Below are 55340 nucleotides of genomic sequence, written 5' to 3'. Positions count from 1 at the left end.
GCAGCTCTGCGCGCAGGACAACATGCGGGTTGCCAACGTGACCACCCCGGCGAACTACTTCCACCTGCTGCGCCGGCAGGCGCTGAGCACCAAGCGCAAGCCGCTCGTGGTGTTCTCGCCGAAATCGCTGCTCCGGCACAAGCTCGCGACCTCCTCGGTCGCGGACTTCACCCAGGGCAGCTTCCAGCCGGTGATCGGCGACGCCGGGGTCAACGGCGCCCCGCTGGACGCCGGTTCGGTCAAGCGGGTGCTGCTCTGCTCCGGCAAGGTCTACTACGACCTGTTCCAGGCCCGGGCCGAGCGCGGCATCACCGACACCGCGATCATCCGGATGGAGCAGATCTACCCGCTGCCGGTTGCCGAGCTCAGGGCGATCCTGGCCCAGTTCCCGAACGCCGAGGACTTCGCCTGGGTGCAGGAGGAGCCGGCCAACCAGGGCGCCTGGTCGTTCGTGGCGCTCAACCTGCTGGAGCACCTCGAGGGCGTGAGCCTGCGCCGCATCTCCCGGCCGGCCGCGGCCGCCCCGGCGGTCGGTTCGGCCAAGATGCACGACGCCGAGCAGTCGGCGCTGATCGAGGCGGCGCTGCCTCGGCCGTAGGTTCTGGAAAGGGGGCGCTCCGCGGAAGCGGGGCGCCCCCTTTACTATCCGGGCATGTACTTCACCGACAGGGGCATCGAGGAACTCGCCGACCGGCGTGGCGAGGAGACGGTGACGCTCGAGTGGCTGGCCGACCAGCTGCGCACGTTCGTCGACCTCAACCCGGAGTTCGAGACGCCGATCGAGCGGCTGGCCACCTGGCTGGCCCGCGGCGACGAGGATGACGAGGAGTAACGCGCCGCGCCCGATCCGCCGGATAGAACGGGCCTCGGGCGCCGAGATCGACCCGAAGGCCTGGTGGGCGCGGATCCCGGCGGTGGCCGCGGTGCTGAGGCACGGGCTGAACCTGCCGGCCGGGGTGACCTTCCTGGTCGGCGAGAACGGCTCGGGCAAGTCCACGCTGATCGAGGCGCTGGCCGGGGTGCACGGGCTGAATCCCGAGGGCGGCTCGCGCGGGGCAATGCACTCCACCCGGGCCACCGAGTCGCCGCTGGCCGACGCGCTGCAGGTGGTGCGGACGCCGGGCAAGCGGGCCAACGCGTACTTCCTGCGGGCCGAAACCATGCACGGGCTGTACACGTACCTGGAGAACCTGGACAACTCGCCGGACGGCGACCTGCATGAGCGCAGCCACGGCGAGGGGTTCCTCACCCTGCTCGAGCGCAAGTTCCGGGGGTACGGGTTCTACCTGATGGACGAGCCGGAGGCGCCGCTCTCCTTCACCTCGACGCTGCACCTGGTCGCCCAGCTGGACCGGCTGCGGCTGGGCGGCGCGCAGGTGGTGGTGGCCACCCACTCGCCGCTGCTGACGGCGCTGCCCAGGGCCACGATCATGGAGCTGGGCGAGCACGGCATCCGCCGTACCACCTGGGACGACCTGGAGCTGACCAACCGCTGGCGGCTCTTCCTCGGCGACCCGGCCGGCTACCTGCGACATCTGCTGTAGGGGCTTTCGGCCCGGCGGTGTTCAGGGGCGGGCCGGTAGGTTGAGGGCGTGGCACGAAGCGTCTATGTCGCCGGGCTCGGTCCCGGCGTGGGTAAGGGGACCGTCGCGCTCGGGCTGGTCGAGCTGCTCTCCCGGCAGGTGGCGCGGATCGGTGTGTTCCGCCCGCTGCTCGCCGGGCCGGGGGACGATCCGCTGCTCACCCTGCTGACCGAGCGCTATCCGGCGATGGCCGGCTACGCCGGCTCGTACGGGGTGACCGCGGCCGAGGCCGGCACGCTGGTCGCGGACGGCAAGTGGGAGGAGCTGATCGGCCGGATCGTGGAGCGCTACCGCGAGGTCGAGCGGCGCTGCGCCTCGGTCGTGGTGATCGGCAGCGACTTCGCCCCGACCTCCTCGGATGGCGACGAGTTGCCACGCGAGCTCGGTTTCAACGCCCGGCTGGCGACCGAGTTCGGCAGCGTCGTGATCCCGGTGATCAGCGGCGAGGGGCGCACCGACGAGACCCTCGGCGCGGCCGCTCGCAGCGCGTACCACTCGCTCACCGACCTCGGGGCCACCGTGCTGGCGGTGATCGCCAACCGGGTGCCGGACGGGGTTTCCCCGCCGTCCGCCGGCCTGCCGGTGCCGACCTGGTCGATCCCGGAAGTCGCGGCCGTGGCGGCGCCGACGGTCGCCGAGGTGGCCGCCGCGCTCGACGCCACCGTGGTCACCGGCACCGACAGCGCCCTCGACCGGGACGTGCTCGACTACGTGGTCGGCGCCGCGCACGTGCCGACCCTGCTGGAACACCTGACCGACGGCGCGCTGCTGATCACCCCGGGCGACCGGGCCGACCTGCTGGTCGCCGCGAGCGCCGCGCACGCCGCCGGCAACGTCACACTGGCCGGGCTGGTGCTGACCCTGGGCGAGTTCCCCGACCCGCGAGCGGTCGCGGTGATCGAGCGGCTGAACACCGGGCTCGCGATGCTGGTGGTGCGCTCCGACAGCTACCACACGATCGCCGCCGCCGACCGGATCGAGGCCCGGCTCAGCGCCCGTACGCCGCGGAAGGTGGAGGCCGCGCTCGGCGCCTTCGAGGAGAGCGTGGACACGGCCGAGCTGGCCCGGCTGCTCGACGTGGCCCGCTCGGCCCGGGTCACCCCGCTGATGTTCGAGAACGATCTGATCGACCGGGCCCGCGCCGACCGCCGCCACCTGGTGCTGCCGGAGGGTACCGAGGAACGCATCCTGCGGGCCACCGAGACGCTGCTGCGCCGCGGGGTGGCCGACCTGACCCTGCTCGGCGACCCGGCCGAGATCACCCGGCGGGCCCGCGAGCTGGGCGTCTCGATCGGCGACGCGCGGCTGGTCGACCCGGCGACCAGCGAGTGGCGGGACGGGTTCGCCGCGCGCTACGCCGAGTTGCGCCGCAAGCGCGGGGTCACCCTGGACCTGGCGTACGACGTGGTCCGCGACGTCAACTACTTCGGCACGATGATGGTGTCCGAGGGGCTGGCCGACGGCATGGTCTCCGGCGCCAACCACACCACCGCGGCCACCATCCGCCCGGCCTTCGAGATCATCCGGACCACGCCGGACGTGTCGGTGGCCTCCAGCGTGTTCTTCATGCTGCTGGCCGACCGGGTGCTGGTCTACGGCGACTGCGCGGTCAACCCCGACCCGGATGCCGAGCAGCTGGCCGACATCGCGCTCTCCTCGGCCCGTACGGCCGCCGCTTTTGGGATTGAACCCCGGGTGGCGATGCTGTCCTACTCGACCGGGAGCTCCGGGGCGGGCGCCGACGTGGAGAAGGTCGCGGCGGCCACCGCGCTGGTCCGGGAGCGGCGGCCCGACCTGCCGGTGGAGGGCCCGATCCAGTACGACGCGGCGGTCGACCCCGCGGTGGCGGCCACCAAGCTGCCGCAGAGCGCGGTGGCCGGCAAGGCGACGGTGCTGATCTTCCCCGACCTCAATACCGGGAACAACACGTACAAGGCGGTCCAGCGGTCGGCCAACGCGGTCGCCGTCGGGCCGGTCATGCAGGGCCTGCGGCGGCCGGTCAACGACCTGTCCCGGGGCGCGACGGTCAAGGACATCGTCAACACGGTGGCGATCACGGCGATTCAGGCGGCGGTGCGATGACCCGGGTGCTGGTGCTCAACTGCGGCTCCTCGTCGGTGAAGTACCGGCTCTTCGACGGCGCGGCGACGCTCGCCAAGGGCCTGGTCGAGCGGATCGGCGAGGAGGGTGGCGACGCCGCCGACCACCTCGCCGCGCTGCAGCGGATCATGGCGGAGACCGACCTGGACGGGCTGGCCGCGGTCGGGCACCGGGTGGTGCACGGCGGTCCCGACTTCCATGCGGCCACGGTGATCGACGACGCGGTGGTCCGGGGGATCGAGGCGCTGGTCCCGCTGGCGCCGCTGCATCAGCCGGCCGCGCTGAGCGGTATCGAGGTGGCCCGCAAGCTGCTGCCGTCGGTGCCGCAGGTGGCGGTCTTCGACACCGCGTTCCACGCGACGATCCCGCCCGAGGGCTTCACCTGGGCGATCGACACCGAGTTGGCGGGCCGGTGGCAGATCCGGCGGTACGGGTTCCACGGCACCTCGCACGCGTACGTGGCTCGCCGTACGGCCGGGGTGTTGGGTCTTTCGCCCGCCGAGACCAATGTGATCACCCTGCACCTGGGCAACGGCGCGAGCGCCTGCGCCGTCCGGGGCGGCCGCAGCATCGCCACCTCGATGGGCCTGTCCCCGCTGGACGGCCTGGTGATGGGCACCCGCAGCGGCGCGATCGACCCGACCGTGATCTTCCACCTGCACCGGGTGGCCGGCCTGCCGATCGACGAGATCGAGACGTCGCTGACCCGGCACGGCGGCCTGCTCGGCCTGGCCGGGGAGAACGACCTGCGCGCGGTGCTGAGCCGCCGGGCGCTGGGCGACGAGGCGGCGACGCTCGCCTTCGACGTCTACACCCGCCGGATCCGCGAATATGTCGGCGCCTACCTGGCCGTGCTGGGCCGGGTCGACGCGATCACCTTCACCGCCGGGGTGGGCGAGAATTCGCCGGCCGTCCGGGCGGCGACGCTTTCCGGCCTGGAGCCGCTGGGGATCGCGGTCGACCCGGCACGCAACGAGGCCGCCGCCCCGATCATCTCGCCGGACGGCGGCCGGACCGCGGTGTGCGTGGTCCCCACCGACGAGGAACTGGAGATCGCCGACCAGTCCCGCGCCGCGCTGGGGTGGGAAGACTAGCCGATCAGGAGACCAGCCAGACGATCAGGGCGACCACCACGACGGCGACGACCACGCCGGTGACGATCAGGGGAGTCTTGGAGGCCGCGGGCTCCGGCTGCGGTGCGTGCGTGAAGGCGCGGAACGCCTCGGTGTTGCCACTCGGATCGACGTTGTTGTCAGACATGGCCAAGACCATAGCGAAAAAGGGCTCGTCCGCCGACCACCGCCACCTGTGTTCCGCGCCGCCTACCAGGACGAATGCATCGGGTACGGGGATTTCACCCCTTGGTGGGCGCGTTCGGCCGTAACTTCGGATCATGAGAACGCGGTGGCTCCGGGGTGTGCTGGCGGCCCTGTTGCTCGCGGGCTGTGGCGACGCTCCGGCGCCGATCGTCGTACCTCCCCCGGCCCCGGCGTCCCCTCCGACCACCTACCCGGTCGCCCTGCGCGTGCTCCATCTTCAGCGCGGGGCGGACCGGCCGCTGCCCACGCTGGTCTACTACCCGAAGGTGTCGGGCGGGCGTTTCCCGCTGGTCCTCTTCTGCCACGGGCTGAGCGGCTCGGCCGAGCGGTACGCGACGACGCTGGCCGGCTGGGCCGCGGCCGGATTCGTGGTGGCCGCGCCGACGTTCCCGTACACGAGCGAGTTCACCGACGACTTCCGCCGGCCGGACATCGTCAACCAGCCGGCCGACGCCCGGTTTGTGCTGAGCCGGGTCGCCGCACTGAACCAGCGGGACGGCGATCCACTCTGGCACCGGATCGACACCGACCACATGGCCGCGATCGGGCACTCGGCCGGCGGCTACACCACCACCGGGCTGTTCACCGCCGGGCACGACCCGCGGCTGCGGGCGGGCATCATCATGGCCGGGTGGGGTGCCCGGGGCGCGTTCGCCGGGCCGCCCGCGACCATGCTGTTCCTGCAGGGCAAGGCCGACCCGATCGTGCCGGTGGCGAGCAGCCGGCGGCTCTTCTCCCGGGTGCCCTGGACCAAGTCGTACGTGCTGATGCGCCGCGACTCGCACGCGACCTACCTGCGGCCCGGCGACGTCGGGTACGGCTTGATGAACTCGCTGGTCATCGACTTTCTGCGGTGGACGCTGGAGGGCGATGCGGCGGCCCGCACGGGGTTGCCGCCGATGGAGGGGTGACTTCGGCGCGGCACAATGGGTCGGGTGCTTCGGCGTACGGTGCTCAAAGGTCTGGTCGGGACGGCCGCGCTCGGCGGGTGTACGACGACGGCGTCCCGCCTTCCCGCCCGACGACGTCGGCGCCGCCCTCCTCTCCCGCCGCACCCCATCAGGCACCAAGTCGGATATTCCCGGTAAAGACCGAGCGCCTCTCGCTCGCGCGCGGCGCCGACCGGCCCCTGCCCACCACGATCTGGCGGCCCACGACCGCGGGCACCTACCCGCTCATCCTGTTCAGCCACGGCCTGGAGACGACGCCGGCCGACTACCGCGAGCTGCTCACCACCTGGGCGAAGGCCGGCTTCGTGGTGGCCGCGCCGACCTACCCGCACACCGCGGCCGGGGTCGCCGATTTCAACCCGGTCGACCTGCTCTACCAGCCGCTTGACGCCGAATACGTGATCACGCAGGTGGCGAAGCGGCTCGGCCCGGTGGGCCCGATCGCGGCGGCCGGGCATTCCGGCGGCGGTGTGACCACGCTGGGGATGTTCAGCGGCAACCGGGACGAGCGGCTCAAGGCGGGCGTCATCATGGCCGGCCGGCAGATCATCACGACGCCGCTGAGCGGCCCCAGCGCGCCGCTGCTCTTCGTGCACGGCAAGCGCGACCAGGTGATCGACTACGCCGACGGGCACGCCGTCTACGCCGCCGTCACCTGGCCCAAGGCGTTCCTCACCGTCACCGACGGCGGCCATGTGCCGACCGGCGCCGAGCTCGCCGTCGTCGCCACGACCAGCACCGACCTCCTGCGCTGGAGCCTCTACGGCGACGCGGCCGCCAAGAAACGGCTCCCCCGGGACGCCACGAGAGGCAACCTCGCCGCCCTCGAGGACCGTCTTTAGTGCAGGAAGTCCAGCGCGACCTTGCCGAAGACGTCGCCCGAGGCGAGGTGTGCGAAGGCGTCCGCCACCGCCGTGAAGCCGTATGTCGAGTCGATGATCGGGCGCACGTCCTTGTCGGCGCAGAGGTCCAGCAGGGCGGCCAACTCCGCCCGGCTGCCCATCGTGGCGCCGAGCAGCTCCAGCCGCATGGCGAAGAGCCGCCGCAGGTCGACCGTGGCCAGGTGACCGCCGGTCGCGCCGCAGACGACGATCCGGGCGCCCGGGGCCGCGCACTTCATCGAGTGGTCGAAGGTGGGCTCGCCGACCGACTCGATCACCACGTCGACGCGCTCGGGGAGCCGCGCGCCGGGCTCGATCGCGGTGGCGCCCAGCGCGGCGATCCGGTCCCGCTTGCCGGCGTCGCGGCCGGCGGCGTAGACCCGCTTGCCCATCGCCAGCGCGAGCACGACGGCCGCGGTGGCCACCCCGCCGCCGGCGCCCTGCACGAGCACCGCGGCGCCCTCGCCGACCCGGCCGCGGGTGGTCAGCATGTGGAAGGCGGTGAGCCAGGCGGTCGGCAGGCAGGCCGCCTCCAGGAAGGACAGCCCGGCCGGCTTGGCGATCAGGTTTTCCCGGGGCACGGCGACCCGCTCCGCGAGCGTGCCCGGGTGACGCTCGGAGAGCAGCGAATACCCCCGCGGGTCACCGGGGTCGGCCACCACCGGGTAGAGCACGACCTCGTTGCCCTCCGGGTCGACGCCGGCGGCGTCGCAGCCGAGGATCATCGGCAGCCGGTCGGGCGGCAGGCCGACGCCGCGCAACGACCACAGGTCGTGGTGGTTGAGCGACGCCGCCCGCACGTCGACCGTGACCCAGCCCTCCGGAGGCGCCGGCTCGGGCGCCTCGCCCACGCTCAGCGCCCGCAGCGGCTCTTCAGGATCGGCTCCGATGGCGATGGCAGCGCGCATCCCCCGACCCTATAGAAAGAAGCCTCGGCCGCCTCAGTTGATGTCGGACTCGGTCAGCAGGGACAGCGTGGACTTGCGCGGCTCCGGCGCCGACGGGCCGAAGTGCCGGCGGGCCACCCCGTCGCGGGCCGCCGCCTCGGCCACCGCCGCCGCGACGGCCGGGGCGACCCGCGGGTCGAGCGGGGAGGGCACGATCGCGTCGGCGCGCAGGTCGTCCGAGACGACCTCGGCGATCGCCTCGGCCGCCGCCACCTTCATCGCGTCGGTGACCGTCGTGGCCCGGGAGTCGAGCGCGCCCCGGAAGATGCCCGGGAACGCCAGCACGTTGTTGATCTGGTTGGGGAAGTCGCTGCGGCCGGTGGCGACGATCGCCGCGTACTTGTGCGCGATGTGCGGCGGCACCTCGGGCGTCGGGTTGGCCAGCGCGAAGATGATGCCGCCCGGCGCCATGCCGGCCAGCGCGGTCTCGGCGATCGCGCCGCCGGAGACGCCGATCAGCACGTCCGCGCCGATCAGGGCCTCGGTGATGCCGCCGGTCCGGCCGGACTCGTTGGTCGCCGCGGCCAGTTCCGCCTTGATCGGGGTCAGGTCGCCGCGCTCGGCGTGGATGATCCCGCGCGAGTCGCAGATGATCACGTTGGCGCCGTCGACGCCCGCCGCGATCAGCGTGTTGGTGATCGCGACCCCGGCCGCGCCCGCCCCGCTGATCACCACGCGCAGGTCGCCGAAGCGCCGGCCGAGCAGCTTGGCCGCGTTGCGCAGCGCGGCCAGCGTGACCACCGCGGTGCCGTGCTGGTCGTCGTGGAAGACCGGGATGTCGAGCTCGGCGTCGAGCCGCCGCTCGATCTCGAAGCAGCGCGGGGCGCTGATGTCCTCGAGGTTGATCCCGCCGAACGACGGCGCCATCGCCTTGACCGCGGCGATGATGCCCTCGACGTCCTGCGTGTCCAGGCAGATCGGGATCGAGTCGACCCCGCCGAACTGCTTGAACAGGATCGCCTTGCCCTCCATGACCGGCATCGCGGCCTTGGGTCCGATGTTGCCGAGGCCGAGCACCGCGCTGCCGTCGGTGACGACGGCGACCGTGTTGGCCGTCCAGGTGTAGTCGGGGTAGAGCGAGGGGTCGTCGGCGATGGCCTCGCAGACCCGGGCCACGCCGGGGGTGTACGCGAGGGACAGGTCGTCCCGGCTGGCCAGCGAAACGGTCGGACTGATCGACATCTTCCCCCGCTTGTGCAGGTCGAAGACGGGATCGGCGGCTAGGGCGGGATCGAGCTCGAAACTGAAGAAAGACACGGTGACTCCACACGGCATCGACGCTGACACGGTGCACCGGCGCGGTCCTCGGTCGCGAATGAGCGCCGAGCGGCGGTGCGATGCGGGGATCACCCGGGGGTAGCAAACCGCTGCGCGGGTACGCGCTGCGGTGGTAGGACCTTAACTTATCCGACCGAGGCGCGGAAAGTAACGAAACAAAACTCGGCCGATGACATCCGCCACCCCGTACTTGCGGGAGTCGTCCTCGACCAGCGGATTGTCGCCCTGGATCCACCATCCGCCGTCCTGTTCGCGGACCGCCCGCTTCACCACCAGCAGGTCGGGGCGGGCGCGGAAGCGCGCCACCACGACGTCGCCCGGCCGCACCCGGCCGCCCCGCCGCACCAGCAGGGCGTCCCCCGAGCGCAGGGTGGGCACCATCGACGGCCCGTTCACCAGTACCGCTAACAGTGGTAATTGCCACCTCAAGGCAGTAGTCCTCCGTTGCGTTACGGCCGAGATGTAAGGGGTAGTGTCAACCGCGGATCATCGCAAACCCGTATGGAGGAGTCCTGATGCGACTTCCGCGTTTCCTCACGCCGCGTACCGTGGTCAGCGCCCACTGCGACCTGCCCTGCGGCGTCTACGACCCGGCACAGGCCCGGATCGAGGCCGAGTCGGTGAAGGCCATCCAGGAGAAGTACCAGGCGAACACCGACCCGGAGTTCCGCACCCGCGCCATCCTCATCAAGGAGCAGCGGGCCGAGCTCGTCAAGCACCACCTCTGGGTGCTGTGGACCGACTACTTCAAGGCCCCGCACTTCGAGAAGTACCCCAACCTGCACCAGCTCTTCAACGAGGCCACCAAGCTGGCCGGCGCGGCCGGCGCCAAGGGCTCGCTGGACCCGGCCGTCGGCGACCAGCTGCTCGCGAAGATCGAGGAGATCTCGAAGATCTTCTGGGAGACCAAGCAGGCGTGAGCTTCACCGCTACCGTGCGGCCGGTACGTCCCTCGGACGTGCCGGCCGTCGTCGCGATGGTCCACGAGCTGGCCGACTTCGAGCGGGCGGCCGACCAGTGCCGCCTGACGGCCGAGCAGCTCGCCCGGGTGCTCTTCGACGAGCCCACCGTCTTCGGCCACGTCGCCGTCGACGACCGCGACAAGCCGGTCGGCTTCGCGCTCTGGTTCCTCAACTTCTCCACCTGGACCGGCACCTCCGGTATCCATCTCGAGGACCTCTACGTACGGCCGCGGGCCCGCGGCACCGGCGCCGGCGGCGCCCTGCTGGCCGCGCTCGCCGAGATCTGCGTCCGCCGCGGCTACCAGCGCCTCGAGTGGGTGATGCTGGACTGGAACCCGGCGGCCGAGTTCTACGCCGCGATCGGCGCCACGGTCACCTCCGACTGGCTGCCGTACCGCCTGGCCGGCGACGCGCTGCACCGGCTCGCCGCGCGGGCCTCCCCCGCCACGCCCGCAAACCGCTAGGCTCAGCTGGCATTGGGAGGAAAACGGTGACTTTGACGCACGCGCACCCCGATCCGGCCCTCGGCGACGACGTCGTCCTGCTGACCGTGCCCGCCGACGGCGGCTACCTGGGTGTGCTCCGTACCGCGACGGCCGGCCTCGCGGCCCGGCTGCACTTCGCGCTCGACGAGATCGAGGACCTGCGGATCGCCGTCGACGAGGCGTGCGCGATGCTGCTCGCGATCGCCACCCGCGGCGCCGAGCTGGAGTGCCGGTTCGCGGTGACCGAGGATGCGCTGACCGTCGAGGTGAGCGTGACGACGGTGCGCGGCGCCCGGCTCCCGGCCGAGTCGTCCTTCGCGTGGAAGGTGCTGACCGCGCTGACCACCTCGGCGTCGGCCGAGGCGAGCGGTCAGCGCGCCACCATCCGGCTGCTCACCCGCCGTACTGAGGGATGACCTCGCGCTCGCGGGTGCTCACGTCGACGTAGTCGAGGTGGCCGCTCGCCGCCCGGCGGGCCGCCTCCACGTCCCGCGCCGCGAGGCAGTCGATCAGCTGGCGGTGGTCGGCGTCTATCCGCGCCCAGTAGTCGGCCGGCAGCAGGACGGTGACGTCCTCGCCGTACTTGGCGTGGTAGAGCGGGCGCACCACCAGCTCGAAGAGCGGGTTGCCGGTCGCCTTCGCCACCGCCATGTGGAACGCTGCGTGCGCCGCCATCATGGTCTCGAAATCGTCGACATCCGGATCGAAGAGCGCGCTGCGGATCTCGATCAGGTGCTCCTCGGTACGCCGCGCCGCGGCCAGCCCGGCGGCCGGCACCTCGAGGGCCCGGCGCAGCTCGAGCATGTCGGCGAGGCCCACGTCGGCCGAGTTGGTCAGCAGCGTGAAGCCGGCGGCCAGGCCGTCGGCGAGTTGCTCGGCGTCGGGGTGCGCGACGAAGCTGCCGCCGGTCACGCCGCGGGTGGTCACGATGAGGTGCTGGCTGGCCAGCAGCCGCAGCGCCTCCCGTACCGTGCTGCGGCTGACCCCGGTCTGCACACACAACTCGGGCTCCGGGGGCAGCCGTTCACCGGGCTGCAGTCGTCCCGAGGTGATGTCCGCACGTAGCTCATCCGCCAGGAGTTGGTAGGCGGGCGGTCGCACCGTTGATCCGGTCACCTACACAGGGTAGGCCCTGCGTTGCCACGCGAGGGCCATTAATCGACGCCGAGCGCTCGTGTGGTCGGCGGAACCACGACAAGTACCCCGGCCAGCGCGCCCCAAACCAGCAGAACCAGGCCGGCCCAGAGCGGATGGACCTGGACCAGGAAGCCGCCGGCCGCGATCACGAACAGCTGGACGACGATCGCCGGACCGCGGGCGTGCACGGCGCGGCGGCTCAGCGCGCGGGCGACGAGCAGGACGCTCGCGGCGCCGAGCGCGGCCAGCACGATCAGCGCGACCGCCACGCCGACCGCGTCGAGCTTGCTGGTCACGGTCAGGATCACCAGCCAGATCGTCAGCGCGACCAGCCCGGCGCACTGCAGGTAGAGCAGCCGGACCGCCCACACCAGCGTCGCCGGATTGTCAACGACTGACTTCTCACCCTTCTCAGCGGTCACGGGAGCACCATACCGACAGACCGGAGGCCCCACTCCCAGGTACAGTGCCGCCCATGCGAGCGTTACTGGTGGTTAACCCCAAAGCCACCACGACCAGCGAGCGCAGCCGCGACGTGCTGGTCCGGGCCCTGCGCAGCGCGGTCAGCCTGACCGTGGAGTACACGGATCGCCGCGGGCACGCCGCCGCCCTGGCGCGCGCCGCCGCGGAGAGCGGCGTCGATGTCGTGGTGACCCTAGGCGGCGACGGCACCATCAACGAGGCGGTCAACGGCCTGATGGCCGCGCACTCGGCGCTGGATGGCATCAGCGGCCCCCGGGCCAACGCGCTGCCGGCCCTGGCCGTGGTGCCCGGCGGCTCGACCAACGTCTTCGCTCGCGCGCTGGGCCTGCCCCGCGACTGGGTGGACGGCGCCAGCGTGATCCTCGAGGCGCTGCGCGAGGGCCGGCACCGGGTGATCGGGCTGGGCCGGGCCGACGACCGCTACTTCACCTTCGCCGCCGGCCTGGGGCTGGACGCGGCCGTGGTGCGCCGGGTCGAGCAGGCCCGGCTGCGCGGTCGCAAGTCGACGCCCGCGCTCTACTTCCGCTCGATCGCCGGCCAGTTCCTGTTCGGCGAGGACCGGAAGAACCCGCCATTGTCGATCGAGCGCCCCGGCGAGCCGTCCGAGGTCGAGCTCGGCACGGTCGTCGTGCAGAACACCGCACCGTGGACATACCTGGGTGACCGGCCGATCAACCCGAACCCGGAGGCGTCCTTCGACCGCGGGCTGGATGTGATCGCCTTGCGTCGCCTGGCGGTGACTTCCACCACACGCACCTTCGCCCAGCTGGCGACCAAGGGCGACCCACAGGGCAAGCAGGTGCTCCATCTGCACGACCAGGCCGAGTTCACGGTCGTCGCGACCCGGCCGCAGGCTTTCCAGCTGGACGGCGATTACTTAGGGGAGCGGCAGAAGGTGCACTTCGTGTCCGTCCCCGAAGCTTTGCGTGTGATCTGCTGACGAAGGGGTACGTCCGTCACACGCGGTTACAGAAAGACGGGCAAAAGGTCGGCAAGAGGGCCCGCACCGTACTACATTGATGGGAGCGTTCGTCACCGGGCTCTGGCAGTCCACGCAGAACCGGACAAAGGGGTCGTGAGCCAGCTCACCCGCGGGGAGAAAATTCCGCCGCTACCCTTGACATCGCACGAGTTCGTGAAAGCATTCACAAGCGATAAGAAGTAACCGGTTGCTGCTTGCGCGCGTTCCTAATCCAGAAGCGCCGAACGGCTCCCGGAACCCAAAAGCTTGCTGACGCCACGGCGATCAGGCGGGCAGTCCGCCCGACGGTCGCCACCGCGCAGGCATAGGTAATACCAGTACGGATTTCATTACCCCATCCGAAACAAGGAGTGTTGCCGCCATGGACTGGCGTCACGATGCGATCTGCCGCGACGAGGACCCGGAGCTGTTCTTCCCGATCGGGACGTCCGGCCCCGCGCTCCTGCAGGTCGAGCAGGCCAAGGCCGTGTGCCGGCGGTGCCCCGTGACCTCCGAATGCCTCGCGTGGGCACTCGAGTCCGGTCAGGACGCCGGCGTGTGGGGCGGGATGAGCGAGGACGAGCGGCGCGCGGTCAAGCGTCGCGGTGGCCTTCGGGTCGGCGCTCCCACCGCCTGACACAATCCCCCCGAAGCATTTGCGCCCCGGGCCGATCGGCACCGGGGCGTCTTGCTGTTCCGACTCGATTACGGAGCGCGCACATTCCTGAGAGGTTCCGGAGAGCGCGAATTCGATCACGTCGAGTTTCGTCCGCGCTTCGCGAAATGATCTCGAAATTGCGAGCCCGCGCAAACGAATAGTTTGCGATGCCTTACCCTCCGTTGTCGACCGCGCGCCGCGGATCGGAGAGTCACGCAGCGCTACCCAGGGTGAGGGCGGCGCCGGCGAGTCTCCGGTCCACCCGGGCCGTCACCAGACGAGCGATCTCCGGCGCGTCGGTGAGCGGTTCGGCCACGGCCACCGCGCCGGCCTCCAGCGCCGAGCGGGCCGCCAGGTCGTACAGGCGGCCGGGCGCGAGGAAGTAGGCGGCGACACCGACCCGGCGGGCGCCGGCGGCCCTCAGAAGATCCACGGCGGCGCCCGGGAGCGGCGGGGCGCCCGAGGCATAGGACACCGCGCACGGGAGGCTCAGGCGGGCGCTGAGGGCCTCCGCGGCCCCGTCGATGGTCTTGCGGGCGGCCGCGTCGCGGGTGCCGGCCGCGGCGAGCACCACCGCGTCGAGCCGCTCGGCGGGCAGCCGCCGGACCAGACCCTCGATGACCGCGGGCGCCGGGCCCAGCCCGTCGGCGAGCGTGACCGAGACCGGCAGGCCGGCCGCCGCGGACAGCACCGCGGGCAGGTCGACCCGGCCGTGGTAGGCCTTGGTCAGCAGGAGCGGGACCACGACCGCGCGGCGGCCCGGCGGCAGGGCGGCGAGCACCTCCAGCGGGCGCGGGCCCGCGTGGTCCAGGTAGGACGCCCGGACGTCCCATCCGGGCCGGGCCCGGCGGACCGCGCGCGCCAGCGCCTCGGTCGCCGCCGCGGCCCGCGGGTCCCGGCTGCCGTGGGCCACCAGGACGACAACGAGCCGGTCCGGGCCGGTCAGACCGGGGAGGATCAGACGTGCAGGCCGCATTCGGTCTTCTCGAACATCGCCCAGCGGCCCGCGCGCGGGTCCTCGCCGGCCTTGGTCCGCCGGGTGCACGGCCAGCAGCCGATCGAGCCGTACCCCTTCTTGAACAGCTCGTTGACCGGCACGTTCCACCGGCTGATGTAGCGGTCCACGTCGGCCTGGCTCCAGGCCGCGATCGGGTTGACCTTGACCTTGCCCTTCTTCGCGTCGAAGGCGACGACCGGCGTGTTGGCGCGGGTCGGCGACTCGTCACGGCGCAGGCCGGTGGCCCAGGCGTCGTACTCGGTCAGGGCCCGCTCGAGCGGCTCCACCTTGCGCAGGAAGCAGCACTCGTCGGGGTTGCGGGCGAACAGCCGGGGGCCGAACTCGCCGTCCTGCTGGCCCACGGTCAGCCGCGGACGGATCGAGCGGACGTTGACGTCCATGGTGGCGGCGACGGTGTCGCGCACCTTGAGCGTCTCCGGGAAGTGCAGGCCGGTGTCGAGGAAGACCACGTCGACGCCCGGGGAGACCCGGGAGAACAGGTGGGCCACGACGGCGTCGGCCATTGAGCTCGTCACGCAGAACCGCGCGCCGAACGTGTCGGTCGCCCACTTGGCGATCCGCTCGGCCGGGGCGCCCTCGAGCGCGGCGGCGGCGTCGCGGGCCAGGGCTTCGAGCTCGTCCCGCGTACGGCGGCCCGGCTCTGTTTTTTCCGAGCCGAGGCTGACGAGGTTGAGAGAGGTGGCGGCCACGATGGTCATCGGTTAGCTCCCTTGGACAGCAACCCGTTGAACTTGACCGTGAAAACGCGGGCGCAGGAGTGGCACTCCCACGCGCCGTGCGAAGCCTCGTTGGGATAGAGGTCCTCTTCCCCGCAGTAGGGGCAGTAGAGGGGCGTCGACCGGGCGTCGCTCATTTGACGAGCTCCTCGTCCGCGCGAACCACCCAGTTGGCGAAGGACTCCTGCGCCGACGACCGGTCGGCCAGGTAGTTGGTGGCGAGGCGCTCCACGTACCCGGGAAGCTCTTCGGCGGTGGCCTTGAGGCCGCGGACCTTGCGGCCGAAGCCGGCGGTCTCGCCCTTGGCCATGCCCAGCGCGCCGCCCAGGTGGATCTGGAAGCCCTCGACCTGCTCGCCGTCGGCGTTCATCACCAGCTGGCCCTTGAGGCCGATGTCGGCGACCTGGGTGCGGGCACAGGCGTTCGGGCAACCGTTGATGTTGATCGAGATGTCCGTGTCGAAGTCGCCGAGCCGCTGCTCGAGCCGGGACACGAGGTCCTCGCCGCGCTTCTTGGTCTCGACGATCGCGAGCTTGCAGTACTCGATGCCGGTGCAGGCCATCGTGCCCCGCCGCCAGCTGGACGGCCGGGCCTCCAGGCCGATCCCGCGCAACCCGGTGACCAGCGACTCCACCTGGTCGTCGGCAACATCGAGGACCAGGAGCTTCTGGTACGGGGTGAGCCGCACCCGCGCCGACCCGTGCCGCTCGACCAGGTCCGCCAGCCGGGCCAGTTGGGTGCCGGACGAGCGCCCGACCACCGGCGTCGCGCCCACGTAGTTGAGCCCGTCCCGCTGCTTGTGCACGCCGATGTGGTCGATCGCCTTCTCGGGCAGGTCGGGCGCCGGGCCGTCGATCAGCGCGCGGCCCAGGTACTCCTTCTCGAGCACCTCGCGGAACTTCGCCACGCCCCAGTCGGCGAGCAGGAACTTCAGCCGGGCGCGGTGCCGCAGCCGGCGGTAGCCGTAGTCGCGGAAGATGCTGACGACACCCTCCCAGACGTCCGGGATCTCCGCCAGCGGGATCCAGGCGCCGAGCCGCTCAGCCAGCCGCGGGTTGGTGGACAGGCCGCCGCCGACCCAGAGGTCGAAGCCGGGGCCGTACTCGGGGTGGACCACGCCGATCAGCGCGATGTCGTTCGCCTGGTACGGGGTGTCGGCCAGCCAGCCGATCGTGGTCTTGAACTTGCGCGGCAGGTTCGAGTACTTCGGGTCGCCGATGTAGCGCTTCAGGATCTCGTCGATGGCCGGGGTGGCGTCGAGCACCTCGTCGGTCGAGATGCCGGCCACCGGGCTGCCCAGCACCACCCGGGGGCAGTCGCCGCAGGCCTCGGTGGTCTGCAGGCCGACCGCCTCGAGCCGGCGCCAGATCTCCGGCACGTCCTCGACCCGGATCCAGTGCAGCTGGATGTTCTGCCGGTCGGTGATGTCGGCGGAGTCCCGGGCGAACTCCTGGGCGATCCCGGCGATGGTACGAAGCTGATCGAGGTCGAGCGCCCCTCCGTCGATCCGTACGCGAAGCATGAAGAACTTGTCTTCCAGCTCCTCGGGCTCGAGCACGGCCGTCCGGCCGCCGTCGATCCCCGCCTTGCGCTGGGTGTAGAGCCCCCACCAGCGGAACCGGCCGCGCAGGTCGGCCGGGTCGATCGAGTCGAACCCGCGGTGCGCGTAGATGTTCTCGATCCGCGCGCGGACGTTCAGCGGGTTGTCGTCCTTCTTGCTGCGCTCATTGGGGTTGAGCGGCTCGCGGTGTCCGAGCGCCCACTGGCCCTCGCCGCGCGCCTTGCGGGGGCGGGCGGTCGGCGTAGCTGGGGTGCTGCTGGGCGCCATGTCGGCGGTCCTCCGGGTTTTCGTGGGCGCAGGTTTTTGCATGCACTGCGACGCTCACGGCACCTGTGAGGCTCGTGACGACTGTGTCAGGAGAGTGCCGGCCGCGTCTCGCGCCCGAACTCATATCGGGCGGCGTCAGTAAGCCGGACACATCGCGCTGCGGACACGGCCGTAATCCACGTGGCGGCGGGCCACGAAGCGGCGGTCAACGGCAGCGGTCATGTCGGTAAGCCTCTCACGGCCCGGCATTCTCGGCCAGTGCGGTCCAGATTCCGGGAGTGTGCGTACCAGCACACCCTCGCCAGGCGCACAGCGACGCCTGCCACTGTTGTCCCCCGTGACCACCGTGCGGCTCCCCCGGCGCCTGGCTCCCGGCTGGATGCGCGACCAGATCTGCTGGCTGGTGCCGGTCGTCGCGACCTGGCTGGTGGTGAGCTGGGAGGCGGCCCGGCCGCAGCCCTGGCGGGACGAGATCGCGAGTTCGAGCGCGGCCACCCGGACCGTGCCGGAGATCTTCGCGCTCGGCCGGAACATCGACGGCGTCCTGGTCCCGTTACGACCAGCTCGTCACCTGGCGGGTCGGCGGCTTCACGATCGCCCTCTTCGTCCGCCCGCCCGTCACCTAACGCTTGGCGAGCGGCACGACGAGGACCGCTTCGGTCCCGCCGCCGGCCCGGTTGCGCAGCTCGATGCTGCCGCGCAGCTCGCCGGTGGCCAGCGCCCGGACGATCTGCAGGCCCAGCCGCCCGCTGGCGTCGGCGACGAACCCGGGCGGCAGGCCCTGCCCGTTGTCGGCCACCGTCACGTGCAACTGCTTGCGGAAACGATGCGCGGAGACGACGACCTCGGCCGGATCCGTCCGCGTCTCGATCGGCTCGGCATCCTCTTCGGGCGCCGGGAAGCCGTGCTCGACCGCGTTGATCAGCAGCTCGTTGAGCACCATCACCAGCGACGTGGCGATCTCGGCGGGCAGCACCCCGAAGGTGCCCTCCCGGCGCATCTTGACCGCGATGCTGGTCGCCGCGACCTCGGTGGCGGCGCTGGCCACCCGGTCGACGATCCCGTCGAACTCGACCGCCTCGTCGCTGGACATCGATAGCGTCTCGTGCACCAGCGCGATCGAGGCGACCCGGCGCACCGATTCCTGCAGCGCCATCCGGGCCTCCGGCGCGTCCACCCGGCGGGCCTGCAGGCGCAGCAGCGCGGCCACGGTCTGCAGGTTGTTCTTCACCCGGTGGTGGATCTCCCGGATCGTGGCGTCCTTGGTCATCAGGGCGCGGTCCCGGCGGCGCACCTCGGTGACGTCGCGGACCAGCACCAGCGCGCCGATCGGCACCCCGGCGGGCAGCAGCGGCAGCGCCCGGGTCAGCATGGTCGCGCCCCGGGCCTCGACCTCCTGCCGGGGCGGGAACTCGCCGCGCAGCGCGGACAGGATCCGCTCCGCGGTGTCGGTGCCCTCCAGCGGGTCGGCCGCCAGCCGGCTGGTCAGCGTCGCCAGTTCCTCGCCGACCAGGTGCGCGTTGAAACCGAGCCGGCGGTACGCGGACTGCGCATTCGGACTGGCGTAGGTGACCTTGCCGCCGGCGTCGAGCCGGATCAGCCCGTCGCCCACCCGCGGCGCCGAGGTGGTCTCCCCCGGGTGCCGGGGCGGCGGGAAGGTGCCGTCGGCCACCATCTGGGCCAGGTCGTCGGCCGTGGTCAGGTAGTTGAGCTCGAGCTGGCTGGGCGTGCGCGCGGTGGACAGGTTGGTGTCCCGGCCGATCACCGCGATGACCTCGCTCCAGCCCTCCTCGCGGTCGTGCTGGTCGCGCAGGCGTACCGGGATCGCCTCGTGCCGGGCGGGGGTGTCGCCATACCAGACCGGGTCGCCCTCCCGCCAGATGCGTTCCTGGGTGAAGGCGATGTCCAGATGGGCCACCTCCGGCCCGCCGACGATCTTGCCGACCTGGTCGTCCTGGTACGCCGTGGGCGCCGTCGTCGGCCGCACCTGGGCCACGCAGAGGAAGTCGCGCGGCTTGCCCGGCTCGGCCCGGACCGGCACCCACATCAGCAGGTCGGCGAAGGACAGGTCGGACAGCAGCTGCCAGTCACCGGCGAGCCGGTGCAGGTGGTCGATGTCGGCGGGGCCGAGGCCGGTGTGCTCCTCGGCCAGATCGCGCAGGGTGGACACGCTTCTTTTCTACAGGGTCGTGGTTACCTTCTTGAGTCCACGCGGCGCGTCGGGGTCCTCGCCGCGGGCCAGCGCGAGCGCCAGGGCGAGCTTCTGCAGCGGCAGGATGTCGAGCAGCGCGCTGTGCCGCTCGTCGGCGACCGCGGGCACGGCCAGCCGGCCGGCGGCGCCCGGCACGTCCGAGGCGCCGACGGTGACCACGTCGGCGCGGCGCTCGGCGAGCCGGTTGACCACGTCGCGCATCGACCGGCCGCCCGGGCCGTCGCCGACCACGGCCAGCACCGGCACGTCCGGGTCGGTCATCGCGAGCGGGCCGTGCAGCAGGTCGGCGCCGGAGAAGGACAGGGCGGGCAGGTACGAGGTCTCCATCAGCTTGAGGGCGGCCTCGCGGGCGGTGGGGTACGCGTACCCCCGCCCGGTCGTCACCATCCGGGAGGCGAACCGGTACCGCTGGGCCAGCGCGTCGGCGGCCGGATCGGCCAGCGCGTCCTCGGCGAGCTGGGGCAGCTTGTCCAGCGCCGCCCGCTCCTCGGCCGGCAGCTTGCCGTCGCCGGCCCGCACCCCCTCGACCAGCACCAGCAGGGCGAGCAGCTCGGCCGTGTACGACTTGGTGGCCGCGACCGCCCGCTCGTGCCCGGCGGCGACGTCGATCGACAGCTCGGCCGCCCGGGCGAGCGGCGAGTCGGGGTTGTTGGTGACCGCGAGGGTCAGGCCGCCGGTCTCCCGGGCCGCGCTGAGCACCCCGGTGAGGTCGGGCGAGCCGCCGCTCTGGCTGACCCCGATCACCAGCGTGTCGGTGAAGTCGGGCCGGGCGCCGTACAGCGTGATCGCGCTCGGCGACGCGCTGGCCACCGGCAGGCCCAGCCGGATCTCGCTGAGGTACGCGCCGTAGAGGGCGGCATGGTCGGAGGTGCCCCGGGCAACGAACATCACATTCCGCGGCCGCCGCCGGGCCACCTCCGCCGCCACCTCGGCGATGGCGGACGCGTGCGGACCGTCCAGAAGCCGGGCGAATCCTGCCGGTTGTTCCGCGATGTCCGCCGCCATTCCCTGGCCTCGTTGCACCACGCGTTCCTCCCCTGTTGAGCGCTTCTCGCGCAGTTCCTGCGCAGTCTTGCAAGAAGTAGCTTACAGAGTCAACGTTTCGAGCACTAATGCGCACGGGCGGGTACTGACATTCGAGGCACTCTTCGCCTACTGTTCTCGTTCGTGGATGTTCGCCGCGCCGCCGACCGCGCCCTTAAACAGGCAAGATCCGCTTTGGCACGCGACGAGCCGCAGCAGGCGGCCGACCATCTCGCCGGAGCGCTGACCCACGCGCCCACCCTGCCCGAGGCCCATGAACTGCTCGGGCGGCTCGCGGCGCAGCCCGGCGGCGGCCTCGACCTCTTCCCGCTCGCGCCGCACGTGTCGGCCGGCGGGCTCGCGGCTCGCGCGCACCTGCTCGCCGCGGCCGGCCACCCCGAGGACGCGCTGCCGCTGCTGGCCGCCGCGAGCGGCCGGTCGCCGGGGGCCGACTGGGCCGGCGTGCCGTGGGTCGACGACCCGGGCCTGGCGCTGCGCATCGAGCCCGGCCTGCTCGTCCAGCTCCTGATGCGGCTGTGCACCGCAGTGGGCGATCCGGCGCCGTCGGCCACCCGCAACACCCTCCGGCCGTATCTGACCGTCGCCCGGCACGCGGTAGACGCCCACCCGGATGACGCGATGCTGCTCGGCGCCGGGTCGGCGCTGGCCCGGCGGATCGGCGAGACCACGCTGGCGGTCGACTGGGCGGCCCGCGGCGCCCGGGCCCGGCCGTCGAAACTGGCGGAGATCTGGCTGGGCTACGCGTACCGCAGCGCCGGCCGGGTCGCGGAGGCGCTGGCCGCGCTGCGCCGGGCCGTCGCGCACGACCCCGACGACCTCTCGGTATACGCGGACATCGCCGGCACCCTGGCCGACCACGGCCGCCTCGACGACGCGCTGAACTGGGTCGACCGGGCCCTGGAGCGCGACCCCGAGTTCGACTGCGCGGTGCACACGGCGCACCGGCTGCGGCACCGCGCCGACGGCGACGTCGCCCACCTGGTGCGGCTGGCCGACTTCATCCGCGACCACCCGGACGAGTCGCACGAGCATACCGACCTGGCCGACTGCTGCCGGGAGATCCCGTGGCTGGGCGGCGCCCCGGCCGCGGCGCCCCTGCCCCAGCGAGGCGCGGGCGAGTCGGGCGCGGTCGGCCCGGGCGCGGGCTCGGGCGCGGGCTCGGGCTCGGGCGCGGGCTCGGGCGCGGGCTCGGGTGATCCGGCCGCGGTTCGGCCGGGCCCTGGTGGTCCGGCCGCCCCGGAACCCTCGGCCGATGCGGTGCGCCGGCTGCGCCAGGTCGCGTCGCTGTCCTGGGCGCACCCGCCGGCCGCCTACGATGACGCCGTCCAGCTGATCATGGTGCAGCCGTACGACCTGCTCGCCCTGCTCGCCCACCCGCCGGCCGACGTGGCGGCCGCGGAGATCTGGGCCTGCCTCGGGCTGCTGCACCACGGCGCCGACGAGCCCTGGCTCCCGTCGGGCCGCCGGCGGCTGCTGCTCGACCTGCTCGGTGGCGGGCTCGACCGGGTCACCGAGGCGGCATTGTTCGCGCTGGTGGTGACGGCGTGGATCGACCCGTCGGCGCGCGCGGACGTGGCGGCGATCGTTACCGGGCGGCTCGCGGAGGTGGCCGGGCGAGCGGGCGGCCGGTCGGTCGCGGAGCTGGCGCAGGCGACGCCCGATCTCGGGCCGGCGGCACGGGCGACGGCGGCCGGCATGATCCGGACGGCGGTCATTCCCCGGCAGCGGGGGCGTGCCCGCAATCGTCTGCTGCTGCGCTGGCGCCGCGACTGAGCAGGAAGGGCCGGCACCTCGATCAGGTGCCGGCCCGTTGCGCCCTTTGACCTACGTGATGGCTCAGGTCACCCGGCCGTAGCCGTAGATCGGCATACCGCGGTTGATCGATCGCACCTCGACCTCGCCGCCGGAACCGGGGTGCGCGGCGTCGATGATCTGGTTGCCGCCGACGTAGATGCCGACGTGCCCGAGGTTGTCGTAGAACACCAGGTCGCCCGCAGCCAGCTCGGAACGGCTGATGTGGGCCACCGCGCTCCACTGTGCGGCGGCGTTGTGCGGCAGCGAGTAGCCGGCCGCCTTCCACGCCATCATGGTCAGGCCGGAACAGTCGAATTCCGGCCCGGTGCCATCGATCTGGTAAGCGTGACCCTGCTGGGCATACGCGTAGTCGACCGCTTTGCCGGCGGAGCCGGCCAGGTGCGGCGCCGCCTGCTTCGGGCCGGACGACGTCTCGCTGCTCGGGCCCGCGGCCTTCGACTTCGCCTTGAGCGAGTCGATCTTCGCCTGGATGCTCGCCTTCTGCGCCGCGAGGTTCGAGACCTGCGCCGTCAGCTTGGCCTGCGTCGAATTCAACTCGGCCTGGCGTTGGGTGAAGGTCTGCGTCGTCTGGGTGTAGGTGTCGATGTCGTGCTGGTTGGCCTGCTGGATCTGATCGAGGTAACCCAGCTTGTCGATCAGATCGCTGCTGTCGCCGCTCAGCAGCGCACTCATCGGCCCGATCCGGCCTTGTTGATAGGCGGTCGAGGCAATGGTGCCGATCTGGGAACTGGCGTGGTCCAGCGCGGCCTTGGCCGGGCCGATCGAGGCCTTCAGCTTCTGCAGATCCGACTTGGTCTTGGTAAGACTGATGTTGGCCGCGTCGTACGACTCGACGACCTTTTCCAGGGCTCGTTGCTGCTGGTCGAGCTGCGTGGCGGTCGATGGCGCGGCGCTGGCGGCATGAGCGCCGGTCAGCGTGATCGCGAACGCCGCCGCCGCGACCACGAGTGCTCTCAGCCTCGTGCGGGGGTGTGGCACTGGTGTTGTGGCCTTTCTTCCGCTCGGCCGCCTACCGGGTTAGCTGACGGATTCGGGCGGGAAGAAGGCCCTACCGCTGACGCGGATTCACCCCAACGAACACGGTTCCCCGGCTCGCCACGACGCGCACGCGAAGCCCGGGGGAGAGCGTCGCACCCGCCGTGATGACTCGGCAGCGTTGGCCGGCGCCATCGGAGGGTGTGGCTGCGGACCGAACCAACCGCACCAACCTATCGATGGGAAAATCAAAATCAAGTGCCAATCCGAGTGATTATGCCAATAGCCAGCTATGTGCCAAAGATTCCGATAACAGATTGTCATTCCGCGGAAACGGGCCGTGGCGCCCAAAGAACATGTCGATCTTGTGAGACCCGGTCAAGCGGCGCAGACAATAGGCCATCCACGGGCCTTTGCCATTGAGGTGTGTCCCTCGTGCCAGCAACTTTGTCCCATGCCCGCGGCCGTTTGTCCCATCCCCGCGCCCGCGTGCTGGGCGGCACCCACCACTCGCGCCAAGGTGCCCGCTCGGCGGCCTGCCAGCCAGACACCTTCCACGCCCGCCGGGGTGCCCCGCCCGGCGGCCCCTCCGTGTGCGGCCGCTATACCCCGCGAGCGGTCGCCCCGCCAGGGTGCTCCGCGGCCCCGAGCCCAGGTCACGGGCCACCCCGCCCCGCCCGGCCACAGTCCACCCCCGCCCGGCCACAGTCCACCCCCGCCCGGCCACAGTCCACCCCCGCCCCGGCACTGGGTGGGGACAAGTTAGGGGGTGGTGTGACAAGTTTTTGGGGTTGTCCACCGGGTTGTCGGGCGCCGGGGGGCGGGGGAAGACCGTGGGGCGCTGCCCCACACCCCGGCCACCGCTGCAGAGATCTGAGGGGGCGATTGTTGCGGAGTGGTGGGTTGATCTCCTTGCGGTGGCTGCCTCACGGAATCAGAGCAGGTGGAGGGGAGCGAAGGTCGGAGAGTGGGCGTTCGCGGCGAACGGGTACGCATCAAGATCTGGGGGGCGGGGCGAGCCGGGGCGCGGGCAGCGACAGCGGTGCGGGTATGCGGCGGGGGCGGGGTTTTGGCTGGTCTTGGGCCGGGCCCGCCCGGCGGGCGGGGTCGGAGCCGGTGTTGCGGCTTGCGGCCCGGGCGCACCGGGGGCCTGTCTGACGCGTACGGTCGGAGCGGCGGAAGGGAAACGCTCAAGGTCTCCCCGACGGCCCGGGTGAACGAAAGAACGACCAGAATCAGCCGATTACGGCGATGAGGTCGCCTTCCTGGACCACGTCGCCCTCGTTGACGGCCAGCTCGGCCACGGTGCCGTCGGTCTCGGCCACGACCGGGATCTCCATCTTCATCGACTCGAGGATGACCAGGGTGTCGCCCTCGGTGATGGTGTCGCCGGGCTTGGCCACCACCTTCCAGACGTTGGCTACCATCTCGGCGCGGATCTCGTCGGCCATCGGGGTCACTCCTCCTCGTCGAGCAGTCGGTCAGCGTCATCCAATCATGGATCGGTCGTGGGTGAGTCCCGGCGGGCCGGATGCGCCGTCTACCATCGGGCCGGGAAACGTGCCACGAACAGGAGTCCAACCATGGCCAAGAAGTCTCGCAAGAAGAAGGCCCGCAAGAAGAGCGCGGCGAACCACGGCAAGCGCCCCAACTCCTGAGTTCGGGCCTCGGACAGACGAAAGCCCCGGCGGCTCGCCGGGGCTTTCGTCTGTGAAGATCAGGGAAGGTACTCCCGGGTCTCGACCTGGATCTCGAGCTGGTCGAGCTTGAGCCGCAGGCGTTCGCGCAGCTCGGTCGGCGCCTTCTCGGCGCCGCAGCAACGGGCCACCAGGGCCTTCACCTCGTGCTCGATGCCGTACTCGCGCAGGCAGCCGCTGCATTCGTCCAGGTGTTTCTGGATCAGCGCCCGCCGGTCCTCGCTGCACTCCAGGTCCAGGTAGAGGTAGACCTCCTCGAGTACCTCGCTGCAGTCAGCCTCGTGCTCCTCGCCGTTCACGCCGCTCATCTCGGGTCACGCCTCCTGCGGTTCCGAAGCGGTCCGGGTGATGCCCCGGTCAATGGCGTACTGCTCGAGCAGCTTGCGCAGGTTGCGCCGGCCGCGGTGCAGCCGGGACATGACGGTGCCGATGGGCGTGCCCATGATGTCGGCGATCTCCTTGTACGAGAAACCCTCGACATCGGCGAGGTAGACGGCCAGGCGGAAGTCTTCCGGCAGCTGCTGCAGGGCGTCCTTGATGTCGCTGTCCGGCAGGCGGTCGAGCGCCTCGGTCTCGGCCGAGCGCAGGCCGACCGAGCTGTGCGACTCGGACGAAGCGAGCTGCCAGTCGGTGATCTCCTCGGTCGGCGCCTGGACGGGCTGACGCTGCTTGCGCCGGTACGAGTTGATGTAGGTGTTGGTCAGGATGCGATACAGCCACGCCTTGAGGTTGGTGCCCTCTTCGAACTGGTGGAACGCGGAGTACGCCTTCAGGAACGTCTCCTGCACCAAGTCCTCAGCGTCGGCCGGGTTACGCGTCATCCGCAAACCCGCCGCGTACAGCTGATCCACGAACGGCAGCGCGTCGCGCTCGAAGCGCGCCCGGCGCTCCTCTGTCCGTTCTGTCTGGGCCACCCTCTGCTCCCCCCTCGACCGTCCCGCCGAGGATACGGGTAGTGCCCCAGTGGACGCTTCGAAAACGGCAGGTGTGCTGACACTCACCGATGGGCTGGAGGGCGAAGGCTCGGCCGCGGGCCACTCCGGAGATGACAAAAGGTTACGCACCCGGGCAATGTCGTCGCTGCCGCGCGCCGCGTACTCGATTCCGGCTCGCACCTCTGGAAACCCCTTTCGATGTACAAGCTCGCGAGGGGTACAACCGCAGACGCGCAAGTTGCATTCCCTCACGTTCTCTCATCGGGCCCAGCCGTGCGTGCGCAGCCAGCCGACCGCGAGCGCCGCCGTGGTCTTGACGTCTTTCCGCAGGTCGTGGGTGGCGCCGGGGCGCACGATCACCTCGACCAGGCCGACCGGCTCGGGCACGCCGAACGGGTCGCGGTCGCCGTTGAGCACCAGCGTCGGCAGGCCGGCGGGCAGCTCGTCGGCCCGGCTCTTCTCCGGCTTGCCCGGCGGGTGCAGCGGAAACGCCAGGGCGAGAACCCCCGCGGCGCCGAGGATCGTCGCGGTCCGGCAGGCGACTCGCGCTCCGCTCGACCTTCCGCCGAAGATCAAGGGCAGCTTGCGTACGCCGAGGTACTCGACAACCGCACTCCACGCCTCGTCCAGCTGCCCGGCCGGAGCAGGTGCCCGCCGGCCCGCCACCCGGTAGGGCTGGGTGACCAAACCCACTCGCACGCCGGCGGCGGTCGCGGCATCCCGCACCGCGACCAGGTCGGGCGCGTCGACGCCGCCACCGGCCCCGTGCCCGAGGAGGAGCACGCTGACCGGCGGCCCGGCCGGTTCGACGAGTCGAATACCGGCGGGTCCGCGCGGTGTCGGAATCGCGATGTCGGTCACCGCACCATGAAATCAGGTGGGCATGGTTCGATGGCCCGCCGTCGAACATCTTCGGTCGGGGCGGGCCCGCTCGTGCGGCGCGAAATCAGCGGGACAACGGGAGCAGCGTGAGCAACCGCCGGTCTTCCTCGTCCGGCCCGTCGTCGACGGGCTCCCCGTCCGGCCTCACCCGCTCGCGCCAGGCGACCAGCATCGCCCGGCGTTCCCGCGGTGTGGTGCCGCCCCAGACCCCGTGACAATCCCCGACCTGGAGCGCCCAGGCCAGGCACGGACCCTGGACGGTGCAGGTTCCGCAGAGCGATACCGCGCTCTCCGACGGCTCGTTCGGAGCCGGGAAGAACGTTTCCGGGTCGACGCTGCGGCAGGCGCCACGCGTGCGCCATGCTTCGTCGGAGCGTCGTTCCTGGATTGCTGCGAGCAGTCGTGGGTCGCGTCGTGCGATGGCAACTTCGTGCGGACGCGGCATACGAGCCCGTGTCATCAGCCCACCTCCCCCGTGGGACCGGTGTTGCATGTGGTGACCCGTCCGCACCATGCGGACCGGTACCACTCCGGCGCTGGTTTGTATCGCACGGTAGGAGATCAGAACAAGGGGCTTATCTATCTCGAAACAAAGTTCGCCTCCGAAAAAGCGAACATATGTCGACAAAAACTCCCGTTCCGTCGCTCGGTCAGAAAAGCTTGGCCGCCGCCGGGGGCGCGAGCAGCTCGGGCCCGTTGTTGCGCACATTGCCGACCGCGGGGCCGACCGGGCGCACCTCGATCGCGGCGAGCTCGCTCTCGGTCATCGGGCGCAGCAGCTCGGCCGGGTCGCCGCCGCCGGCCAGCCAGGCCGCCCAGCGCTCCGGAGGCAGGACCAGCGGCATCCGGTCGTGCACCCGGGCCAGGCCGCCGACCGCGGCCGTGGTCAGCACGCTGCACGTGAGCAGCGCCTCGGGGCCCCAGGGCGACCAGATGCCGGCGAAGGCGAGGCCGGAGCCATCCGCCGGGGTCATGTAGAACGCCTGTTTCTGCTTGCCGTCGCGCAGCCACTCGAACCAGCCGTCGGCCGGCACCAGGCAGCGGCGCCGGGCGAACGAGGGCGCGAAGGCCGGCGAGGTGGCCACCGTCTCGGAGCGCGCGTTGATCATGCGGGCCGCGCCGCGGGTGTCTTTCGCCCAGGGCGGGACCAGGCCCCAGCGGGCCGTGTCGAGCACCCGGGCGTCGTGGCTCTGCGACACGCGGACCACCGGCACCGGGTCGGTGGGAGCGACATTCCAGCTCGGCCCCAGGCCCTCGGTGAGGTCGACCGCCTCGAAGAGATCGCTGAGGTCGGCCTCGCTCCGCGTGGTCGCGTACCGCCCGCACATGGTGCGCAACGGTACGCCAACCGGCACGATCCCGGGGGGCGGGAATGCTCCGCGGAATTGTCGGTGCCGGGCGGCAGAATGGCCTCGTGACCGCCGAACTTCGCCGCTGGCTCGCGCCCACCGCCGCCGGCCCGGCCACCGCCTCCGTGCGGCTGCCCGGCTCCAAGTCGATGACCGCCCGCGCGCTGATCCTGTCCGCGCTCGCCGACCGCCCCTCGGTGATCGAGCGGCCGCTCCGCGCCCGAGATACCGAGCTGATGGCGGCCGGTCTGCGCGCGATCGGCGTGGCGGTCGACACCAGCGACGAGGAGCGCTGGCGGGTCGAGCCGGGGCCGCTGCGCGGGCCGGCCCGGGTCGACGTGGGCCTGGCCGGGACGATCATGCGGTTCCTGCCGCCGGTCGCCGCGCTGGCCGACGGCACGGTGGAGTTCGACGGCGACCCGCATGCGCGGCAGAGGCCGATGGGCCCGATCGTCGCGACGCTGCGCTCGCTCGGCGTGGCGATCGACGCGTCACCGACCGGCGGGCTGCCGCTGGCGGTCCGCGGGTCCGGGCTGGTCGAGGGCGGCGAGGCGGTGATCGACGCGTCCGGGTCCAGCCAGTTCGTCTCCGGCCTGCTGCTCTCCGCGCCGCGTTTCACCAAGGGCCTCGTCCTGCGGCACGAGGGCCCGCCGGTGCCGTCCGCGCCGCATCTGCGGATGACGACGCACATGCTGCGCGCCGCCGGCGCCGCGGTCGACGAGAGTGTCCCCGACATGTGGACGGTCGAGCCCGGCGTCCTGCGCGGGCACACCTGGGTGATCGAGCCCGACCTCTCCGGCGCCGTGCCGTTCTTCGCGGCCGCGATGGTCACCGGCGGGTCGGTGACGCTGGCCGGGTGGCCCACCGAGAGCTGGCAGCCGGTCGGCCAGGTGATCGAGCTGCTGCGCCGGCTGGGCGCCGAGGTGACGCAGGACGAGTCCGGCCTGACCGTGCGCGGCACCGGCGCGCTGCACGGCGTCACCGCCGACCTGTCCGAGGTGAGCGAGCTGAGCCCGGTGATCTCGGCGCTGGCCGCCCTTGCCGACGGGCCGAGCGAGCTGCGCGGGGTGGCGCACATCCGCGGCCACGAGACCGACCGGATTGCGGCGCTCGCCACCGAGCTGACCAAGGCGGGCGCGTCGGTCACCGAATTCCCCGACGGGCTGCGGATAGAGCCGCGCCCGCTGCACGAGACCACCTTCGAGACGTATGCGGATCACCGGATGGCGCACGCCGCCGCGGTTATCGGCCTCGCCGTCCCGGGCATCACGCTCACCGACGTAGGTTGTACGTCGAAGACGTTGCCCGAGTTCCCCGAACTCTGGGCGGGACTCGTGGCGAGGAGCTAGATCTGCCAGGACGCAAGCGGGAGTATGACGAGGACGACGTCCGGATCCGGCCGGCCCGCTCGTCGCGCCCGCGTACCCGCACCCGGCCCAAGCACGACGACGCCGTCGACGCGCTGGTCATCACCGTTGACCGGGGCCGGTACGGCTGCGTGCGCGAGGACGGCGCCGCCGACGACCCGGTGATCACCGCGATGCGGGCTCGCGAGCTGGGCCGCAAGTCGGTGGTGGTCGGCGACCGGGTGGCGGTCGTCGGCGACGTCTCCGGCGCGGCCGGCGCGCTGGCCCGGATAGTGCGGATCGCGGAGCGGACTTCGGTGCTGCGCCGCACCGCGGACGACGACGACACCACCCCCGAGGGCCGGCTCGAACGGGTGGTGGTCGCCAACGCCGACCAGCTGGTCATCGTCAGCGCCCTGGCCGATCCCCCGCCGCGCACCGGGTTCATCGACCGGTGCCTGGTCGCCGCGTACGACGCGGACATCGAGCCGCTGCTCTGCCTGACCAAGGCCGACCTGGCCGCCCCGGCGGCGGTGCTCGACTACTACGCCGAGCTCGACCTGCCGTATGTGCTGGTGCAGCCGGAGAGCGACCTGGCCGAGCTGCGGCGTCGCCTGGCCGGCCAGATCTCGGTGCTCGTCGGTCACTCCGGCGTCGGCAAGTCCACCCTGGTCAACCGCCTGGTGCCGGATGCCCTGCGCGCGGTCGGCACGGTCAGCGCGATCGGCAAGGGCCGGCACACGTCGACCAGCGCGGTCGCCCTGCGGCTGCCTCCGGTGGGCCGCTCCCGCAAGGACCCGGGCTGGATCATCGACACCCCCGGCATCCGCAGCTTCGGCCTGGCCCACGTGAGCGCCGACAGCCTGCTGCACGGCTTCCCCGACCTGGTCGAGGGCACCGTGGAGGACCAGCCGAACTGCGGGCACACCCCGAACGACGTGGAGTGCCGGCTGGACGCGTGGGTGGCCGAGGGCAAGGCCGACCCGCGCCGCCTGGCTTCCTACCGCCGCCTGCTGGCCTCCCGGGCCGGCGAGCTCGACTCGCGCGACCATCCCGAGCCCGAGCTCCCGGCCTGACCCGGCCGGCCGGATGGGCTAGGTTTCCTGCCATGGCCGGATATGCCGACGATCTCGCGCTTGCTCATCTGCTCGCCGACACCGCCGATTCGATCTCGATGTCCCGGTTCCGGGCGCTCGACCTGCGGGTGGAGTCGAAGCCCGACCTGACTCCCGTCTCCGACGCCGACACCGCGGTGGAGCAGGCCATCCGCGGCACCCTGGCCCGGGCGCGGCCGCGCGACGGGGTGCTCGGCGAGGAGTTCGGCAGCACCCAGGCGGCGGCCGGGCCGGGCAGCCGCCGGTGGGTGATCGACCCGATCGATGGGACCAAGAACTTCGTCCGCGGCGTGCCGATCTGGGGGACGCTGATCGCCCTGCTCGAGGGCGACACCCCGGTCGCCGGGCTGGTCTCGGCCCCGGCGCTGGGCCGCCGGTGGTGGGCCGCGAGCGGGCTCGGCGCCTTCGCCGGCAGGCACCAGCACGCCGCCACCCGGATCGGGGTCTCCGGGGTGACCCGGCTGTCCGACGCGAGCTTCTGCTTCGCCAGCCTGGAGGGGTGGGCCGAGACCGGGCGGCTCGAGCCGATCGTCGACCTGAGCCTGAGCGCGTGGCGGAGCCGGGCGTACGGGGACTTCTACGGCTACATGCTGCTGGCCGAGGGCGCGCTGGAGATCATGGTCGAGCCGGAGCTGTCGCTGTGGGACGTGGCCGCGCTGATCCCGATCGTCACCGAGGCCGGCGGCACGATCACCGACCTGACCGGCCGGCCACCCGCCGACAAGACCGCCGCGATCGCCACCAACGGGCCGCTGCACGAGACGGTCCTGACCGCGCTGACCCGGCCGAAGCGCTGAGCGAAACGGCGTACCTGGTCTATCGTGCGTCAGGTGGTAGCACCCGGCTGGTTCTTCCTCGCCGCCATGATCATGGCGTACGGCGTGGCCAACCTGCTGCAGTCGATGGCCGCGGCGCGCACCAGCGTGCACCACACCTTCGACCCCGGCCTGCTCGTGCGGCTCGCCGGGCAGCGCACCTACCTGCTCGGCATCGCCTGCCAGACGCTCGGGTTCATCCTGGCCTTCCTGGCCCGGCGGGACCTGCCGCTGTTCCTGGTGCAGGCCAGCGTCGCGGCCGGGCTCGGGGTGACCGCGGTGCTCGGCGTGCTGCTGCTCAAGTGGAGCCTGCCCACGGCCGAGGTGCTGCTGCTCGGGCTGCTGCTGTCCGGGATCACCGCGCTGGTGCTGGCCGCCCAGCCGGCCCACTCCCGCCGGATCGGCCCGGTCGTGGTGCTCCTGCTGGCGGCGTCGGTGCTGGTGATGGCGGTGCTCGGCTTCTTCGCGGCGCGCCTGCACGGCGCGCTCGGTTCGGTGGTGCTCGGCTCCCTGGCCGGCGTCGACTTCTCGGCGGCGGCGATCGCGGCCCGTCCGCTGACCAACGAGCACACGCTGGTCGGCTTCCTCACCAACCCGCTGCTCTACCTGGTCGTGATCCATTCGCTTGTCGGCCAGCTGCTGCTGGGCCTGGCCATGCAACGCGGCTCGACCACGGCGGCGGTGGCCGCGATGGACGCCGCCGGCGCGGTACCGGCCGCGATCGTCGGCCTGCTCCTGCTCGGCGACCGCATCGTGCCCGGCCGAGGCTGGCTGGCGGCAACCGGCTTCGTGGCGACGCTGCTGGCGGTGATCGCGCTGACCCGCTACGCCGAGCCGCAGCACCACCACGCCACGGCCCCGCCACGCCCGGCAAGCCCCGGCCTACGAGCGGCGGCAATCCGCAGATAAGCGGACAAAAACCTCCAAGACCAACCTCTGACCGTACGCGTCACGAGTCCCCGCCGATGCGGGCGGCCCCGCCTCCTCCGCGCGACCACCTGCAGCAACAGGCCGTAACGCGTCTCTCGCGCGAGGTTTTCGGTTTTCGTTGCAGGACAGCCCGGCGGCCGCGGCACCGGGGTCGGGACGGCAGTGAGCCGGGCTGCAAAAGGCGGGACTCGGCTTCGAGCGTACGGCCAGAGGCGCGAAAAGCGAATCACTCAGGGTGACCAACCGAAACGACTCTCGGTAACGAGGTGGAAGAGTGCATCAGACGGCGAAGAGCGGGTATTGCTGACGGTTATGCACTGAATGACGGTCCTCGAGGTTGTGGAAATGCGGAGAGAGGACGCGTTATGCACAATGGAGCGATCATGTCGAGCGAGGTGCGACACCTGGTGGACAGCGCCCGGCCGTATCCGCTGGTTCGGTTTAGCGGGGTGCTCGATGGGACTACCGCGCGGACCGTGCGTGACGTGTTGCTCGATGTGTTGGCGGGGCAGCCGGAAGCGGTGGTGGTCGACGTCGGGGGGCTGGAATTCGGCGAGCCGGCGGTGGCCGCGGGGGTGATGCGGGACGTACGGCGGGAGACGACTTTCTGGCCGGCGGCACAGTTGACGCTCTGTGATGCACGCGGCGGGCGCTGGCGAGGGTCGGGGTGGGCGCTCCAGCCGGACTGCGGGCGGGCCTTCGACGAGCTCGGCGAGCCGCGGAGCGACCGGCGGATCGCGCTTGACCTGGAGCCCGAGGTGAGCGCGGCGCGGCGGTGCCGGGAGGTGATCACGGCCGCGTGTGCCCGGTGGGAACGGGACGAGCTGGCCGAACCGGCCTGCATCGTGGTCACCGAGCTGGTGAACAACGCGGTGGCGCACGCCAAGACGTCGATGGTGGTGCTGATCGCCACGGTGGGCGACGGGGTGAGCGTTGCGGTGCGTGATCGGTCGACGGTTACGCCGTCGTATCCGGGGACGCCGGTGGCACCTACCGCGGCGGGCGGGCGCGGGATGTTGCTGATCGACGCGACCGCCGGGCGGTGGGGCAGCCTGCCGCTGGCCGACGGCAAGGTGGTGTGGGCGTTGCTGGGCGACGCGGGAAGTATCAGCGGGCAATTACGCGGGTAGATTGCGACCATGCGAGACAACGACTACCCGACCGAGGTTTCCGACCCGGAGTCGTCCGGGCTGCCGGATACCGCGGATGACGACTCGAACGCCTACGACTCGGTGGAGAGCAGCCGCTGGGCCGACGGCGCCGACCCGGCCGCGCTGGCCGGGGTCGGGCCGGGCGGCTCGAACCGCTTCGGCGACACGGCCGAGGAGGCGCGGGAGGGCGAGTCCCTCGACTACCGGCTGCGCCAGGAGCAGCCCGACTACGGCGCGGAGGACCCGATCCCGCAGCGCCGCGACCCGTACGACGAGACGGTCGACAGCTCCGAGCAGCGGGACTTCGACGCCGACGTGTGGGGCGCCTCGCCGACCTCCGACCCGAAGTCGCAGGTCTCCCTGTACGACGACGGCCAGCTGGACTACGACGACCCGGAACCGGTCGGCCGCCTGGTCGCGCCGGACGAGGGCTACGGCTTCGACGACGAGGCGGACAGCGTCGCCTACGACGCGGGCGCGGCCGGCGGTGGCGCGAGCGCCGAGGAGCTGGCCATCCACGAGACCAACCCGCCGGACTACGAGTAGGCCGTCAGTCCAGGCCTCGCTCGATCGCGTAGCGGGTGAGCTCGACGCGGTTGTGCAGCTGGAGCTTGCCGAGCGTGTTCTGGACGTGGTTCTGCACCGTGCGGTGGCTCAGCACCAGCCGCTCGGCGATCTGCCGGTAGGACAGGCCCTTCGCCACCAGGCGCAGCACCTCGGTCTCCCGCTCGGTGAGTTTCGGCGCGGTCGCGTCCGGCCCGGACGGCTCCACCGCCAGCCGCCGGAACTCGCCGAGCACCAGCCCGGCCAGCCCGGGGGTGAAGACCGTGTCGCCGGCCGCGGTGCGGCTCACCGCGTCCAGGAACTCCGGCAGGCCGGCCGACTTGAGCAGGTAGCCGGCCGCACCGGCCTTCACCGCGTCGAGCACGTCCTGCTGCTCGCCGCTGGCCGACAGCATCAGGATGCGGACGCCGGGCAGTTCGGCGCGCAGCCCGTTGATCACCTCGACCCCGGACACGTCGGGTAGCTGCAGGTCGAGGATCACCACGTCGGGGCGCGCCGCGCCGGCAATGCGCACCGCCTGCCGGCCCTCGCCGGTCGCGGCGACCACCTCGTACCCGGCCGCGGCCAGGTCGCGGCCGACGCCCTCGCGCCACATCGGGTGGTCGTCCACCACCATCACCCGGGTCATCTGCTCACCCTCATCTCCACCTCGGTGCCCTGGCCCGGCGCCGACACGATCGTGGTGCGGCCGCCGACGTCGGCGACCCGGCCGCGGATCGACTGAACCACGCCGAGGCGACCCTGGGCCGCCGCCTCGGCCAGCCGGTCGGGGGCGATGCCGGGGCCGTCGTCCCGGACGGTCACCACGACCTCGCCCGGCTCGTCCTCTATCAAGAGGAACGCCTTGGTGCCCGATGGGCAGTGCCGGCCGACGTTGTCCAGGGCCGCGCCGACCGCCGCCGCCAGTTCCCGGGCGGCCGGGGCGGGCAGGCGTACCGGATCGGCCGGGCCGGAGATCGTCACGCTGGCCGACGCGTACGGGCCGAGCAGGGTCATCAGGTCGGCCTCGGACCGGTCGTCGACGGTCTCGGCGGCGTGCCGGGCGACCAGGCTGCGCAGCGCCGCCTCGGTCTCCCCCGCCAGCCGGGCCAGCTCGCCGGACTCGCGCCGCTGCACCAGCGCCAGCACCTGCAGTACCGAGTCGTGGATGTCCCGGGCCAGCCGCACACGCTCCCGGGTCGCCGCCTCGAGCTCGACCGCCCGCTGCAGGCGCTCCTGCGCGTCCTCGGCCAGCCGGACCAGATAGCCGACCGCGATCGCCGCCAGCAGCATCAGGACCGAGCCGGTGTACGCGGCCTGGTCGTAGTGCGCCCGGGCGATCAGATCGGTGGCGCCCATGATGACCGCGGCCGCGATGCCGCCCCGCCGGCCGCCGGCCACCGCCCAGGCCAGCACCGGCGCGACGTGCCAGGCGACGGCGAGGGTGGGCTTGCCCGCCTCGAGCGCCGCCCGGCCGACGATCGGCACGCTGGCGGCCAGCGCGGACGCGGTGAGCAGCAGGTCGGCGACTAACAGCGGCGGGTTGCGGCGGGCCGGGTTCGCATACGCGTACGTGGTGAACACGGTCCACCCGGCCATGCCGGCGAGCACCGGCCAGGCCAGCATCGGCCGCTGGTAGTGGGTGAAGTTGCGGACCACCAGGATCGTGGCGTAGGTCAGCGCGGCGATCCGGTAGACCGCGATCGCCCGCCACAGCGGGGCCTGGAACCCGGTGTCCCGCCCGACGCGCATGACAGGACCATTTCATATCTCCCTTAACCGCCGCTTCCCCGACCTGCGAGAAGATCGGACGTCGCCTACCGTCGGAGACATCACCACCGAGGTTCTGCTCGCCGAGTCGTTCGACCACAGCTCGATCACCGCGCTGCGGCACCTCGTCGCGTCCTGCGTGGGCACGGCGGGACTGTCCGGCGACCGGCTCGACGACTTCGTGGTGGCGGTCAACGAGCTGCTGACCAACGCGGTACGGCACGGCGGCGGGGTGGGCCGGGTGGCGGTCTGGCGGCAGGACGGCGACCTGGTCTGCGAGGTGAGCGACTCGGGCGCCGGCCTGGCCGAACCGCGGCCGCTCGCGCACGTGCGGCCGGCCGCCGACCAGCCCGGCGGCTGGGGGTTGTGGCTCGCCCAGGAGCTGACCGACTCGTTCCAGCTCACGACCGGTAACGGCGGAACCACCGTTCGGGTCTCCAGCCGACTTCCTTAAGAGAGTCTTAAAACTCCTCGTCCGATCTTGCCTCGCACACGCCACCTCGAAAAAGTCGTGCCTGCTGTTATCTGAGGGGGTTGTGGTGCACGAGGCACGTCATCGCACCGGCAAGCCGTCGTCCTGGTGGATTCGTCCGCGAGCGGCGGCAATGCTCGCGGTGGCGACCGCCGGTCTGGCGGTCGCGATCTGGCTTCCGGGGCGGAGCGATGTCGCCTCGGCCGACGTGCACAAATGGGACGCGGCGGCGTACTACGGCCGCAGCACCTTCCAGGACAACTTCAACGAGAGCGCCCTCGACCTGTCGAAGTGGTCGCTGCTGCGCGACGACGGCGGGCCGGCCGACGGCGGCGCCCGGATCGAGGGCGGCGAGCTGCACGTCGACCGGTTGCTGCGCACCAAGCGGAGCTTCACCGACGCGTTCGGGCACGCCGAGGCGCGCATCAGGGTGAGCCGGGAGAACGGCGTCTGGCGCGCGTTCGCGGTGCTCGACGAGACCGGGCGGGTGCCGCTGGGCACGCTCGACACCATCGACGGCGGCATCGACCCGACCTCCGGGCGCACCTTCCACACGTACGCGATCGACTGGTCGCCGCAGACGGTGATCTGGTCGGTGGACGGCAAGCCGAGCCTGCGGCTGCAGCGCTCCCAGCCCGGCGGGCCGCTCACGCTGGTGCTGAACATGGCCACGGACGGCCAGTCGGCCACCGACATGACCGTCGACTTCGTCCGGGCGTTCACCTGCCCGACCCAGCCGCCCAGCGCCGACCCGTCCGCTTCCGCCCCGTCGTCCGACTCGCCCTGGCCGCCCCACTCGCCGTCCGACTCGCCCGCGCCGTCGGATTCGCCCTCGGATTCCCCGTCGCCCTCGGATTCCCCGTCACCGTCGGCCACGCCCTCGCCGTCGGCTTCATCCTCGGCCACCGCCAAGGCCTGGGCGGCGTTCGTGTCGTACCAGGTCGGCGATCTCGTGACGTACAAGGGCGTGACCTACCGGGTGCTCGAGGCGCATACGTCGCTGCCCGGCTGGGAGCCCCCGAAGCTGCCCAACCTGTTCGCGAAGGTGTAACAAAGGGCCGATTTCCGGGGCCGAGGTTGACGACAACCGTCTATCTATTAAGACTGTTGCCGAAAACGCACCTCTTCCCCGGAGGATCCCCATGCGTACGACAAGAATCCTGCTCGCCGCGGCCGTGGTCGCGACGACCCTCACGGCCGGCCTCTGGGCCGGCGCCCGCAACGACCGGGCCGAGGCCTCGGTCGGCGCGATCACCTGGTCGGACGAGTTCAACGGCGCGGCCGGCAGCCCGGTCGACTCGTCGAAGTGGAAGTTCGACACCGGCGGCAGCGGCTGGGGCAACAACGAGCTCGAGTACTACACGAACTCGGCCAGCAACGTGTACCAGGACGGCCAGGGCCACCTGGCGATCACCGCGCGCAAGGAGAACCCGGCCGGCTACGGCTGCTGGTACGGCAGCTGCACGTACACCTCCGGGCGGATCCTGACCGCGGACAAGTTCTCGCAGACCTACGGCCATTTCGAGGCCAGCATCAAGATCCCGAAGGGCCAGGGCATGTGGCCGGCGTTCTGGATGCTCGGCGGCAACAACTGGCCCACCACCGGCGAGATCGACATCATGGAGAACGTCGGGAACACCCCCAACACGGTGTACGGGACGATCCACGGCCCCGGCTACTCGGGCGCGAACGGGGTCGGCGGCAACCGGACGATCGGCTCACCCCTGGGCGACGGCTTCCACACGTACGCGGTGGACTGGTCGCCGAATTTGATCGTCTGGTACCTGGACGGCAGCGAGTACTTCCGCGCCACGCCGGCCCAGATCAACGGCAACACCTGGGTCTTCGACCACCCGTTCTTCATGATCCTGAACGTGGCGGTCGGCGGCTCCTGGCCCGGCAACCCGGACGCGAGCACGTCGTTCCCGCAGACCATGCTGGTGGACTACGTCCGCGTCTCGGCGTGGAACAACGACGGCGGCACCGCCTCGGCGCTGAAGAGCAATTTCAGCGGCCGGTGCATCGACATCCCGGGGGCCAACCCGGTGGATGGGGCTCGCTTGCAGATGTACGACTGCAACGGCACCGCGGCGCAGCAGTGGACCTTCAACAGCGACGGCACGCTGCGCGCGATGGGCAAGTGCATGGACCCGGCCGGCGGCGCGCTGACCAACGGCACACCGATCCAGCTGGTCACCTGCAACGGCAACCCGGTCCAGCGGTTCACCCTGTCGGCGGCCGGTGACCTGGTCGACGTCTCGGCCAACCGCTGCGTGGACGTCAAGGACTGGAACAGTGCGAACGGCGCCGCCCTGCAGCTGTGGGACTGCGCCGGGACGTCCAACCAGAAGTGGACCAAGGCCTAGGACGCCGCGATCTGGTATCTGTCGCCGTAGACCTGCCAGGTCAGCGGGCCGGTCAGGTCGAGGTTGCTGCGACGCAGGAAGAGGCGCTGGGCGGTGTCCACCCGGGTGGTGTCGCCGTGCGCCCCTTCCGCGCGCATCTGCTTGACCCGGGCGTCGAGGAACGCGTTCAGGTAGGCGATCTCGTCGCCGCCCTGGGCCGGGGACTCGGCCCGGGCCAGCGCGTTCTGCCGGATGGCGCGCAGGCCGGAGACGCCGTGCACGACGGCGGCGTCGAAGTAGGCGAACTGGCCCAGCGCCCGCAGGCCGTCGGACTCGGCCAGCCGCACCGCGGGCCGGAAGTACATCGCGTCCCGCTCGTCCTCCTGCACCTTCTGGAGGACCGGGTCGCGGGCGGCCATCCGCCAGGCGGCGGGGAAGCCGGGGTCGAGGCCGGCGTGCGAGTCCGAGCCGTCCACGGTGCGCAGCGCCGGGAGGTACGCGGCGAGCGGGTTGCCCGGCTCCCGCCGGGTGTACTCCTCGACCACCGCGAGCAGGTCGGACGTGCCGGAACAGAACCCGACCAGGCCGGCCGTGTAGCCCCGCCCGTCGCCGATGTCCTCGATGTAGCCGTACTCGTGGCGCCAGGCCAGGGTCGAATTCTCGGCGCTGGAGACCAGCTCGAGGGCGGTCTCCTTCTTCCGCGGGTCGTCCAGGCCGGCTGCGAGCGAGCCGGTCGCCGGGGACACGGCGGGCAGCGGTGCCGCGGACGGGCCGTACGCCTTGATCTCGGAGAGCGCGTAGCCGCCGCTGTCGGCGCCGCGCTGGGTGGCCAGCACCCGGACGTACCGGCCGGCGCCGCCGAGCCGTTTCAGGTCCTCGACGCCGCCGGTGCCGGAGCGGGTCACGTAGACGTCGGTCCAGTTCGCGCCGTCGGTGGAGGTCTGCACCCGATAGGTCCGCGCGTACTGGCTGCCCCAGTGCAGCAGCACCCGGTCGACCGTACGCACCGCGCCCAGGTCGATCCGCACCCACTGGGTGCCCGGCCCGGCGGCACTCTCCCAGCGGGTCCCCGGGTCGGCGTCGGTGGCCTGCCCGGCCGGATGGCCACCACGATCGGAGGACGCGACCGCCGGGCGGCCGCGCGAGATCAGCTTGTCGGGATTCGCGCTCGCCGCGACCGAGATGACCACCGGCACGCACAACACCAGGGCGATGCCGCCGCCGAGGGCGACCCTGCGGATCCGCACCGCTCCACGCTAGGTGCGCTCCCTCGGAGGCCGCTGGGAATCCCCCGATATCACCCGTGCCGGTGTCTTAGGACCGCCTCCGGCGGCCGCGGACGATCAACAGGACGATCAGCACGATCCCGCCGACCACGAGCAGGCAGCACAGGCCGCCGAGGAAACCGAAGACGCCGAACCCGCCCCGCCGGCGATATTTCGCCGCCTCTGCCGCCACATCGGCCACGCCGTTACCGGCGGCCCAGGCGTGCACCGGCACCACCAGCGTGAGAACCACGCCGGTCACCGCCGCGGCCGCCCGCGACCACCACTTCGCCACTGCAGACATGTGCTCCATCCTGACCCACTTGTGCAAGCGAGGCGGCCGTCGAATCAGGCAAGGTATGTAAAGCGGGAGGACGACGCGGAGGGGTACGGGATGGACGCCGATCTGGTGGCATTGGCCGAGGCGCACGGGGTGGCCACCTGGTACGAGGACTGGCATCGCCTGCGGAAGGACGTCTCGGCGGAGTCGGTCGCCGGGGTTCTCGGGTTGCTGGGGGTCGACGCCTCCTCGCCGGCGGCGATCGCGTCGTCGCTGGCCGCGGTGCGGTCGCGGGACGACGTGGGGCGGCTGCCCGGCACGATCGTGGTTCGCGCCGGGACAACCCGGGCATTACCCGCGGTTGGCCGGCTGACCCTGGAAGACGGCTCACACATTTCCGACTTATCGGAAATTTCCGGGTCGGTGCCGCTCGGCTGGCACCGCCTCGAGGTCGGCGGGCAGGAGATCACCCTCGTGGTCGTGCCGACCGAGCTGCCCGCCCCGCCCGAGACCTGGGGCTGGATGCTGCAGCTGTACGCCCTGCACTCGGCCGACTCCTGGGGCATGGGCGACCTCGGTGACCTGCGCACCTTCGTCGGCCAGGCCGGCCGCCCGGGCCTGGTGCTGCTCAACCCGCTGCACGCGATCACGCCGACGCTGCCGGTGCCGCCCTCGCCGTACGCACCTTCCAGCCGGCGCTTCGCGAACCCGCTCTACCTGCGGGTCTCGGACACCGCGGAGTACCGCCGGGCCGACCCCGCGCTGCGCGCCAAGGTGGATCGGCTCAAGCCGGCCACGGCCGAGCTGATCGACTACACCGCCGTCTGGCAGGCCAAGCGGGCCGCGCTGGAGATGCTCTGGCCGCTGGCCGGCGAGGTCGACCTGACCGCCGACCCGGGACTGCTGGACTTCGCCCGGTTCTGCGCGCTCGCCGAGCTGTACGGAGCCAACTGGCAGGAGTGGCCGCCCGAGTTCCGCCGCCCCGACTCCCCCGCGGTCCTTTCGTTCACCAGCGATCGGATCGCCTTTCACGCCTGGCTCCAGCGCCTGCTCAAGGAGCAGTTGGACGCGGTGCAGGAGGCCGCCCGCGACATGCCGGTCGGGATCGTGCTCGACCTCGCCGTCGGCACCGACCCGAGCGGCGCGGACGGCTGGCTGCTGCAGGACGTGCTGGCCGAGGGCGTGCACATCGGCGCGCCGCCGGACGCGTTCAACCAGCTCGGGCAGGACTGGGGCGCGGCGGCGTGGCGGCCGGACCGGCTGGTCGAGACCGGGTACGCGGCGTACCGCGACATGCTGCGCCGGATCTTCGCGAGCGCCGGCGGCCTGCGGGTCGACCACGTGGCCGGCCTGTGGCGACTGTGGTGGGTGCCGCCGGGGATGGGCGCGGCCGGCGGCACGTACGTGCACTACGACCCGGAGGCGATGCTCGGCATCCTGGCGCTGGAGGCGAGCCGGGCCGGTGCCGTGGTGATCGGCGAGGACCTCGGCACGGTGCTGCCCGAGGTCACCGAGGGGCTCGAGCGGATGAACATGCTGGGCTCGGCGGTGCTCTGGTTCACCCGCGACTACGACGAGCCGGAGCAGGGGTACCTGCCGGCCGCGAAGTACCCGCGCAACGCGCTCGCCACGATCTCCACCCACGACCTGCCGACCGCGCGCGGCTTCCTCACCGGCGAACAGGTCCGGGTGCGGGCCCGGCTGGGCCAGCTGGCCGGCCCGGTCGAGGAGGAGACGAAGGCCGCCGACCGGGACCGGGCGGAGCTCAAGGCACTGCTGCGAGCCGAGGGCCTGATCACCGCGACGAGCAGCGACGACGAGGTCGTGGTGGCGATGCACGAGTTCCTGGCCCGCACGCCGTGCCGCTTCGTCACGGCCTCGCTCTACGACGTGCTGGGCGAGCTGGACCAGCCCAACCTGCCCGGCACGGTCGACGAGTACCCGAACTGGCGGATGCGACTGACCCTCAGCCTCGAACAGATCGCCGCCGACCCGCGCATCGAGCGGATCGCCGCAATTCTGAGCAGGAGGCAGTCACCCGGCGAGGGCTCGGCGGAGGTCCTTCATCAACAGCAGCAGGTGCATCGAGTCGGTGGGGCTGGGCTCGAACTTGGCCAGGCGTAGGTAGAAGTCGCGGGCCGCATCGGTTTCGCAGTGGATGAGCACCGCCCGCACACCGATGACCTCGGCCGCGGCGGCGATTCGGCGTAGCGCGTCGACCACCAGGGCACGTCCTAGGCCCGCGCCCTGGGCACTCCGGTCGACGCCGAGCCGGGTCAGGATCACCACCGGCTGGTGATAGCGGCCCGCGCCCTGTCGCAACCGCGGCGACGCATCCGCCGGGGCGACGCTGCCGGTCGCAAGCGTGTAGTAGCCGACCACCCGCCGATCCTGGTCGTCGGTGTCGCCGACGACGTACACCCGGGACAGGCCGGCGCGGTGCGCCTGCAGGGCATGCTCGGTCAGCCACACGGACTGGGCTGGCGACCCACAGTCGAAGCCGGTAACCGCGTGCGTGGCCGACATCGGCTCAACCGGCGAGAAGCGGGAGCTCAACGGTGAACCTCGTCCGGCTCGTCGAGGACGGTCGGTGTGGTGAGCAGCTCTCGCAGACCCGCGACATCCTGAACTGGGCGGGCCAGCGCCTCGTCGAACACCCGCCATGCGCCCTCATCCAGCAGGAATGCTCGCCGATCGGCAAGCACATCAGCCGCCGCTTCGGTAGCCGCCTTCAACACGAACGTCGACACGCTCTCGCCCGTGGCGTCGCTGGCCGCTTCCAGCAACGCCTTCTGCTCAGCATCCACCCGCAGGTGCATCCGCTCCGCCTTCGCGCTCATGGCTCGACTGTACGCACAACGTACGCCAAGCGCGACTCAAGGCTGATCAGAGCGGCGGGGGCGGCGGGTCGTCGTCGACCGCGAAGAGCATGGGGTGCAAGGGGAGGAAGGCGTCGCGCTGGCGGCAGACGGCCGGGGGCAGCAGCGAGGACGGGTGGTTCGGGTGTTCGGCGCAGTGGCGCGTCGCCCGGGAGACCGCGTCCGGGTGGTGGCGGCCGCCGCCGTATTCGCCGCAGGTTTCGCAGTCCCAACGCCAGAACGGCAGGCCCTCGTCGGAGAGGTGCCGGCGGATCCGCAGCGGCGGGCCGGCCCGGCGTTGGGCGGCGGCCAGGATCGCCGGCATGTCCCCGGCCGACGGCGGGCCGGCGGGGCGCTGGACCGGCGTGGTCCCGCCACCGATGATCTGTGCGAGCACGTTGCTCGTCGACACGGCCCACCTCCTGTACGCGATTAAAACCAGTTAAAACACGTACGGGATGCTATTTCGGGTTTTTGAGGAAATTACACTCGTTCCTGGGCTCTCGTGCCCGACCTGGGAGACTTGTCACGTGGCGCAGCGCAGAGGATCGGGTCGGCTGGTCGAGACGGTCGCCTCGGGCGTCGCCGAGCTGATCCCCGACCCCGACCGCCGGGCCGCGTACAGCCTGATGCTGGACGGCGCGCCGCAGTCCTACGTCGATCTCGACGACCCGGCGCACCTCGAGTTCGAGTACGTCCGGCGGATGGCGGCGGCGATCGACCTGCTCGCGCCGCCGGGCGAGCCGCTGCGCGCGCTGCATCTGGGCGGTGGCGGGCTCACCCTGCCCCGCTACCTCGCGGCGACCCGGCCGGACTCCCCGCAGCGGGTGGTGGAGATCGACGGCCCCCTCGTCGAACTGGTCCGCCGCGAGCTGCCTCTTCCGTCAAAGGCCAAGGTCCGCGTACGGGTCGGGGACGCGCGTGCGGCCGTCGAGGGCATGCGCGCCGCAAGCTACGACGTGGTCGTGCTGGACGTCTTCGCCGGCGCCCGCACCCCGGCCCACCTCGCGTCGGTCGAGTTCGCCCGCGAGGTCGCCCGGGTGCTCGCGCCGGCCGGCCGGCTGATCGCCAACGTCGCGGACGGGCCGCCGCTACGCTATGCCCGGGCGCAGGTCGCCACGATCCGCGCGGCGCTGCCCGTGGCGTGTCTGGTGGCGGACGCCGCGGTGCTGCGCGGCCGCCGCTTCGGCAACCTCGTGGTGATCGCCGGGCGTACCCCGCCGCCGGTCGCCGAGCTGACCCGGCGCGCGGCCGGCGACTGGTTCCCGGGCCGGGTGGAGACCGATCTCGACCGCTTCGCCGGTGGGGTGGCGCCGGTTACGGACAGTGTTGCCGTCGCTTCACCCACTCCCCCGGCGGGCCTATTCAGTAACCGTAAGTGACGGCGGATCAGCCAAAAGTCCCAGCAGAATCAGCCTGTCATGTTGTCGTCAGGAAATCCGGTGTGATTCGCGGCCGGTCACTTGTCGAGGACGTATGCGCCCGGCTGTAATCAACGCAACCGCGCTCGACGCGCGGCCGCCGACTGGGGGGTTAGGCGAGCATGTCCGACAGATTTTTCCTGGCCGCGTCCGGCAACGCCGCAGACGCGTCCGGTTCCCGCGTGCTCTGGGCGGGCCGCTGCGCCGTCGCCGAGTACGCGTTTGAGGAGCCCAGCTCCCTTCCCCGCTGGACCCTGCCCGAGGAGACCGAGGTCGTCGTCACCGAGGAGCGGGTCGTCTACCGGGATGCCTCCACCGGCGCCACCGGCGAGCTGAGTTGGCCCTTCCCGCAGCACCTGCGGGTGCAGCCGGGCAACCGGGACACCGGCCGCTCGGCCACCGTCACGCAGATCCAGCTGGTCTGCGCCGGCCCCCGTGGGGCGTTCCCGGCGCTGGTCTTCGCGGGTGGCGATCTCGCTACGGTCGGTGACGCGGATCGGCTCGCCAACGTGTTACGCCAAGCGATCGCCCGCTACCGCGTCGACCACGCCGCCGAGCTCCGCATCCCGGCGCCGCAGGCCCGCATGCTGTCCCGTCTGGTGATCGGCCCGGAGTTCGCCAACTACCAGGGCGGCGAGGGGCAGACGGTTTCGCTGCTAGGGGCCGCCGCGGTGGCCGAGGCGCCCGTCTACGAGGAGCCGTCCGTCTATTCTGAGCCGTCCGTTTATTCGGAGCCGTATCTGCCCAGCGGCCCGGCCGCCGGCTCGGTCGCCGCGGCGACGGTCTCCGGCTATGCGCCGGCCGGCCCGGCCGAGTTCGGCGTGACCCCGCCGCAGGTCGTGCGCCCCGGCTTCGACGACCGGGCGCACTCCCGGCCGGGCCGCCCGGCCGACGAGGCCGCCCTGCGCGGCGCCCCCGACCTGGAGGCCCGCGCCGCCGACCTGGCCGCCCGGGTGGCCAACCTGGTGGCCGGCCGGGTCAGCTACGACCGCGGCGGCGTCGAGACGACGGACCTCTCCAGCGTGCTCGCCGGCGCCGAGGAGCCGCTCGACCGCGCCGAGCAGGTCCGCCGGACGGCCGCCCGGCTGGCCGGGAACTCGGCCCGCGGCCGGGTCACCCCGCGCCGCGCCGCCGACGACGAGATGGGCTCGACGACCCGCCAGCTCTGAGGGCTTCAGGACGCGCCGGCCGGGACGAAGCAGCGCCCGGCCGCGACCCGCTCGTCGTGCAGCTCGTGCGCGCGCTGCAGCAGATCCATCAGCTCGTCCTCGGCCCGGATCCGCGCGCGGTACTTCTCCGGCAGCGTGCGCAGCTTGGCCTCCTCGCCGAGCAGCTTGTGGAACAGGTCGTCGCAGTACTTCGGCTCGGTCTCCACCTCGAGGAACTCGGTGGCGTGCCGGCGGGCCGCCGCCACGTACGTCTGCGCCCGGCCCTTCGGGCTCCGCAGCGACACCACCACCGTGATCAGCAGAATCCCCACGATGATCGCCAGGGACGCCAGCGTGGAGATCTCGGCGGCGTTGATCGGCTCGCCGTCGTTGATGAAGGGCACGTTGTTCTCGTGCAGGGCGTGCAGGATCAGCTTCACGCCGATCAGGGCGAGGATCGCCGCCAGCCCGTACGAGAGATAGACCAGCCGGTCGAGCAGCCCGTCGATCAGGAAGTACAGCTGCCGCAGCCCCAGCAGCGAGAACGCGGTCGCGGTGAACACGATGTACACGTTCTGGGTCAGCCCGAAGATCGCCGGAATGCTGTCCAGCGCGAACAGGATGTCGGTCCCGCCGATCGCCACCATCACCAGCAGCATCGGAGTCATCATCCGCTTGCCGTCCCGGTAGGTGAAAAGCTTGTCCCCGTCGTACGTGTCGGTGGTCCGCAGCACCCGCCGCGCCAGCCGGATGATGATGTTGTCGGGCGGCTCCTCCTCCCCGCCCTCCTGCCGCAGCAGGTTGCCCGCGGTGACCAGCAGGATCAGCCCGAAGATGTAGAACACCCAGGCGAACGAGTCGATCAGCGCCGCGCCCAGGAAAATGAACCCGGTCCGCGCCACCAGCGACACCGCGATCCCGACGAGCAGCACCTTCTGCTGGTCGGCGCGGGGCACCTTGAAGCTGCCGAGCAGCAGCAGGAACACGAAGAGGTTGTCGACCGACAGCGCCTCCTCGGTCACGTACCCGGCGAAATACTCGGCCCCCCGCTGCCCACCGGCGAAGATGGTCACCCCGAGCCCGAACAGCAGGGCGATCGCCATGTAGATCGCCGTCCACCGGGCCGCCTCGGCCAGGGACGGCACATGCGCCTTGCGTACGTGGAAGAAAAAGTCGAACAGCAACAGCCCGACGATGCCAAGAACGGTCAGCAGCCAGACCCACCCCGACACGCTCTGCATGCCCGACATCCTAGGGATCGGTGACCGCGGAGCGCAGTTGTGACGGGCTCAGGAAGAGCACACCCGTGAGATCCGCGCCCCGCAGGTCGGTCCCCCGCAGATCCGCCCCCGTGACATCGGCCCGTCGCAGGTCCGCGCCGCGCAGGTCCGCCCCGATCAGCAGCGCCCCGCGCAGGTTGGCCCCGCGCAGATCGGCTCCCCGCATCTTCCGCCCGATCAGGTTCGCCCCGCGGTAGTCCTTTCGCGGCGTGCCGGCTCTCGCCAGCTGACTGGCCTTCTGCAGCAGCGGGTTGACCTTCTGCCGCTCCCCGTCCACGTCCAGCCCCTTGAGCTGGGCGGGCGTTCCGCCCGCCAGGTGGTCGATCCGGGCGAGCTCGTCCCGCAGTTTCGGGTGTACGCGCTCCGCGGCGTCCAACTTCAGCGCCTCGGTCAGCAACCACATCAACTCGTGCAGTTGCCGTACGACCGCCAGCAGCCCCAGCATCTCCGGCGCGCTCTTCCAGTCCTGCCCCGGGAATGTCTCCTGGCTGATCCGCTGCCCCGCCCCGAAGCAGTCGAACACCACGCACCCGTGAAACCCCTTGTCCTCCAGCCGCTCATGAATCCCGCAGCGGAAGTCACCCCCGAGGTTCGGACAGGCCTGCCCGGCCGCCTTGGTGATGGCAAAGTCCGACGATTTGGCAAACGCCGGCGCCACACAGCAGAGCCCGACACAGCTCGCACAGTCCGCTTCCAGCAGTCGTTCGCCCACCCATCCCACTCTCTCAGACGCCTTGGTCGCCCTCGTCCCCGGTGGGCGACCCGGGACCGCTGGTGCCTTAGCACGTCCGGTGAAACCCGTGTGGCGAACCCACAGGAATCTGCCAGAAAAGCGGCCCCCAAACCTTCACTGTCACGGACCCCCAACCGATTCATCAGGTGTCAAACGGCGAGCACGGAAGCCCGCCTAACAAGAGCCACGAGGGCGACCGTCCAGCTGGCTACCGAAAACAGGGGGAAATGATCCTATGCGTTCACTCGGCATGCTTCAGATCGCCGGCGGTGTCGTTGCGGCTGGTGTCGTCGCGGCAGGTACAACCGCGTTGACCGGCGCCGGTGTGGTGTTCACCGGCGGCAGCACTCCCGGCGTCGGCGGTGACAACCAGTTCATCGGCGGCGCCGTCAGCCAGGTGATCAACGGTGCGACGGTCAACTCCGTCACCCTGACAACCGACGGCACCGGCACGCACACCACTCGCATCGTGGTCGTTGTCGCCGGCGCGAACGGAAAGACCCTGACGATCACCCCGACCGGTGGCAGCGGACTCAGCGGTGGCGCGACCCAGTGGTCGTGCGCCGGCAACATCAACGCCGGCCCTGTCCTCCACGCCAGCGCACCGGTGGTCACCCTCACCGCCGCCACGGCCACCGTTACGTGCGACACCATGGACGCCAACCCCTCCGTCGCCGGCTACTACCTCGGAATCACCAGCGTCGGATTGGCCGTCGCCTAACCCGCTTCATTCGGCGACTCGGAGTGCGAGGCTGACGTTAGCTCCACGAATCCGGGGGAACCGATCCAGCGATCTCTTCGTACGTACATCGTGGCCGCCATCCTCGGGATGGCGGCCATCGGTGCTTGGGCTTTCATGACCGAGCGGATCGGCTACGTCATCACCCAGGGCATCAGCATGAACCCGGTCTACTACCAGGGTGATCTGGTCTTCGTCATGAAGGCCGATTCATACCATGTCGGGCAGATCGCCGCCTACCATGGGAAAAGTCCCGGGCAGCGGATCCTGCATCGCATCATCGGCGGGAACGGCTCCGCGGGATTCGTGATGAAGGGCGACAACAACGAGTCGACCGACCTGTTGCATCCCACGACCGAGGAGATGATCGGCCGCCCGATCCTGCACATTCCGCACGGTGGCGTGTGGCTGAAGCCGCTGATGGGCCCGAGTGGGATCAGCATGCTCAGCTTTCTCGTCATCAGCGGGGGAGCCGCGAAGGCACGAACACGGCGAGACATACCACGCGGGCGCCGGAAGAAAAGGGTGAAGGCCATGTCGTCGGGCAGTGCGGGCTCATTGGCGACCGCGGCGGCGGTCCTGAAGGCGGTACAGCGCCTGTCGCCCGTGCTACGGACCGCAGCGGCGGCCGCAGCGGTACTGACCCTGCTCGGCGTGACGTTGGGAGTGCTCGGCTGGATCAAGCCGATCGCCGAGACGCGGGCCGGCGAGAAGTCCCCCGACCAGTCGATCACGTATTCCTATTCTGCGAAGGTGCCCAAGTCCCCGGCCTACGACGACACAACGGCACGGTCGCCGGACCCGATCTTCCGCAAGCTCGCCAACCGTGTCGACCTCAATGCGCACTATGAGGGGCCGGCTGGGTTCTTCACGCTCCTGGCTACGTTGTCCAACGGGACAGGCTGGCACACCCGCCAGACGCTGGTGAGGAAAACGCAGTTCACCGGCACCAGGTTCGACGCAACCGTCACCCTCGACCTGCCCGCTCTGGTCGCCCGCGCTGACCAGGCGGCGGAAGCGATCGGCGCCGGACCGAAGGGGCAGGTGGCGATCGAACTGTCCGCGCAGGTCACATCAGGCGGCCTTCCCGTCCTGGCCGCGCCTTTGACACTCGTCGTGGACGCGGTCCAGATGACGACCGGCCCACAGGCAAAATTCAGGACGGACACCACGGGCACAGCCCCCTCCGACGTCACGAAGGCACGCGAGATAACGATCTCCGGCTATTCCCTCATGATGGCCGCGCAGGCCCGGTCCTATGCGATTCTCGCCCTGATCGGTGCGATCGCGATCGCCGCCGTGGTCCTCCTCGCCGCCCTCCGCAAGATGCCCGTGCGGACCCGTGCCGACATCGAGCGTCGCTATCCGCAGCATCTAGTGCATGTCGAGCCGATGCCGAGCCCGCCGGGGAAGCCGGTCGTCAACGTCGACAACTTTCCGGCTCTCGTGAAGCTCGCCGAGAAGTATGGGCAGATGATCCTGACGTGGCGAAGGCCCGATGCGGATGACTTCGTGGTGCGGGATGAAGGGATCACGTATCGGTATCGGGTGCCGCTGGACGAGCCGACGCTGCAGAACGTCGAGCTGATCGGGCGGCCCGGTGTGGGGTCGCATCGGCGGAAGGATTCGTCGCCTTCGCAGGTTTCTTGACCTTCACGGCAGACTGTGGGGCGTGACGCACGCGCAGCGGCAGCAGCTCATCGAGATTGACCGGCGGCTTTCTGAGGAGGAGCTGGGGGATCGGGCGCTCGTGCATGCCATGGTGCAGCTCGACTGGTATCGGGGGCAGATGCGCCGGACCCGGATGCGGTACGTGTTGTCGGAGTCGGGGGCGCTGTTTCTGGCGGGGGCGGCGACCGTGCTGGCGGCGTTGAGTGCGCCGGCCTGGATCACGGCGACGGTGGCGGCGTCGGTGGCCTTCCTTGCCGGGCTGCGGCGGATTGTTTCGTGGCATGACGACTGGCTGGCGGCGTCGGAGGCGCGGGCCAAGGCCGAGGCGGAGATCTCGCAGTATCGGTTGCTGGCCGAGGCGGAACGTACGCCGGAGCGGCAGCGGGAGTTGGTGGCGGCGATCGACGCGCTGGTGCTGGACGAGACGCGTAGCTGGGGGCGGCGCCGGCGGGAGAAGGTGCAGGCGGAACCGGCGGGGTGAGTGGGGTCAGGTTCGGGGTGGTTCTGCCGAAGGGGAGGGGACGCCTCTAGGAACGGACCGGCCGATGACTCAGTACGAGCACGCCCAGCAGCCCGAATACGGGTATGACCCGGCGTATCAGCAGGCCGCCCCGCCGCCGGTATATCCGCAGGCGCCCGCCTACCAGCAGCAGTCGCAGCCGTCACTCGGCTACCAGCAGCAGCCGCCGCCCGCATACCAGCAGCAGCCGCCGCCCGCATATCAGGAGCAGCCGCCACAGACGCAGCCTGCCTACCAGCAGCAGCCGCCACAGGGGCCGCCCGGATACCAGCCGCAGCCGGGCTACCAGCCGCCGGCCGCCTATCAGCAGCAGCCGCCGCCACAGGCGCCGCCCGGTTACCAGCCGCCCGGTTACCAACCGCCCGGTTACCAGCCGCCGTCCTGGGACGTGCCGCCGGACGGCCAGCCGGCCTACATCGTTACGGCGGGGGCACCGGGGCTGGTCGTCAAGAAGTCGGGCGTCGGGCAGAAGCTCGCCCTGATCGCGGTCGTCGCGCTGGTCGTCCTCGGGGGTGGGGGCGCCTTCGCCGCCGATGCCTGGGCCAAGGGCCAGGTGTGCGACGCCGTTCAGGGGCTCGGCGACGACACCGCCGCGAGCAGCGGCAAGAAGGGCGGCAGCGACGAGCCGGCCGTCGCCGAGCTCGACGACGCCGAGAAGGCACTGAACAGCCGGGCGGACCTGCTCTTCTTCCACGGTGAGCTGAAGGAGGCCACGCACGATCTGGCCGACGACGTCGACACGCTGAAGACGATCGTGGGCAAGGGCCACCTCGACGATCCGGACGCCAAGACGGTCACCCAGCTGCTGGCGATGGCCGCGTCGATGGACAGCCACGCCCGCAAGGCCCAACGCGCCTGCGGCCTCCCCGAGAAGAGCCTGCTCGGCACGACCGCGTAGGGACCAAAGGGCACGACCGCGCAGGGAAAAGCGTAGAGACGACGGACTACGGTGTGACCAGCCCCGCCCGGTAGGCGATCACCACCGCCTGGGCCCGGTCGCGCGCGCCGAAGCCGAGCCCCCAGGCGAGCAGCCAGCTGAAGAGCACCCCGGCCGCCGTCATCGGACTGGCGCCTCGATCACGCCGATCGCCGCGATCGCGGCGAGGCCCCACCAGAGGAACCGGCCGCCGCGCAGCCAGAGGGCGTCCTTGAGGACGGACCAGCGCAGGCTTCCGCGTTCGCGATAGACCACGATCAGGACCAGGACGAACTGCCAGACGAGTCCCGCGGTCAACGCCGCGATCAGACACGTGGCGAATCTGCCCGGTGCCGGGTCCGGACCGGCGACGGCGGGCGCGACGACCCAGGCGAGGATGCCCATCGGACCGGCCGCGGCCAGCCACAGGGCGAGGATGGTGCGCGGTCGATACCGCGGCATGGCGGTGACCGGCGAATTCAGGACGGTTGTCATGCCGCCGGCGCTATGGCCGGGCGCCGCCCGGGTCGTCGCTCGGCGGGGGTCAGTCCGCGTACCCCCGCCGGGGTATCTCACCCCGAGATCAGCTCCAGGGTGTCCACGACCCGGTGCGAGAAGCCCCACTCGTTGTCGTACCAGGCGACCACCTTGACGTGCCGGCCGTCGACCCGGGTGAGCTTCGAGTCGAAGATGGACGACGCCGGGTTGCCGGTGATGTCCGAGGACACCAGTTCGTCGTCCGAGTACTCCAGGATCCCGGCGAGCGGCCCGTCCGCGGCCACCCGGTACGCGGTCAGCACCTCGTCGCGGGTCACGTCCCGGCTCACCGTGGTGTTCAGCTCGACGATCGAGCCGACCGGCACCGGCACCCGGATCGCGTCGCCGGAGAGTCGGCCGTCCAGGTTGGGCAGTACCTTGCCGATCGCCTTGGCCGCGCCCGTGGTGGTCGGCACGATGTTGACCGCAGCGGCCCGGGCCCGGCGGGCGTCCCGGTGCGGGCCGTCCTGCAGGTTCTGCTCCTGGGTGTACGCGTGCACCGTGGTCATGAAGCCGTGCTCGATGCCGGCCAGCTCGTCGAGCACGGCCGCCAGCGGGGCGAGCGCGTTGGTCGTGCACGACGCGTTCGAGACGATGGTGTGCGCGGCCGGGTCGTACGCGCCGGTGTTGACGCCGAAGGCGATGGTCACGTCGGCGCCGTCCGAGGGCGCGCCGACCAGCACCTTCCGGGCGCCCGCGCCGAGATGCGCCCGGGCGGCCGCGGCGGAGGTGAACCGGCCGGTCGCCTCCAGCACCACCTCGACCCCCAGCGAGGCCCAGGGCAGCGCGGCCGGCTCCCGCTCGGCGAGCACCTTGATGCGCCGGCCGTCGACGACCAGGGTGTCGCCGTCCACGCTGACCGGGCGGCCGAGCCGGCCCGAGGTGGAGTCGAAGGCGAGCAGACGGGCGAGGGCCTGCGGTTCGGCGAGGTCGTTGACGGCGACGACCTCCAGCTTGCTGTCCCGTTCGAGCAGGGCGCGCAGGACGTTGCGCCCGATGCGGCCGAATCCGTTGATGGCAATGCGAGTCATGCCCCTAGCCTGTTTCGCCGGGCGGGAGATCGACAGTGGCTGGCGCGCCAGGGTTCGCAAGAATCTGGCCACCGAAGGTGCGGCGGTACTGGCTCGGCGTGGTGCCGAGGAGGCGCTGGAAGTGCAGGCGCAGGTTCGACCCGGTGCCCATGCCGACATCCGCGGCGATCTGCTCGACGCTGCGCCCGGAGAGCTCGAGCAACTCGCGGGCCATGTCGATGCGGGCACGCAGCACCCACTGCATCGGCGTGTAGCCGGTGTCCTCGAGGAAGCGCCGGGAGAAGGTGCGCGGCGAGACCGCGGCGTGCCGGGCCAGGATCTCGAGGGTGAGCGGCTTGTCGAGCCGGTGCAGCGCCCACTCCCGCGTCGCGGCGAACCGCGAACCCGGCGGCTCGGGGACGCTGCGCGGCACGTACTGGGCCTGGCCACCGCTGCGGTAGGGGGCTGCGACCAGCCGGCGGGCCGCGTGGTTGGAGGCCGCCATGCCCAGGTCGCCGCGCAGGATGTGCAGGCACAGGTCGATGCCCGAGGCGGCGCCCGCGGAGGTCAGCACGCTGCCCTCGTCGACGAAGAGCACGTTCTCGTCCACGCGTACGCGCGGGTGCTTGAGGGCGAGCTGGCGGGTGTAATGCCAATGCGTGGTGGCCCGTTTGCCGTCGAGCAGGCCGGTGGCCGCCAGGGCGAACGCGCCGGTCGAGATCGCCGCCAGCCGTTTCCCCGCGGCGTGCGCGGCGAGCAGGGCGTCGACGACGGCGGGTGGCGGGTCCTCCCGGTCGGGGAAGCGGTAGCCGGGGATGAAGACGATGTCGGCCCAGTCGAGCGTGCTCAGGCCGTGCGCGACGTGGTAGGACAGGCCGTCGCCGCCGGTGACCAGTCCGGGCGCGGGACCGCAGACGCGGACCTCGTACGGCATGCTCGATCTGGTCGTGAACACCTGCGCCGGGATGCCGACGTCGAGCGGCTTCGCGCCCTCGAGCACGAGGACGGCGACGCGGTGCAGGCGTTCGGCGGGCACGCGCCAAGGGTAGGGCGTGGGCGTGACAGGATGGCGCGATGCGCCTGGTGACCGACGACGAGCGCCGGGCGAGGCTGGCGGTCCGGCACGCGCTGGCGCCGGCCTTCCGGGTCGACTCCCCCGAGGCCGTGACCCGGGCGCTGACCGTGCTGCACGCCACCGAGCCGGCCACGGTCTATCTCACCTGCCGGGCCCGCTTCGACGACTGCACGGTCGCCGATCTCGACCGTGCGCTCTACACCGATCGCAGCCTGGTCAAGCAGCTGGCGATGCGGCGCACGCTGTTCGTCTTCCCGCGCGACCTGCTGCCGGCGGCCTGGCCGAGCGCGTCGGCCCGGGTGGCCGGCACCGAGCAGGCCCGGATGACCCGGGACGTGGTCCGGGCCGGGCTGCCCGCCGACTGGCTCGCGCGGGGCCGGGCCGAGGTCCTGGACCTGCTGGCGGACAAGCCCGAGGGGCTTCCGGCGGGCGAGATCCGCCGGGCCGTTCCGCTGATCGACGTACGCGTCCAGACCTCCGCCGCCGAGCAGTGGACGGCGTCCCGGGTGCTGACCCATCTCGGCCTGACCGCCGACGTGGTGCGCGGCGTCAACACCGGCCGCTGGCCCGTCTCCCGGCCGCGCTGGACCCTGATGAGCCACTGGCTGGGCGCGGTGCCGCCCTCGCTGGACGCGGCGGCCGGCTACCGCGAGCTGGTGCAACGTTGGCTGGCCGGCTTCGGCCCCGGCACCGAGGACGACATCGTCTGGTGGCTGGGCTCGACCAAGTCGGTGGTCCGTGCCGCGCTGGCCGCCCTGGAGGCGGTCCCGGTGACGCTGTCCGGCGGCGAGACCGGCTGGCTGCTCCCGGACGACGTCGACGAGGCGCCCGACCCGGGCCCGTGGGTGGCTCTGCTGCCGGTCCTCGACCCGACCGTGATGGGCTGGCGGACCCGCGACTTCTACCTTGGCCCGCACCGCCAACACCTCTTCGACCGTACGGGCAACGCGGGCACAACCGCATGGGTGAACGGCCGGGTAGTCGGCTGCTGGACCCAGAACCCGGCCGGTGTGGTCGGCGTGCACCTGCTCGAGGAGGTCCCGCCGTGGGCGTCCCGAGCCCTGCACGACGAGGCCGACCGCCTGACCGCCTGGCTGGCCGGCGTACGAGTCCCGACCGGCTACGCCTCCCCCGCGATGCGCTCCGCCGAAGGTTAGTATCGCCGACGGTAGTATCCGCCGCGAT

At 71.5% G+C, this 55340-nt stretch carries 62 protein-coding genes and 1 riboswitch (1 of these 63 only partly in view); of the genes, 31 read left to right on the top strand and 31 right to left on the bottom strand.

What is annotated here, in order from left to right:
• The 5 genes in view from IH26_RS0125190 to IH26_RS0125170 are tightly spaced (at most 54 nt apart) and all read left to right on the top strand, a layout consistent with a single transcriptional unit that may run on beyond the window.
• Positions 1–598 carry the 3' end of a multifunctional oxoglutarate decarboxylase/oxoglutarate dehydrogenase thiamine pyrophosphate-binding subunit/dihydrolipoyllysine-residue succinyltransferase subunit gene (locus tag IH26_RS0125190; RefSeq protein WP_425394397.1) on the top strand. Its footprint begins 3134 nt before the window's first position, so only the last 598 of its 3732 coding nucleotides appear in the window; the start codon falls outside the window, past its left edge; the stop codon is at positions 596–598.
• A gap of 54 nt (positions 599–652) precedes the next feature.
• Positions 653–832: a DUF6104 family protein gene (locus IH26_RS0125185; protein WP_030438700.1), complete on the top strand. Its 180-nt coding sequence runs from the start codon at positions 653–655 to the stop codon at positions 830–832.
• On the top strand, positions 819–1544 hold the full coding sequence (locus tag IH26_RS0125180) for an AAA family ATPase (protein WP_030438699.1): 726 nt from the start codon (positions 819–821) through the stop codon (positions 1542–1544). Before IH26_RS0125185 ends, IH26_RS0125180 begins: the two co-directional genes overlap by 14 nt.
• Positions 1545–1592: 48 nt before the next feature.
• Positions 1593–3665 carry a phosphate acetyltransferase gene (gene pta, locus IH26_RS0125175; protein WP_030438698.1) on the top strand — a complete coding sequence of 691 codons (2073 nt, stop codon included), beginning with the start codon at positions 1593–1595 and terminating at the stop codon, positions 3663–3665.
• Positions 3662–4777, top strand: a complete 1116-nt coding sequence (locus tag IH26_RS0125170) for an acetate/propionate family kinase (RefSeq protein ID WP_030438697.1) — start codon at positions 3662–3664, stop codon at positions 4775–4777. The genes pta and IH26_RS0125170 overlap by 4 nt, the downstream gene beginning before the upstream one ends.
• Before the next feature lie 4 nt (positions 4778–4781).
• Here the strand turns inward: IH26_RS0125170 and IH26_RS61410 are convergent, their stop codons facing one another.
• Complete coding sequence (locus tag IH26_RS61410) at positions 4782–4943, bottom strand: hypothetical protein (RefSeq protein WP_169789811.1); 162 nt, start codon at positions 4941–4943, stop codon at positions 4782–4784.
• Positions 4944–5076: 133 nt separating this feature from the next.
• On the opposite strand from IH26_RS61410, the gene IH26_RS0125160 reads away from it, so the two are divergent.
• Together IH26_RS0125160 and IH26_RS0125155 are read left to right on the top strand one after the other, a co-directional pair.
• A complete protein-coding gene (locus IH26_RS0125160; RefSeq protein WP_030438696.1) occupies positions 5077–5913 on the top strand; it encodes an alpha/beta hydrolase family protein in 837 nt (278 codons plus the stop codon).
• Between the two features lie 77 nt (positions 5914–5990).
• Positions 5991–6794, top strand: coding sequence for an alpha/beta hydrolase family protein (locus tag IH26_RS0125155; protein WP_051808485.1), 804 nt, complete (start codon positions 5991–5993; stop codon positions 6792–6794).
• On the opposite strand, the gene IH26_RS0125150 is transcribed toward IH26_RS0125155, so the two are convergent.
• From IH26_RS0125150 to IH26_RS0125140, 3 genes are all read right to left on the bottom strand, one after another.
• Positions 6791–7741 (bottom strand): zinc-binding dehydrogenase, encoded by a 951-nt coding sequence (locus tag IH26_RS0125150; RefSeq protein ID WP_030438694.1) that lies wholly within the window; start codon positions 7739–7741, stop codon positions 6791–6793. The two genes, IH26_RS0125155 and IH26_RS0125150, sit on opposite strands and share 4 nt — an antisense overlap.
• A gap of 33 nt (positions 7742–7774) precedes the next feature.
• On the bottom strand, positions 7775–9055 hold the full coding sequence (locus tag IH26_RS0125145) for an NAD(P)-dependent malic enzyme (protein WP_051808484.1): 1281 nt from the start codon (positions 9053–9055) through the stop codon (positions 7775–7777).
• 123 nt (positions 9056–9178) lie between these two features.
• Complete coding sequence (locus IH26_RS0125140; RefSeq protein WP_030438692.1) at positions 9179–9487, bottom strand: S26 family signal peptidase; 309 nt, start codon at positions 9485–9487, stop codon at positions 9179–9181.
• An 86-nt stretch (positions 9488–9573) separates the two neighbouring features.
• On the opposite strand from IH26_RS0125140, the gene sodN reads away from it, so the two are divergent.
• The 3 genes from sodN to IH26_RS0125125 are packed head-to-tail and all read left to right on the top strand — an operon-like array spanning position 9574 to position 10921.
• Positions 9574–9978, top strand: coding sequence for a superoxide dismutase, Ni (gene sodN / locus IH26_RS0125135; protein WP_030438691.1), 405 nt, complete (start codon positions 9574–9576; stop codon positions 9976–9978).
• The gene (locus IH26_RS0125130; protein WP_030438690.1) at positions 9975–10484 is read left to right on the top strand and encodes a GNAT family N-acetyltransferase; all 510 of its coding nucleotides are present in this window, start codon (positions 9975–9977) and stop codon (positions 10482–10484) included. Before sodN ends, IH26_RS0125130 begins: the two co-directional genes overlap by 4 nt.
• Positions 10485–10516: 32 nt before the next feature.
• Positions 10517–10921 (top strand): ATP-binding protein, encoded by a 405-nt coding sequence (locus IH26_RS0125125; RefSeq protein WP_030438689.1) that lies wholly within the window; start codon positions 10517–10519, stop codon positions 10919–10921.
• On the opposite strand, the gene IH26_RS0125120 is transcribed toward IH26_RS0125125, so the two are convergent.
• Entirely contained in the window at positions 10899–11621 is a 723-nt protein-coding gene (locus IH26_RS0125120; protein ID WP_030438688.1) for a FadR/GntR family transcriptional regulator, read from the bottom strand. The genes IH26_RS0125125 and IH26_RS0125120 overlap by 23 nt on opposite strands.
• Positions 11622–11659: 38 nt before the next feature.
• Positions 11660–12064 carry a hypothetical protein gene (locus IH26_RS0125115; RefSeq protein ID WP_030438687.1) on the bottom strand — a complete coding sequence of 135 codons (405 nt, stop codon included), beginning with the start codon at positions 12062–12064 and terminating at the stop codon, positions 11660–11662.
• A 53-nt stretch (positions 12065–12117) separates the two neighbouring features.
• Between IH26_RS0125115 and IH26_RS0125110 the strand changes: the two genes are divergently transcribed.
• Positions 12118–13065 (top strand): diacylglycerol/lipid kinase family protein, encoded by a 948-nt coding sequence (locus IH26_RS0125110; protein WP_030438686.1) that lies wholly within the window; start codon positions 12118–12120, stop codon positions 13063–13065.
• A 403-nt stretch (positions 13066–13468) separates the two neighbouring features.
• Positions 13469–13723, top strand: coding sequence for a WhiB family transcriptional regulator (locus tag IH26_RS0125105; RefSeq protein WP_030438685.1), 255 nt, complete (start codon positions 13469–13471; stop codon positions 13721–13723).
• Positions 13724–13955: 232 nt separating this feature from the next.
• On the opposite strand, the gene IH26_RS0125100 is transcribed toward IH26_RS0125105, so the two are convergent.
• From IH26_RS0125100 to IH26_RS0125075, 6 genes are all read right to left on the bottom strand, one after another.
• Positions 13956–14720 (bottom strand): sirohydrochlorin chelatase, encoded by a 765-nt coding sequence (locus IH26_RS0125100; RefSeq protein ID WP_030438684.1) that lies wholly within the window; start codon positions 14718–14720, stop codon positions 13956–13958.
• Positions 14702–15460 (bottom strand): phosphoadenylyl-sulfate reductase, encoded by a 759-nt coding sequence (locus IH26_RS0125095; RefSeq protein ID WP_030438683.1) that lies wholly within the window; start codon positions 15458–15460, stop codon positions 14702–14704. The genes IH26_RS0125100 and IH26_RS0125095 overlap by 19 nt, the downstream gene beginning before the upstream one ends.
• 151 nt (positions 15461–15611) lie before the next feature.
• Positions 15612–17306: a nitrite/sulfite reductase gene (locus IH26_RS0125090; protein WP_030438682.1), complete on the bottom strand. Its 1695-nt coding sequence runs from the start codon at positions 17304–17306 to the stop codon at positions 15612–15614.
• A gap of 135 nt (positions 17307–17441) precedes the next feature.
• Positions 17442–17840, bottom strand: a complete 399-nt coding sequence (locus IH26_RS0125085; RefSeq protein WP_030438681.1) for a hypothetical protein — start codon at positions 17838–17840, stop codon at positions 17442–17444.
• An 88-nt stretch (positions 17841–17928) separates the two neighbouring features.
• Entirely contained in the window at positions 17929–19476 is a 1548-nt protein-coding gene (locus tag IH26_RS0125080) for a sensor histidine kinase (RefSeq protein WP_030438680.1), read from the bottom strand.
• 9 nt (positions 19477–19485) lie between these two features.
• Positions 19486–20523, bottom strand: coding sequence for an SIS domain-containing protein (locus tag IH26_RS0125075; protein ID WP_030438679.1), 1038 nt, complete (start codon positions 20521–20523; stop codon positions 19486–19488).
• A 162-nt stretch (positions 20524–20685) separates the two neighbouring features.
• Between IH26_RS0125075 and IH26_RS53965 the strand changes: the two genes are divergently transcribed.
• Entirely contained in the window at positions 20686–22335 is a 1650-nt protein-coding gene (locus IH26_RS53965) for a tetratricopeptide repeat protein (protein ID WP_034215918.1), read from the top strand.
• A 63-nt stretch (positions 22336–22398) separates the two neighbouring features.
• Here the strand turns inward: IH26_RS53965 and IH26_RS0125060 are convergent, their stop codons facing one another.
• The gene (locus tag IH26_RS0125060) at positions 22399–23322 is read right to left on the bottom strand and encodes a C40 family peptidase (RefSeq protein WP_245665489.1); all 924 of its coding nucleotides are present in this window, start codon (positions 23320–23322) and stop codon (positions 22399–22401) included.
• Between the two features lie 46 nt (positions 23323–23368).
• Positions 23369–23498, bottom strand: a riboswitch (cyclic di-AMP (ydaO/yuaA leader).
• A gap of 1089 nt (positions 23499–24587) precedes the next feature.
• A complete protein-coding gene (locus tag IH26_RS0125055; RefSeq protein WP_030438677.1) occupies positions 24588–24803 on the bottom strand; it encodes a biotin/lipoyl-binding carrier protein in 216 nt (71 codons plus the stop codon).
• Positions 24804–24935: 132 nt separating this feature from the next.
• Here IH26_RS0125055 and IH26_RS64600 point away from each other — a divergent pair, with 132 nt between their 5' ends.
• A complete protein-coding gene (locus IH26_RS64600; protein ID WP_369814844.1) occupies positions 24936–25010 on the top strand; it encodes a 50S ribosomal protein bL37 in 75 nt (24 codons plus the stop codon).
• 59 nt (positions 25011–25069) lie between these two features.
• Here the strand turns inward: IH26_RS64600 and rsrA are convergent, their stop codons facing one another.
• The 5 genes from rsrA to IH26_RS0125030 form a co-directional block, all read right to left on the bottom strand.
• Positions 25070–25357: a mycothiol system anti-sigma-R factor gene (gene rsrA, locus IH26_RS0125050; protein ID WP_030438676.1), complete on the bottom strand. Its 288-nt coding sequence runs from the start codon at positions 25355–25357 to the stop codon at positions 25070–25072.
• 6 nt (positions 25358–25363) lie between these two features.
• Positions 25364–26164 carry a sigma-70 family RNA polymerase sigma factor gene (locus tag IH26_RS0125045; RefSeq protein WP_084599051.1) on the bottom strand — a complete coding sequence of 267 codons (801 nt, stop codon included), beginning with the start codon at positions 26162–26164 and terminating at the stop codon, positions 25364–25366.
• A gap of 78 nt (positions 26165–26242) precedes the next feature.
• Entirely contained in the window at positions 26243–26845 is a 603-nt protein-coding gene (locus tag IH26_RS0125040) for an alpha/beta hydrolase family protein (protein WP_030438674.1), read from the bottom strand.
• A gap of 85 nt (positions 26846–26930) precedes the next feature.
• Positions 26931–27326, bottom strand: a complete 396-nt coding sequence (locus IH26_RS0125035) for a WhiB family transcriptional regulator (RefSeq protein WP_030438673.1) — start codon at positions 27324–27326, stop codon at positions 26931–26933.
• Between the two features lie 190 nt (positions 27327–27516).
• Entirely contained in the window at positions 27517–28194 is a 678-nt protein-coding gene (locus IH26_RS0125030) for an SOS response-associated peptidase (RefSeq protein ID WP_030438672.1), read from the bottom strand.
• A 44-nt stretch (positions 28195–28238) separates the two neighbouring features.
• On the opposite strand from IH26_RS0125030, the gene aroA reads away from it, so the two are divergent.
• The 6 genes from aroA (at position 28239) to IH26_RS0125000 (ending at position 34118) form a co-directional block, all read left to right on the top strand.
• On the top strand, positions 28239–29564 hold the full coding sequence (gene aroA, locus IH26_RS0125025; protein ID WP_051808483.1) for a 3-phosphoshikimate 1-carboxyvinyltransferase: 1326 nt from the start codon (positions 28239–28241) through the stop codon (positions 29562–29564).
• 2 nt (positions 29565–29566) lie between these two features.
• Positions 29567–30637 (top strand): ribosome small subunit-dependent GTPase A, encoded by a 1071-nt coding sequence (gene rsgA / locus IH26_RS0125020; protein WP_211268750.1) that lies wholly within the window; start codon positions 29567–29569, stop codon positions 30635–30637.
• Positions 30638–30669: 32 nt separating this feature from the next.
• Positions 30670–31473 carry a histidinol-phosphatase gene (gene hisN / locus IH26_RS0125015; protein WP_030438669.1) on the top strand — a complete coding sequence of 268 codons (804 nt, stop codon included), beginning with the start codon at positions 30670–30672 and terminating at the stop codon, positions 31471–31473.
• Positions 31474–31539: 66 nt separating this feature from the next.
• Positions 31540–32400 carry a hypothetical protein gene (locus IH26_RS0125010; protein WP_211268749.1) on the top strand — a complete coding sequence of 287 codons (861 nt, stop codon included), beginning with the start codon at positions 31540–31542 and terminating at the stop codon, positions 32398–32400.
• A gap of 497 nt (positions 32401–32897) precedes the next feature.
• Positions 32898–33551 (top strand): ATP-binding protein, encoded by a 654-nt coding sequence (locus IH26_RS0125005; protein WP_245665487.1) that lies wholly within the window; start codon positions 32898–32900, stop codon positions 33549–33551.
• Positions 33552–33560: 9 nt separating this feature from the next.
• Positions 33561–34118 carry a DUF5709 domain-containing protein gene (locus IH26_RS0125000; RefSeq protein WP_030438666.1) on the top strand — a complete coding sequence of 186 codons (558 nt, stop codon included), beginning with the start codon at positions 33561–33563 and terminating at the stop codon, positions 34116–34118.
• 4 nt (positions 34119–34122) lie between these two features.
• On the opposite strand, the gene IH26_RS0124995 is transcribed toward IH26_RS0125000, so the two are convergent.
• Together IH26_RS0124995 and macS are read right to left on the bottom strand one after the other, a co-directional pair.
• Entirely contained in the window at positions 34123–34764 is a 642-nt protein-coding gene (locus IH26_RS0124995) for a response regulator (RefSeq protein ID WP_030438665.1), read from the bottom strand.
• Positions 34761–35867, bottom strand: a complete 1107-nt coding sequence (gene macS / locus IH26_RS0124990; protein ID WP_030438664.1) for a MacS family sensor histidine kinase — start codon at positions 35865–35867, stop codon at positions 34761–34763. Before macS ends, IH26_RS0124995 begins: the two co-directional genes overlap by 4 nt.
• Between macS and IH26_RS0124985 the strand changes: the two genes are divergently transcribed.
• The 3 genes from IH26_RS0124985 to IH26_RS0124975 all read left to right on the top strand — a co-directional run bounded on the left by IH26_RS0124985 (position 35866) and on the right by IH26_RS0124975 (position 38723).
• Entirely contained in the window at positions 35866–36339 is a 474-nt protein-coding gene (locus IH26_RS0124985) for an ATP-binding protein (protein ID WP_084599050.1), read from the top strand. The two genes, macS and IH26_RS0124985, sit on opposite strands and share 2 nt — an antisense overlap.
• Before the next feature lie 85 nt (positions 36340–36424).
• Positions 36425–37408 (top strand): carbohydrate-binding protein, encoded by a 984-nt coding sequence (locus tag IH26_RS56085; RefSeq protein WP_157437380.1) that lies wholly within the window; start codon positions 36425–36427, stop codon positions 37406–37408.
• Between the two features lie 91 nt (positions 37409–37499).
• Complete coding sequence (locus IH26_RS0124975) at positions 37500–38723, top strand: glycoside hydrolase family 16 protein (protein WP_030438661.1); 1224 nt, start codon at positions 37500–37502, stop codon at positions 38721–38723.
• Here IH26_RS0124975 and IH26_RS63960 read toward each other — a convergent pair.
• On the bottom strand, positions 38720–39949 hold the full coding sequence (locus tag IH26_RS63960) for a chitosanase (protein WP_030438660.1): 1230 nt from the start codon (positions 39947–39949) through the stop codon (positions 38720–38722). The two genes, IH26_RS0124975 and IH26_RS63960, sit on opposite strands and share 4 nt — an antisense overlap.
• Before the next feature lie 67 nt (positions 39950–40016).
• On the bottom strand, positions 40017–40271 hold the full coding sequence (locus tag IH26_RS0124965) for a hypothetical protein (protein WP_030438659.1): 255 nt from the start codon (positions 40269–40271) through the stop codon (positions 40017–40019).
• A gap of 90 nt (positions 40272–40361) precedes the next feature.
• Between IH26_RS0124965 and malQ the strand changes: the two genes are divergently transcribed.
• Positions 40362–42371 carry a 4-alpha-glucanotransferase gene (malQ, locus tag IH26_RS0124960; RefSeq protein ID WP_051808481.1) on the top strand — a complete coding sequence of 670 codons (2010 nt, stop codon included), beginning with the start codon at positions 40362–40364 and terminating at the stop codon, positions 42369–42371.
• Here the strand turns inward: malQ and IH26_RS0124955 are convergent.
• From IH26_RS0124955 to IH26_RS0124945, 3 genes are read right to left on the bottom strand one after another with little or no spacing between them, the layout of a single operon-like run.
• Positions 42282–42773, bottom strand: coding sequence for a GNAT family N-acetyltransferase (locus tag IH26_RS0124955; RefSeq protein WP_157437379.1), 492 nt, complete (start codon positions 42771–42773; stop codon positions 42282–42284). The genes malQ and IH26_RS0124955 overlap by 90 nt on opposite strands.
• Before the next feature lie 26 nt (positions 42774–42799).
• Complete coding sequence (locus IH26_RS0124950; protein ID WP_030438656.1) at positions 42800–43087, bottom strand: type II toxin-antitoxin system TacA family antitoxin; 288 nt, start codon at positions 43085–43087, stop codon at positions 42800–42802.
• Positions 43088–43133: 46 nt separating this feature from the next.
• Positions 43134–43517 carry a hypothetical protein gene (locus tag IH26_RS0124945; protein WP_030438655.1) on the bottom strand — a complete coding sequence of 128 codons (384 nt, stop codon included), beginning with the start codon at positions 43515–43517 and terminating at the stop codon, positions 43134–43136.
• A gap of 118 nt (positions 43518–43635) precedes the next feature.
• On the opposite strand from IH26_RS0124945, the gene IH26_RS0124940 reads away from it, so the two are divergent.
• Positions 43636–44487, top strand: coding sequence for a spermidine synthase (locus tag IH26_RS0124940; RefSeq protein ID WP_030438654.1), 852 nt, complete (start codon positions 43636–43638; stop codon positions 44485–44487).
• A gap of 161 nt (positions 44488–44648) precedes the next feature.
• A complete protein-coding gene (locus tag IH26_RS0124935) occupies positions 44649–45695 on the top strand; it encodes a hypothetical protein (RefSeq protein ID WP_063763742.1) in 1047 nt (348 codons plus the stop codon).
• A 5-nt stretch (positions 45696–45700) separates the two neighbouring features.
• Here the strand turns inward: IH26_RS0124935 and IH26_RS0124930 are convergent, their stop codons facing one another.
• Both IH26_RS0124930 and IH26_RS0124925 read right to left on the bottom strand, forming a co-directional pair.
• Positions 45701–46915 carry a TerC family protein gene (locus IH26_RS0124930; protein ID WP_030438652.1) on the bottom strand — a complete coding sequence of 405 codons (1215 nt, stop codon included), beginning with the start codon at positions 46913–46915 and terminating at the stop codon, positions 45701–45703.
• A gap of 10 nt (positions 46916–46925) precedes the next feature.
• Entirely contained in the window at positions 46926–47666 is a 741-nt protein-coding gene (locus tag IH26_RS0124925; protein WP_030438651.1) for a pentapeptide repeat-containing protein, read from the bottom strand.
• Between the two features lie 271 nt (positions 47667–47937).
• On the opposite strand from IH26_RS0124925, the gene IH26_RS0124920 reads away from it, so the two are divergent.
• From IH26_RS0124920 to IH26_RS56080, 4 genes are all read left to right on the top strand, one after another.
• Positions 47938–48408 (top strand): hypothetical protein, encoded by a 471-nt coding sequence (locus tag IH26_RS0124920; protein ID WP_157437378.1) that lies wholly within the window; start codon positions 47938–47940, stop codon positions 48406–48408.
• Between the two features lie 90 nt (positions 48409–48498).
• On the top strand, positions 48499–50076 hold the full coding sequence (locus IH26_RS0124915) for a DUF5305 family protein (protein WP_030438649.1): 1578 nt from the start codon (positions 48499–48501) through the stop codon (positions 50074–50076).
• Between the two features lie 22 nt (positions 50077–50098).
• Entirely contained in the window at positions 50099–50578 is a 480-nt protein-coding gene (locus tag IH26_RS0124910; RefSeq protein WP_030438648.1) for an SLATT domain-containing protein, read from the top strand.
• 64 nt (positions 50579–50642) lie between these two features.
• On the top strand, positions 50643–51515 hold the full coding sequence (locus IH26_RS56080) for a hypothetical protein (protein WP_030438647.1): 873 nt from the start codon (positions 50643–50645) through the stop codon (positions 51513–51515).
• 159 nt (positions 51516–51674) lie between these two features.
• On the opposite strand, the gene IH26_RS53950 is transcribed toward IH26_RS56080, so the two are convergent.
• The 3 genes from IH26_RS53950 to IH26_RS0124885 form a co-directional block, all read right to left on the bottom strand.
• The gene (locus tag IH26_RS53950) at positions 51675–52028 is read right to left on the bottom strand and encodes a hypothetical protein (protein WP_030438646.1); all 354 of its coding nucleotides are present in this window, start codon (positions 52026–52028) and stop codon (positions 51675–51677) included.
• A 77-nt stretch (positions 52029–52105) separates the two neighbouring features.
• Positions 52106–53101, bottom strand: coding sequence for a type I glyceraldehyde-3-phosphate dehydrogenase (gene gap, locus IH26_RS0124890; protein ID WP_030438645.1), 996 nt, complete (start codon positions 53099–53101; stop codon positions 52106–52108).
• Positions 53102–53105: 4 nt separating this feature from the next.
• Complete coding sequence (locus IH26_RS0124885; protein WP_034215914.1) at positions 53106–54116, bottom strand: GlxA family transcriptional regulator; 1011 nt, start codon at positions 54114–54116, stop codon at positions 53106–53108.
• Positions 54117–54154: 38 nt separating this feature from the next.
• On the opposite strand from IH26_RS0124885, the gene IH26_RS0124880 reads away from it, so the two are divergent.
• Positions 54155–55312, top strand: a complete 1158-nt coding sequence (locus IH26_RS0124880; protein ID WP_030438643.1) for a winged helix DNA-binding domain-containing protein — start codon at positions 54155–54157, stop codon at positions 55310–55312.
• The last annotated feature ends 28 nt before the right edge of the window (positions 55313–55340 follow it).

The sequence above is a fragment of the Actinoplanes subtropicus genome, assembly GCF_000721705.1.
In the GTDB taxonomy this organism is placed as follows: domain Bacteria; phylum Actinomycetota; class Actinomycetes; order Mycobacteriales; family Micromonosporaceae; genus Actinoplanes; species Actinoplanes subtropicus.
The sequence above is the reverse complement of the archived record's forward strand: the minus strand, read 5'-3'. Positions and strand labels throughout refer to the sequence as shown.

Coding starts and splice junctions, on each gene's coding strand:
- IH26_RS0124950 (WP_030438656.1), bottom strand. CDS start 43,087: ATGAGCGCGAAGGCGGAGCGGATGCACCTGCGGGTGGATGCTGAGCAG.
- IH26_RS0125185 (WP_030438700.1), top strand. CDS start 653: ATGTACTTCACCGACAGGGGCATCGAGGAACTCGCCGACCGGCGTGGC.
- IH26_RS56080 (WP_030438647.1), top strand. CDS start 50,643: ATGACTCAGTACGAGCACGCCCAGCAGCCCGAATACGGGTATGACCCG.
- IH26_RS0124920 (WP_157437378.1), top strand. CDS start 47,938: ATGCTTCAGATCGCCGGCGGTGTCGTTGCGGCTGGTGTCGTCGCGGCA.
- macS (WP_030438664.1), bottom strand. CDS start 35,867: ATGCGCGTCGGGCGGGACACCGGGTTCCAGGCCCCGCTGTGGCGGGCG.
- malQ (WP_051808481.1), top strand. CDS start 40,362: ATGGACGCCGATCTGGTGGCATTGGCCGAGGCGCACGGGGTGGCCACC.
- IH26_RS0125110 (WP_030438686.1), top strand. CDS start 12,118: ATGCGAGCGTTACTGGTGGTTAACCCCAAAGCCACCACGACCAGCGAG.
- IH26_RS0125180 (WP_030438699.1), top strand. CDS start 819: ATGACGAGGAGTAACGCGCCGCGCCCGATCCGCCGGATAGAACGGGCC.
- sodN (WP_030438691.1), top strand. CDS start 9,574: ATGCGACTTCCGCGTTTCCTCACGCCGCGTACCGTGGTCAGCGCCCAC.
- IH26_RS0124880 (WP_030438643.1), top strand. CDS start 54,155: ATGCGCCTGGTGACCGACGACGAGCGCCGGGCGAGGCTGGCGGTCCGG.
- IH26_RS0125035 (WP_030438673.1), bottom strand. CDS start 27,326: ATGACACGGGCTCGTATGCCGCGTCCGCACGAAGTTGCCATCGCACGA.
- IH26_RS0125055 (WP_030438677.1), bottom strand. CDS start 24,803: ATGGCCGACGAGATCCGCGCCGAGATGGTAGCCAACGTCTGGAAGGTG.
- IH26_RS0124975 (WP_030438661.1), top strand. CDS start 37,500: ATGCGTACGACAAGAATCCTGCTCGCCGCGGCCGTGGTCGCGACGACC.
- IH26_RS61410 (WP_169789811.1), bottom strand. CDS start 4,943: ATGTCTGACAACAACGTCGATCCGAGTGGCAACACCGAGGCGTTCCGC.
- IH26_RS0125095 (WP_030438683.1), bottom strand. CDS start 15,460: ATGACCATCGTGGCCGCCACCTCTCTCAACCTCGTCAGCCTCGGCTCG.
- gap (WP_030438645.1), bottom strand. CDS start 53,101: ATGACTCGCATTGCCATCAACGGATTCGGCCGCATCGGGCGCAACGTC.
- IH26_RS0125000 (WP_030438666.1), top strand. CDS start 33,561: ATGCGAGACAACGACTACCCGACCGAGGTTTCCGACCCGGAGTCGTCC.
- aroA (WP_051808483.1), top strand. CDS start 28,239: ATGCTCCGCGGAATTGTCGGTGCCGGGCGGCAGAATGGCCTCGTGACC.
- IH26_RS0125105 (WP_030438685.1), top strand. CDS start 13,469: ATGGACTGGCGTCACGATGCGATCTGCCGCGACGAGGACCCGGAGCTG.
- IH26_RS0124935 (WP_063763742.1), top strand. CDS start 44,649: ATGTCCGACAGATTTTTCCTGGCCGCGTCCGGCAACGCCGCAGACGCG.
- IH26_RS0125145 (WP_051808484.1), bottom strand. CDS start 9,055: ATGCCGTGTGGAGTCACCGTGTCTTTCTTCAGTTTCGAGCTCGATCCC.
- IH26_RS0125010 (WP_211268749.1), top strand. CDS start 31,540: ATGATCATGGCGTACGGCGTGGCCAACCTGCTGCAGTCGATGGCCGCG.
- IH26_RS0124955 (WP_157437379.1), bottom strand. CDS start 42,773: ATGTCGGCCACGCACGCGGTTACCGGCTTCGACTGTGGGTCGCCAGCC.
- IH26_RS0125160 (WP_030438696.1), top strand. CDS start 5,077: ATGAGAACGCGGTGGCTCCGGGGTGTGCTGGCGGCCCTGTTGCTCGCG.
- IH26_RS53950 (WP_030438646.1), bottom strand. CDS start 52,028: ATGACAACCGTCCTGAATTCGCCGGTCACCGCCATGCCGCGGTATCGA.
- hisN (WP_030438669.1), top strand. CDS start 30,670: ATGGCCGGATATGCCGACGATCTCGCGCTTGCTCATCTGCTCGCCGAC.
- IH26_RS0125090 (WP_030438682.1), bottom strand. CDS start 17,306: ATGGCGCCCAGCAGCACCCCAGCTACGCCGACCGCCCGCCCCCGCAAG.
- IH26_RS0124995 (WP_030438665.1), bottom strand. CDS start 34,764: ATGACCCGGGTGATGGTGGTGGACGACCACCCGATGTGGCGCGAGGGC.
- IH26_RS0124985 (WP_084599050.1), top strand. CDS start 35,866: ATGACAGGACCATTTCATATCTCCCTTAACCGCCGCTTCCCCGACCTG.
- IH26_RS0125170 (WP_030438697.1), top strand. CDS start 3,662: ATGACCCGGGTGCTGGTGCTCAACTGCGGCTCCTCGTCGGTGAAGTAC.
- IH26_RS0124965 (WP_030438659.1), bottom strand. CDS start 40,271: ATGTCTGCAGTGGCGAAGTGGTGGTCGCGGGCGGCCGCGGCGGTGACC.
- IH26_RS0125030 (WP_030438672.1), bottom strand. CDS start 28,194: ATGTGCGGGCGGTACGCGACCACGCGGAGCGAGGCCGACCTCAGCGAT.
- IH26_RS0125075 (WP_030438679.1), bottom strand. CDS start 20,523: ATGGCGGCGGACATCGCGGAACAACCGGCAGGATTCGCCCGGCTTCTG.
- rsrA (WP_030438676.1), bottom strand. CDS start 25,357: ATGAGCGGCGTGAACGGCGAGGAGCACGAGGCTGACTGCAGCGAGGTA.
- IH26_RS0125100 (WP_030438684.1), bottom strand. CDS start 14,720: ATGCGGCCTGCACGTCTGATCCTCCCCGGTCTGACCGGCCCGGACCGG.
- IH26_RS0124930 (WP_030438652.1), bottom strand. CDS start 46,915: ATGCAGAGCGTGTCGGGGTGGGTCTGGCTGCTGACCGTTCTTGGCATC.
- IH26_RS0125150 (WP_030438694.1), bottom strand. CDS start 7,741: ATGCGCGCTGCCATCGCCATCGGAGCCGATCCTGAAGAGCCGCTGCGG.
- IH26_RS0125085 (WP_030438681.1), bottom strand. CDS start 17,840: ATGTTCCGGCCGAGCGCGAAGATCTCCGGCACGGTCCGGGTGGCCGCG.